Source organism: Aureimonas glaciei, from assembly GCF_014643375.1.
Classification (GTDB): Bacteria; Pseudomonadota; Alphaproteobacteria; order Rhizobiales; family Rhizobiaceae; genus Plantimonas; species Plantimonas glaciei.
The window spans coordinates 56066-110252 of record NZ_BMJJ01000001.1 but is presented as its reverse complement, the minus strand read 5'-3'; the positions used below and the strand labels follow the sequence as shown (position 1 = coordinate 110252).

The 54187-nt window shown below is 67.9% G+C and carries 60 protein-coding genes and 1 tRNA gene (2 of these 61 cut by a window edge); 37 read left to right on the top strand and 24 right to left on the bottom strand.

The window, feature by feature from the left end:
• From IEX88_RS00555 to ppk2, 5 genes are all read right to left on the bottom strand, one after another.
• A protein-coding gene (locus tag IEX88_RS00555) for a putative bifunctional diguanylate cyclase/phosphodiesterase (RefSeq protein WP_188848521.1) crosses the window boundary here: on the bottom strand, positions 1–469 show its 5' end (the start). 1439 nt of this gene lie to the left of the window's left edge; the window shows 469 of its 1908 coding nt (coding positions 1–469); its start codon is at positions 467–469; its stop codon lies off the left edge, out of view.
• Between the two features lie 117 nt (positions 470–586).
• Positions 587–1828: an SAM-dependent methyltransferase gene (locus IEX88_RS00550; RefSeq protein WP_188848519.1), complete on the bottom strand. Its 1242-nt coding sequence runs from the start codon at positions 1826–1828 to the stop codon at positions 587–589.
• A gap of 128 nt (positions 1829–1956) precedes the next feature.
• A complete protein-coding gene (locus tag IEX88_RS00545; protein WP_188848517.1) occupies positions 1957–2211 on the bottom strand; it encodes a DUF3297 family protein in 255 nt (84 codons plus the stop codon).
• Positions 2212–2304: 93 nt separating this feature from the next.
• The gene (locus IEX88_RS00540; RefSeq protein ID WP_210319222.1) at positions 2305–3264 is read right to left on the bottom strand and encodes a CorA family divalent cation transporter; all 960 of its coding nucleotides are present in this window, start codon (positions 3262–3264) and stop codon (positions 2305–2307) included.
• Positions 3265–3514: 250 nt separating this feature from the next.
• Positions 3515–4429, bottom strand: coding sequence for a polyphosphate kinase 2 (gene ppk2 / locus IEX88_RS00535; RefSeq protein WP_188848516.1), 915 nt, complete (start codon positions 4427–4429; stop codon positions 3515–3517).
• A gap of 214 nt (positions 4430–4643) precedes the next feature.
• On the opposite strand from ppk2, the gene IEX88_RS00530 reads away from it, so the two are divergent.
• The 5 genes from IEX88_RS00530 to IEX88_RS00510 all read left to right on the top strand — a co-directional run bounded on the left by IEX88_RS00530 (position 4644) and on the right by IEX88_RS00510 (position 6622).
• Entirely contained in the window at positions 4644–4847 is a 204-nt protein-coding gene (locus IEX88_RS00530; RefSeq protein WP_188848514.1) for a type II toxin-antitoxin system VapB family antitoxin, read from the top strand.
• A complete protein-coding gene (locus tag IEX88_RS00525; protein WP_188848512.1) occupies positions 4847–5239 on the top strand; it encodes a type II toxin-antitoxin system VapC family toxin in 393 nt (130 codons plus the stop codon). Before IEX88_RS00530 ends, IEX88_RS00525 begins: the two co-directional genes overlap by 1 nt.
• Positions 5240–5359: 120 nt before the next feature.
• A complete protein-coding gene (locus IEX88_RS00520) occupies positions 5360–5977 on the top strand; it encodes a ribonuclease D (RefSeq protein ID WP_188848510.1) in 618 nt (205 codons plus the stop codon).
• A 112-nt stretch (positions 5978–6089) separates the two neighbouring features.
• On the top strand, positions 6090–6332 hold the full coding sequence (locus tag IEX88_RS00515; protein WP_188848508.1) for a BrnT family toxin: 243 nt from the start codon (positions 6090–6092) through the stop codon (positions 6330–6332).
• Positions 6329–6622, top strand: coding sequence for a BrnA antitoxin family protein (locus IEX88_RS00510; RefSeq protein ID WP_188848506.1), 294 nt, complete (start codon positions 6329–6331; stop codon positions 6620–6622). Before IEX88_RS00515 ends, IEX88_RS00510 begins: the two co-directional genes overlap by 4 nt.
• 502 nt (positions 6623–7124) lie before the next feature.
• On the opposite strand, the gene hisA is transcribed toward IEX88_RS00510, so the two are convergent.
• The 4 genes from hisA to hisB form a co-directional block, all read right to left on the bottom strand.
• Positions 7125–7859 carry a 1-(5-phosphoribosyl)-5-[(5-phosphoribosylamino)methylideneamino]imidazole-4-carboxamide isomerase gene (gene hisA / locus IEX88_RS00505; RefSeq protein WP_188848504.1) on the bottom strand — a complete coding sequence of 245 codons (735 nt, stop codon included), beginning with the start codon at positions 7857–7859 and terminating at the stop codon, positions 7125–7127.
• Between the two features lie 63 nt (positions 7860–7922).
• Entirely contained in the window at positions 7923–8573 is a 651-nt protein-coding gene (hisH, locus tag IEX88_RS00500) for an imidazole glycerol phosphate synthase subunit HisH (RefSeq protein WP_188849254.1), read from the bottom strand.
• On the bottom strand, positions 8570–9064 hold the full coding sequence (locus IEX88_RS00495; protein WP_188848501.1) for a DUF2628 domain-containing protein: 495 nt from the start codon (positions 9062–9064) through the stop codon (positions 8570–8572). The genes hisH and IEX88_RS00495 overlap by 4 nt, the downstream gene beginning before the upstream one ends.
• A gap of 28 nt (positions 9065–9092) precedes the next feature.
• Entirely contained in the window at positions 9093–9701 is a 609-nt protein-coding gene (gene hisB, locus IEX88_RS00490; protein ID WP_188848499.1) for an imidazoleglycerol-phosphate dehydratase HisB, read from the bottom strand.
• A 209-nt stretch (positions 9702–9910) separates the two neighbouring features.
• Between hisB and hslV the strand changes: the two genes are divergently transcribed.
• From hslV to IEX88_RS00460, 6 genes are all read left to right on the top strand, one after another.
• Positions 9911–10471 (top strand): ATP-dependent protease subunit HslV, encoded by a 561-nt coding sequence (gene hslV, locus IEX88_RS00485; RefSeq protein ID WP_188848497.1) that lies wholly within the window; start codon positions 9911–9913, stop codon positions 10469–10471.
• A 246-nt stretch (positions 10472–10717) separates the two neighbouring features.
• Positions 10718–12448, top strand: coding sequence for an adenylate/guanylate cyclase domain-containing protein (locus IEX88_RS00480; RefSeq protein ID WP_274604566.1), 1731 nt, complete (start codon positions 10718–10720; stop codon positions 12446–12448).
• A gap of 311 nt (positions 12449–12759) precedes the next feature.
• Complete coding sequence (locus IEX88_RS00475) at positions 12760–12903, top strand: DUF1127 domain-containing protein (protein WP_188848496.1); 144 nt, start codon at positions 12760–12762, stop codon at positions 12901–12903.
• 177 nt (positions 12904–13080) lie between these two features.
• Positions 13081–13407, top strand: coding sequence for a type II toxin-antitoxin system RelE/ParE family toxin (locus IEX88_RS00470; RefSeq protein ID WP_188848493.1), 327 nt, complete (start codon positions 13081–13083; stop codon positions 13405–13407).
• Positions 13407–13691 carry a helix-turn-helix domain-containing protein gene (locus IEX88_RS00465; protein ID WP_188849252.1) on the top strand — a complete coding sequence of 95 codons (285 nt, stop codon included), beginning with the start codon at positions 13407–13409 and terminating at the stop codon, positions 13689–13691. The genes IEX88_RS00470 and IEX88_RS00465 overlap by 1 nt, the downstream gene beginning before the upstream one ends.
• A gap of 95 nt (positions 13692–13786) precedes the next feature.
• On the top strand, positions 13787–14212 hold the full coding sequence (locus IEX88_RS00460; RefSeq protein ID WP_188848491.1) for a response regulator: 426 nt from the start codon (positions 13787–13789) through the stop codon (positions 14210–14212).
• A 140-nt stretch (positions 14213–14352) separates the two neighbouring features.
• On the opposite strand, the gene IEX88_RS00455 is transcribed toward IEX88_RS00460, so the two are convergent.
• Positions 14353–14428 (bottom strand) — tRNA-Ala (locus IEX88_RS00455).
• A gap of 279 nt (positions 14429–14707) precedes the next feature.
• Entirely contained in the window at positions 14708–15115 is a 408-nt protein-coding gene (locus IEX88_RS00450) for a TIGR02300 family protein (RefSeq protein WP_188848489.1), read from the bottom strand.
• 362 nt (positions 15116–15477) lie between these two features.
• Between IEX88_RS00450 and aroA the strand changes: the two genes are divergently transcribed.
• From aroA to rpsA, 3 genes are all read left to right on the top strand, one after another.
• Positions 15478–16833, top strand: coding sequence for a 3-phosphoshikimate 1-carboxyvinyltransferase (gene aroA, locus IEX88_RS00445; protein ID WP_188848488.1), 1356 nt, complete (start codon positions 15478–15480; stop codon positions 16831–16833).
• On the top strand, positions 16830–17504 hold the full coding sequence (cmk, locus tag IEX88_RS00440) for a (d)CMP kinase (RefSeq protein WP_188848486.1): 675 nt from the start codon (positions 16830–16832) through the stop codon (positions 17502–17504). Before aroA ends, cmk begins: the two co-directional genes overlap by 4 nt.
• Positions 17505–17777: 273 nt before the next feature.
• Entirely contained in the window at positions 17778–19520 is a 1743-nt protein-coding gene (rpsA, locus tag IEX88_RS00435) for a 30S ribosomal protein S1 (RefSeq protein ID WP_188848484.1), read from the top strand.
• A gap of 150 nt (positions 19521–19670) precedes the next feature.
• On the opposite strand, the gene IEX88_RS27010 is transcribed toward rpsA, so the two are convergent.
• Together IEX88_RS27010 and IEX88_RS00430 are read right to left on the bottom strand one after the other, a co-directional pair.
• Entirely contained in the window at positions 19671–19799 is a 129-nt protein-coding gene (locus IEX88_RS27010) for a hypothetical protein (RefSeq protein WP_274604565.1), read from the bottom strand.
• 143 nt (positions 19800–19942) lie between these two features.
• Positions 19943–20125 carry a hypothetical protein gene (locus IEX88_RS00430; protein ID WP_188848482.1) on the bottom strand — a complete coding sequence of 61 codons (183 nt, stop codon included), beginning with the start codon at positions 20123–20125 and terminating at the stop codon, positions 19943–19945.
• A gap of 216 nt (positions 20126–20341) precedes the next feature.
• Here IEX88_RS00430 and IEX88_RS00425 point away from each other — a divergent pair, with 216 nt between their 5' ends.
• The 5 genes from IEX88_RS00425 (at position 20342) to IEX88_RS00405 (ending at position 24999) form a co-directional block, all read left to right on the top strand.
• Positions 20342–20767 (top strand): hypothetical protein, encoded by a 426-nt coding sequence (locus tag IEX88_RS00425; RefSeq protein ID WP_188848480.1) that lies wholly within the window; start codon positions 20342–20344, stop codon positions 20765–20767.
• A 162-nt stretch (positions 20768–20929) separates the two neighbouring features.
• Positions 20930–21706: an imidazole glycerol phosphate synthase subunit HisF gene (gene hisF / locus IEX88_RS00420; RefSeq protein WP_188848478.1), complete on the top strand. Its 777-nt coding sequence runs from the start codon at positions 20930–20932 to the stop codon at positions 21704–21706.
• 193 nt (positions 21707–21899) lie between these two features.
• On the top strand, positions 21900–22223 hold the full coding sequence (locus IEX88_RS00415) for a phosphoribosyl-ATP diphosphatase (RefSeq protein WP_188848476.1): 324 nt from the start codon (positions 21900–21902) through the stop codon (positions 22221–22223).
• A gap of 8 nt (positions 22224–22231) precedes the next feature.
• Positions 22232–23188 carry a type I pantothenate kinase gene (gene coaA / locus IEX88_RS00410; protein WP_188848474.1) on the top strand — a complete coding sequence of 319 codons (957 nt, stop codon included), beginning with the start codon at positions 22232–22234 and terminating at the stop codon, positions 23186–23188.
• 248 nt (positions 23189–23436) lie between these two features.
• Entirely contained in the window at positions 23437–24999 is a 1563-nt protein-coding gene (locus tag IEX88_RS00405) for an OpgD/OpgG family glucan biosynthesis protein (protein ID WP_188848471.1), read from the top strand.
• A 147-nt stretch (positions 25000–25146) separates the two neighbouring features.
• Here IEX88_RS00405 and IEX88_RS00400 read toward each other — a convergent pair whose 3' ends face one another.
• Positions 25147–25848, bottom strand: coding sequence for a helix-turn-helix transcriptional regulator (locus tag IEX88_RS00400; RefSeq protein ID WP_188848469.1), 702 nt, complete (start codon positions 25846–25848; stop codon positions 25147–25149).
• A 481-nt stretch (positions 25849–26329) separates the two neighbouring features.
• Here IEX88_RS00400 and hslU point away from each other — a divergent pair, with 481 nt between their 5' ends.
• Complete coding sequence (hslU, locus tag IEX88_RS00395; protein ID WP_188848467.1) at positions 26330–27637, top strand: ATP-dependent protease ATPase subunit HslU; 1308 nt, start codon at positions 26330–26332, stop codon at positions 27635–27637.
• Between the two features lie 135 nt (positions 27638–27772).
• Here hslU and IEX88_RS00390 read toward each other — a convergent pair whose 3' ends face one another.
• Complete coding sequence (locus IEX88_RS00390) at positions 27773–28570, bottom strand: class II glutamine amidotransferase (RefSeq protein WP_188848465.1); 798 nt, start codon at positions 28568–28570, stop codon at positions 27773–27775.
• Between the two features lie 443 nt (positions 28571–29013).
• On the opposite strand from IEX88_RS00390, the gene IEX88_RS00385 reads away from it, so the two are divergent.
• On the top strand, positions 29014–29985 hold the full coding sequence (locus IEX88_RS00385) for a DUF1402 family protein (protein ID WP_188848463.1): 972 nt from the start codon (positions 29014–29016) through the stop codon (positions 29983–29985).
• 216 nt (positions 29986–30201) lie between these two features.
• Here IEX88_RS00385 and IEX88_RS00380 read toward each other — a convergent pair whose 3' ends face one another.
• The 3 genes from IEX88_RS00380 to hemE all read right to left on the bottom strand — a co-directional run bounded on the left by IEX88_RS00380 (position 30202) and on the right by hemE (position 32900).
• Positions 30202–31026: an alpha/beta fold hydrolase gene (locus tag IEX88_RS00380; RefSeq protein WP_188848461.1), complete on the bottom strand. Its 825-nt coding sequence runs from the start codon at positions 31024–31026 to the stop codon at positions 30202–30204.
• A gap of 414 nt (positions 31027–31440) precedes the next feature.
• Positions 31441–31869, bottom strand: a complete 429-nt coding sequence (gene hemJ, locus IEX88_RS00375; protein WP_188848459.1) for a protoporphyrinogen oxidase HemJ — start codon at positions 31867–31869, stop codon at positions 31441–31443.
• 2 nt (positions 31870–31871) lie between these two features.
• Positions 31872–32900, bottom strand: a complete 1029-nt coding sequence (gene hemE / locus IEX88_RS00370; protein WP_188848457.1) for a uroporphyrinogen decarboxylase — start codon at positions 32898–32900, stop codon at positions 31872–31874.
• A gap of 533 nt (positions 32901–33433) precedes the next feature.
• Between hemE and IEX88_RS00365 the strand changes: the two genes are divergently transcribed.
• The 5 genes from IEX88_RS00365 (at position 33434) to IEX88_RS00345 (ending at position 36731) form a co-directional block, all read left to right on the top strand.
• Positions 33434–34033: a Maf-like protein gene (locus IEX88_RS00365; RefSeq protein ID WP_188848455.1), complete on the top strand. Its 600-nt coding sequence runs from the start codon at positions 33434–33436 to the stop codon at positions 34031–34033.
• Positions 34034–34094: 61 nt separating this feature from the next.
• Positions 34095–34994, top strand: a complete 900-nt coding sequence (locus IEX88_RS00360) for a shikimate dehydrogenase (protein ID WP_188848453.1) — start codon at positions 34095–34097, stop codon at positions 34992–34994.
• Positions 34991–35593, top strand: coding sequence for a dephospho-CoA kinase (coaE, locus tag IEX88_RS00355; protein WP_188848451.1), 603 nt, complete (start codon positions 34991–34993; stop codon positions 35591–35593). Before IEX88_RS00360 ends, coaE begins: the two co-directional genes overlap by 4 nt.
• Positions 35594–35696: 103 nt before the next feature.
• Positions 35697–36419, top strand: coding sequence for a DNA polymerase III subunit epsilon (gene dnaQ, locus IEX88_RS00350; protein WP_188848449.1), 723 nt, complete (start codon positions 35697–35699; stop codon positions 36417–36419).
• Between the two features lie 63 nt (positions 36420–36482).
• Positions 36483–36731: a hypothetical protein gene (locus tag IEX88_RS00345; protein ID WP_188848447.1), complete on the top strand. Its 249-nt coding sequence runs from the start codon at positions 36483–36485 to the stop codon at positions 36729–36731.
• A gap of 93 nt (positions 36732–36824) precedes the next feature.
• Here the strand turns inward: IEX88_RS00345 and IEX88_RS00340 are convergent, their stop codons facing one another.
• From IEX88_RS00340 to IEX88_RS00325, 4 genes are all read right to left on the bottom strand, one after another.
• Entirely contained in the window at positions 36825–37220 is a 396-nt protein-coding gene (locus IEX88_RS00340) for a helix-turn-helix domain-containing protein (RefSeq protein ID WP_188848445.1), read from the bottom strand.
• Between the two features lie 122 nt (positions 37221–37342).
• The gene (locus tag IEX88_RS00335) at positions 37343–37981 is read right to left on the bottom strand and encodes a Smr/MutS family protein (RefSeq protein WP_188848442.1); all 639 of its coding nucleotides are present in this window, start codon (positions 37979–37981) and stop codon (positions 37343–37345) included.
• Positions 37978–39075: a murein transglycosylase A gene (mltA, locus tag IEX88_RS00330; protein ID WP_188848441.1), complete on the bottom strand. Its 1098-nt coding sequence runs from the start codon at positions 39073–39075 to the stop codon at positions 37978–37980. Before mltA ends, IEX88_RS00335 begins: the two co-directional genes overlap by 4 nt.
• A 32-nt stretch (positions 39076–39107) precedes the next feature.
• Positions 39108–39809, bottom strand: a complete 702-nt coding sequence (locus tag IEX88_RS00325) for a Tim44/TimA family putative adaptor protein (protein WP_188848438.1) — start codon at positions 39807–39809, stop codon at positions 39108–39110.
• Positions 39810–40056: 247 nt separating this feature from the next.
• On the opposite strand from IEX88_RS00325, the gene IEX88_RS00320 reads away from it, so the two are divergent.
• Positions 40057–40563 (top strand): FxsA family protein, encoded by a 507-nt coding sequence (locus IEX88_RS00320; RefSeq protein ID WP_188848436.1) that lies wholly within the window; start codon positions 40057–40059, stop codon positions 40561–40563.
• Between the two features lie 208 nt (positions 40564–40771).
• The gene (secB, locus tag IEX88_RS00315) at positions 40772–41269 is read left to right on the top strand and encodes a protein-export chaperone SecB (protein ID WP_188848434.1); all 498 of its coding nucleotides are present in this window, start codon (positions 40772–40774) and stop codon (positions 41267–41269) included.
• A 72-nt stretch (positions 41270–41341) separates the two neighbouring features.
• Here the strand turns inward: secB and IEX88_RS00310 are convergent, their stop codons facing one another.
• A complete protein-coding gene (locus tag IEX88_RS00310) occupies positions 41342–43870 on the bottom strand; it encodes a glucose/quinate/shikimate family membrane-bound PQQ-dependent dehydrogenase (RefSeq protein ID WP_188848432.1) in 2529 nt (842 codons plus the stop codon).
• Between the two features lie 432 nt (positions 43871–44302).
• Between IEX88_RS00310 and rho the strand changes: the two genes are divergently transcribed.
• The 7 genes from rho to IEX88_RS00275 all read left to right on the top strand — a co-directional run bounded on the left by rho (position 44303) and on the right by IEX88_RS00275 (position 52305).
• Positions 44303–45568: a transcription termination factor Rho gene (gene rho / locus IEX88_RS00305; RefSeq protein WP_188848430.1), complete on the top strand. Its 1266-nt coding sequence runs from the start codon at positions 44303–44305 to the stop codon at positions 45566–45568.
• A gap of 165 nt (positions 45569–45733) precedes the next feature.
• Positions 45734–46207 carry a YbaK/EbsC family protein gene (locus IEX88_RS00300; protein ID WP_188848429.1) on the top strand — a complete coding sequence of 158 codons (474 nt, stop codon included), beginning with the start codon at positions 45734–45736 and terminating at the stop codon, positions 46205–46207.
• 82 nt (positions 46208–46289) lie between these two features.
• Positions 46290–47615: a tRNA uridine-5-carboxymethylaminomethyl(34) synthesis GTPase MnmE gene (gene mnmE, locus IEX88_RS00295; RefSeq protein WP_188848427.1), complete on the top strand. Its 1326-nt coding sequence runs from the start codon at positions 46290–46292 to the stop codon at positions 47613–47615.
• 83 nt (positions 47616–47698) lie between these two features.
• Positions 47699–49594 carry a tRNA uridine-5-carboxymethylaminomethyl(34) synthesis enzyme MnmG gene (mnmG, locus tag IEX88_RS00290; protein ID WP_188848425.1) on the top strand — a complete coding sequence of 632 codons (1896 nt, stop codon included), beginning with the start codon at positions 47699–47701 and terminating at the stop codon, positions 49592–49594.
• Between the two features lie 52 nt (positions 49595–49646).
• The gene (gene rsmG / locus IEX88_RS00285) at positions 49647–50348 is read left to right on the top strand and encodes a 16S rRNA (guanine(527)-N(7))-methyltransferase RsmG (protein WP_244639749.1); all 702 of its coding nucleotides are present in this window, start codon (positions 49647–49649) and stop codon (positions 50346–50348) included.
• Between the two features lie 39 nt (positions 50349–50387).
• The gene (locus tag IEX88_RS00280) at positions 50388–51173 is read left to right on the top strand and encodes a ParA family protein (protein WP_188849251.1); all 786 of its coding nucleotides are present in this window, start codon (positions 50388–50390) and stop codon (positions 51171–51173) included.
• Positions 51174–51273: 100 nt separating this feature from the next.
• Positions 51274–52305, top strand: a complete 1032-nt coding sequence (locus IEX88_RS00275) for a ParB/RepB/Spo0J family partition protein (RefSeq protein WP_188848421.1) — start codon at positions 51274–51276, stop codon at positions 52303–52305.
• A 54-nt stretch (positions 52306–52359) separates the two neighbouring features.
• On the opposite strand, the gene IEX88_RS00270 is transcribed toward IEX88_RS00275, so the two are convergent.
• Positions 52360–52947, bottom strand: coding sequence for a TetR/AcrR family transcriptional regulator (locus tag IEX88_RS00270; RefSeq protein WP_188848419.1), 588 nt, complete (start codon positions 52945–52947; stop codon positions 52360–52362).
• A gap of 71 nt (positions 52948–53018) precedes the next feature.
• On the opposite strand from IEX88_RS00270, the gene IEX88_RS00265 reads away from it, so the two are divergent.
• Together IEX88_RS00265 and IEX88_RS00260 are read left to right on the top strand one after the other, a co-directional pair.
• Positions 53019–53489, top strand: a complete 471-nt coding sequence (locus tag IEX88_RS00265) for a cupin domain-containing protein (protein WP_188848417.1) — start codon at positions 53019–53021, stop codon at positions 53487–53489.
• 94 nt (positions 53490–53583) lie between these two features.
• Positions 53584–54187, top strand: partial view of a DUF4424 family protein gene (locus tag IEX88_RS00260; protein ID WP_188848415.1) — the 5' portion only. Its footprint extends 425 nt past the window's final position; only the first 604 of its 1029 coding nucleotides appear in the window; the start codon lies at positions 53584–53586; its stop codon lies off the right edge, out of view.

Here is a 54187-nt window from a genome sequence, read left to right as displayed (position 1 = left end):
TCGCCACGATGTCGCGCTCGAGCGGCGTCGGTCCGCGCTGGCTGCGATAGTAGAAGGCGAAGGTGGCGACGACCCTGCCGTCGGGCGCCGCGACCGGGCTCGACCAGCAGGCCTGCAGCCCGAGTGGCAGGACGAGCGCCTTGTAGGGTGCCCAGAGCGGGTCGGTGGCGATGTCGATGACTTCCACCGGCGTGCCGCGGAAAGCAGCGGTGCCGCAGGAGCCCACCCCCTCGCCGATGGCGATGCCGTCGGTCGACGTCAGATAATCATCCGGCATGCTGGGTGCCGCCTGGGGACGAAGCAACCCGGCCTCGTCGACCGTGGCAATGGTGCACAGGGCGTCCGGTGCCAGCGCCTCGGCCCGCCGGCACAGCAGCATGGCGACGTCCTTGAAGCTCAGCCCGGTGGCGATCGCTTCGAGAATTTCGGTCTGGAGCGCATGCAGAGGAGACTGGGGCGTGAACGACATCTCTGGCTCGCGGTTGATCTCATGCCCAGAAGATCACAGCCGCGTTCTAAAGACCTTAAGCAACATCACCGCATTTGTCGTTTCGCGCGCCGACCGGTGCCGGCCACGGCGCGCGGGTCATTCCGCCGGCAGCATCTCGGCCTCGCGGGCGGCGTACCGGCGCTGGGTGTCGACGGTATAGTCGCGCACGATCGGCACGGCGGTGCGCTCGCGGCAGAGCTGCAGGTGGAAGACCATCTGCGCGCCCGTGCGGAACATGGTCTCGCAGGAGAGGAGGTAGAACTCCCACATCCGGGCGAAACGCTCGCCATACATCTCCACCACCGTCGGCCGGTTGGCCTGGAAACGCTCCTCCCAGATGGCGAGGGTTTTGGCATAGTGGAGCCGGAGCACCTCGACGTCGGCGACCCAGAGCGAGTGGCGCTCGACGACGGAAAACACTTCCGATAGCGAGGGCGAATAGGCGCCGGGGAAGATGTATTTCCGCAGCCAGGAGGAGGTGCGCGCCGGCGGGCTCATATGGCCGATCGAGTGCAGCAGCGCGATGCCGTCGTCGGGCATCAGCGCGTTGATCTGGCCGAAGAACTCGTCGTAGTGGCTGAGCCCGACATGCTCGAACATGCCGACCGAGACGATGCGGTCGAACTTTCCCGTCACCTTGCGGTAGTCGAGAAGTTTAAAGCGCACGCGGTTGGACAGGCCCGCTGCCGCGGCGCGCTCCGTCGACAGCTTTTGCTGTTCGGTGGAAAGGGTGACGCCCAAGACTTCGACCTCTTCCATCGCCGCGATGTAGAGCGCGAGATCGCCCCAGCCGCTGCCGATGTCGAGCACGCGCTGGCCGGGCTTCAGGTCGAGCTTCGAGGCCAAGAGCCGCAGCTTGTTGCGCTGCGCGGTCTCCAGGCTGTCGCTCTCCTGGCGAAAATAGGCGCAGGAATAGAGCATGTTGGCGTCGAGGAAGAGCCTGTAGAAGTCGTTGCCGAGATCGTAGTGGTGCGCGACGTTTTCCTGCGCCTTGCCGACGACGTTGCTGAGACGCCGCTGGCGCAGTGGCCCCGACAGCTTTCGCACGAATTTCTGCAAGGGATAGCTGCCGAGACCACGGCGGTTGTCGGAGAAGAGCGCGAGGAAATCGCGCAGGGACGAGCCCTCCTCGAAGGAAAGCGTGCCCTCGGTATAGGCCTCGCCGGCGCTCATGTCCGGGTTGAACACGAGCTTGCGGTAGAGCGCGCGGTCCGACAGCCGCATCACCACCGTGCGGCCGGGCGTGCCTTCAAAGACGTGACGCCGGCCATCGGCGTCGATGACGTCGAGCCGCCCCGTCTGGATGAAGCGCTTCAGCATGTGCGACAGGGGAAACATCGGCAGGCTCCCGGCAAGACCGCGGGCAGTCTGGCATGCCGGGGCGCCGATGCAACAGCACCGGCATCAGCTGCTTGCATGGCCGACCACCGAAGGCGGAGAGGCCGCCGCTCGATTCGGCGAGGCCGCTATTCGGGGTCGCGCAGATAAACCTCGACCGGGCCCTTGAGCTTCAGCGTCATCGGATTGCCGCGGCGGTCCTTGGCATTGCCGGCGGGAACGCGGATCCAGCCTTCGGAGACGCAGTATTCCTCGACATTGGTCTTCTCGACCCCCTTGAAGCGCACGCCGATGCCGCGCGCCAGAAGCTCGGCGTCGTGGAACGGGCTCGTCGGATCGGCGGCGAGGCGGTCGGGCAGCGCGGGGGTGTCGGTTTCGGTCATGGCAAAGCTCGTTTTTCAATGGGATGGTCGTGGCCATAGCCGGTCGCGGCAGTTTCGCCAACTCCCGGGCGCATCCTGAAGGTCCGCGCCCGTCTACCGCCCGTCCAAAAACCCCTGCCGTCGCAGCCAGACATAGACCGCGCCCGCGGAAGCTGCCGCGGCGAGGGCGCCGAAGACGGTGCCCCAGGGCGAATGTGCGAAGGGCATGCCGGCGGTGTTCATGCCGAAGAGGCCGGTGACGAGCGTCGCCGGCAGGAGCAGCGCCGAGAGGATCGACAGGACGTAGAGATTGCGGTTGGTGCGCCGCTGCGCCTGGAGGTCGAGTTCGTCGCGCAGGAGGCGCAGATCGCTCTGGGCCGAGACGACATCGCTGTCGAGGGCAGCGACGCGCTGGCCGAGCCGCTCGACCGCCGGCAACAGAAGGGGCGGCAGATCCTCGTCTTCCTCAAGCCGTAGCAGCACGCCGCGGATCCCGGAGAGCTGGCGATGCAGCTGCACGCTGCGACGACGCCAGGCGACGAGGTCGCGCGGGTCCGGCTCCCAGCCGTCGGACAGCAGCGCGTCCTCGCTCGCCTGGATCCGCGCGGTCATCGCCTGCGTCGAGCGGGCGGCGATGGAGGCGATCGCAGTGACGAGAAGATCCAGCGCCTCGGCGGCGCCCACGGGCCGCGCGCCGGCGTCGATGCGGCGCTTGACGATGTCGGCGGCGTGCAGCGGGTGGTGCCGCGCCGTGATCATCAGGCCGGGGCCGATGGCGACCCGCAGGGCGCCGATGCGGGAGGTCTCGTCCTTGCCGAAGTCGACCTCGAAGTCGTGCAGCACCAGCGCAACGAAGCCGCCCTCGACCAAAGCGCGCTGATGGCCCTCCGGCGACAGGAGCAGATCGCGGACCGCTTCGGGCAGACACGAGAGGTCTGCGATCCAGCGGCAGCTCGACTGGTCGGCGAGATTCACGTGAAACCAGCGCAGGCGGCCTGGCGGCGGCAGGGGGTCGTCGACGGGATCGCGCCCCGAGCCCTCGTCCCGCCCACCCTGCCGATTTAGGGCCGCCACGGCGCCATCGGCGAACTCGAAGCCCCAGATCAGGCTCGGCCGGGTCGCGGGAATGATGGGGTGCGCCGGAGACGCGGCAGGGGGCGGAGCGGTCAGTCGAAAAGTCCGGAAGAGGGAGGTGAGGAAAGGCGCAGGCCGAGCATTGCGCTGGCAGCGTCCGATCGCAAGCGCAACCGCCGTCGCGGGCGGCCGTGGCCGGCGATCGCCGCAGGCCGGCGATCACCGTCGGGCATCACCGGCAGCGGGCGTCTCAGTAGATTTCCGGCACGTACATGTCGGCCGGCACGGGGTGGCGGACATAGTCGTCGTGGCGCACCCGCGGCGGCAGCGTCACCTCCGGCTTGGCGACGTCCTGATAGGGGATCTGGGCCAGGAGATGGGCGATGCAGTTCAGCCGCGCCTTCTTCTTGTCGACCGCCTCGACCACCCACCACGGCGCTTCCGGAATGTGCGTGCGCTCGAGCATGGCTTCCTTCGCCCTTGTATAATCCTCCCAGCGACGGCGCGATTCGACGTCCATCGGCGAGAGCTTCCACTGCTTCAAGGGATCGTGGATGCGCATGTTGAAGCGGAATTCCTGCTCCTCGTCGGTGATCGAGAACCAGTACTTGATGAGGATGATGCCCGAGCGCACCAGCATGCGCTCGAAATCGGGAACGGTGCGGAAGAACTCCTCGACCTCGTCCGGCGAGCAGAAGCCCATGACGCGCTCGACGCCGGCGCGGTTATACCAGGAGCGGTCGAACAGGACCATTTCGCCGCCGGCCGGCAGATGCGGCACGTAGCGCTGGAAATACCACTGGCTGCGCTCGCGCTCGGAGGGGGCGGGCAGCGCCACCACGCGGCAGACGCGCGGGTTGAGGCGCTGGGTGATGCGCTTGATGGCGCCGCCCTTGCCGGCGGAATCGCGGCCCTCGAAGATCACCACGACCTTCAGCTTCTGGTCCTGCACCCAGTCCTGCAGCCGCACCAGCTCGCGCTGCAGCCGGAACAGCTCGCGGAAATAGCGGCGGCGCTCGAGCCCCGCCGCTGCGGCATCGGCCGCGGGAAGCTCCAGGCTCTCCTCGTCCATCTGCAGTTCGAGTTCCTCGTCGAGCGAATCGGCGATTTCGGCGCGCATCCGGTCGAAGTCGGCGATGCGGCGCGGCGGCTGGGCGTTGTCCATGGCGGGATCCTCGAGGCTTTGCCGCAGCCTTGCGCGGTTTTGATTGCGGATATGTGACAGCGCAGACCCCTCGGCGTCACACCGCCGCACCGGGTCTGCCGCTTCCCGCGGATCCCATGTTATACTTCCGCGATCTGCGGATGGCGCGCCCGGCTGGACAGAACAGGATATCCTTCTATACCCGGTGATCTATCCCCGGGATCGACGGTGCCGCATGCCCTTTCACATCAAGAATGCCGAGACCGACGCGCTGGCGCGAAAGTTTGCCGGGATGAAGCATCTCGGCCTGACCGACGCGGTGCATCTGGCGCTGCAGGAAGCGGTGGCGCGCGAGGCGGCCAAGCCCGCCCTGCCCGACCTCGCCGCCGCCTTCTGCCGCGATCTCAAGGCGCGCGCCGCCGCCCGGCCGGAGACCTGATGTTCGTCGACGTCTCTGCGCTACTCGCCATGCTGCTCGACGAGGACGAGGCGCGCATCCTGGCCGCCCGCCTGCAAGGCGCGCCGCAGCGCCTGACCTCGCCCGTGGCGGCGCTGCAGGCGGCCGAGGGCGTCGCCGCGGCGCTCGGCCTGTCGCCGGTCGAGAGCGAGGCCGCGGTCCGCGAATTCCTGGCACTGATGGGGATCAAGGTGGTGTCGCTTCCGGTGCAGCTGGTGGCGCCGGCGGCCGAGGCGCTCGGCCGCTTCGGCCCGGGCCGGCCCGCCGGGCTGACGCGCGACGACTGCCTCGCCTATGCCGCGGCGCGCTATTATCGTCTGCCCCTGCTCTACAAGGGCCGCGCTTTCGCTGCGACCGACATCGAGGCGGCCTGACGCGCAGGGCTTCTGCTTGACCCGGACGGTGGTTTGCGTTTCTGACAGCAGGACGGCGCCAGCAGCGCACATTCCTGGCGGCTCCGCGGTGCGGGCCGCGCGATCCCGAAGAGGCTTTCCATGACCATCCGCGTCCACAAGGGCGACCTGCCCGACCTCGCCCGCTACACCGGCTCGGTCGCCATCGACACCGAGACGCTCGGCCTCGACACAAGGCGCGACCGGCTCTGCGTCGTGCAGCTGTCCTCCGGCGACGGCACCGCCGACGTGGTGCAGATCGCCAAGGGCCAGCGCGAGGCGCCGAACCTCTGCCAGCTCCTCGCCGATCCGACCCGGGTGAAGATTTTTCACTACGCCCGCTTCGACATCGCCGCGCTCTACCACGCCTTCGGCGTGATGACGGCGCCGGTGTTCTGCACCAAGATCGCCTCGCGGCTGACGCGCACCTACACCGACCGGCACGGGCTGAAGGATCTCACCAAGGAGCTGATCGGCGTCGACATGTCGAAGCAGCAGCAGTCCTCCGACTGGGCCGCCGAGACGCTGTCGCCGGCGCAGATCGAATACGCCGCTTCGGACGTTCTCTATCTGCACGACCTGATGGCCGTGCTCTTGAAGAAGCTCGAACGCGAGGAACGGCTCGACATCGCCCGCGAGACCTTCGCCTACCTGCCGACGCGCGCCAAACTCGACCTTCTCGGCTGGGACGAACAGGATATTTTCTCGCACTCGGTGTGAGGGGGGAGCGGCCGGGCGGCGGTCTCCCCTTGCCCCGGAGCTGCCGGAAGGTGACGGGTCGGATCATTTGATCTGACTCGCGAGATCTCCTCGATACTTGTATATTCGTCCCATGAAGATGGTCTGGGGCGATCGCAAACGGCGGGCCAATCTCGAAAAGCACGGGATGGATTTTGCCGCAATCGATGTCCACTTCTTCATCAGGGCAGCGATCGTTCCGGCCAGGAACGGTCGCCTGATTGCCATTGCTGATCTCGACGGTCCAACCACGGTGGTCTTTGCGCCGCTGGGAGCAGAGGCGGTCTCCATCATCAGCATGCGCCCTGCCTCACGCGGTGAAAGGAGGCTGTTGTGACTAAGGAATTCGTCGAGGGCCGCGGCTACAGTCGCGAGGACTGGGACGCGGTCGACAGTCCGGAACTGACCGAAGAGGAACTGGCTCAGGCCAAGCCGATGGCCGAGGCGATGCCGGAACTCTATGCTAGGCTCGTCGCCGCGCAGGCGGCGCTCGACCTCCAGGCGGCAAAGCCGAAAGTTTCGGTCGACCTCGACGGCGATCTCGTCGAGCGGATGCGGGCGACAGGACCGGGCTGGGAGTCGCGCGCCAACGACGCGCTGCGGCGGTGGCTGGATGACGTCGCCTAAACGGCGATTACGCAAGGGCCCTTCTTTGCGGCCACGGGCCAGCAGCTATGGGCCTGCGGCGAGCAGTTCTTTCGCGCTCGCTGCAAAAGGCCGAGGGTGGCGCATCCTTCTCCGCTCGTCATCCCGGGCTTGACCCGGGATCCATGCCAAGCCGCTGAACAAGCGCGGTCCGGTAGACATTCCCTTGGGATGGCGCCTTGCCAGCCGGAGCCTATCCTGAGCCGGAGGGGATCGTCGTCGCCTCGGCATGGATCCCGGCTCAAGGCCGGGATGACGAAATCTAGAGGCCGCAGCCTTCGGCCGGATGCCAGCACGTTGGCGTCTCCGTCGGTCGTCTCCCGGGCCCATGCAGAGCCCGACGCCAAGTCCCTCATGGTGAGCCTGTCGAACCACGGGGGGTCGGCACGACGGTCGTGCGTGCCCCTCGCCCTTCGACGGGCTCAGGATGAGGGGCATGGAAACGGTCGCGCACGGCAGGAAACGCGAGTAGGAGCCGCGCGCCCTACCCCGCCAGAACCCTCAACGCCTCTTCCGCGTCGATGCGGCCGTCGTAGAGGGCGCGACCCGAGATCGCACCCTCAAGCTTCGCAGCGTCCGGCATGGTCAGGCGGACGATGTCGGCGATCGAGGCGAGGCCGCCGGAGGCGATGACCGGCATCGAGACGGCTTCCGCCAGATCGATGGTCGCTTCCCAGTTGATGCCGGCGAGGATGCCGTCGCGGTCGATGTCGGTGTAGACGATCGCCGCAACGCCGGCGTCCTCGAACTGGCGGGCGAGGTCCACCACGGAGAGCGCCGAGGTCTCGGCCCAGCCTTCGACCGCCACAAGACCGCCCTTGGCGTCGATGCCGACGACGATGCGGCCGGGAAAGCGCTTCGCCGCCTCGCGCACCAGCGCCGGATCGCGCAGGGCGACGGTGCCGAGAATTACCCGGCCGACGCCTTTTTCCAGCCAGCGCTCGATGTCGGCCATCGAGCGGATGCCGCCGCCGAGCTGCACCGCCATCTCGCCCCCGACCTCGGCGAGGATCGCCTCGACCGCGCCGGCATTCACCGCCCTTCCCTCGAAGGCGCCGTTCAGGTCGACAACGTGCAGATGCGTGAAGCCGAGGTCACGGAATTCTCGCGCCTGCGCCGCCGGATCGGCGTTGTAGACGGTCGCCTGGTCCATGTCGCCGAGTTTCAGGCGCACGCAGGCGCCCTCCTTCAGGTCGATGGCGGGAAAGAGGATGGGCATGGCGGGGCCTTCAGAACAGCGGGCGGAAAGGCAGAGCAACGAGACGGACAGGGTCTGCCGGGCTCAGGGCGCCCAGGTCAAAAAGTTGGTCAGCAGGGCCAGGCCGAGCTTTTGGCTCTTTTCCGGGTGGAACTGGGTGCCGGCCTTGTTGTCCCGGGCGACGATGGCGGTGACGTCGCCGCCATAGTCGGTGGTGGCGACGAGGTCCGCCTCGTTCTCCACCTGCAGCTGGTAGGAGTGGACGAAATAGGCGTGCAGGCCGTCTTCCCCCGTCGGAATGCCGGCGAGCAAGGGATGGGCATGTTTCACGTGAATCGTGTTCCAGCCGATCTGCGGGATCTTCAGCTGGGGATCGTTCGGCACGATCGGGGCGACGTCGCCGGGAATCCAGCCGAAACCGCGCGTGACGGTCTTTTCCAGGCCCTGCGTCGCCATCAGCTGCATGCCGACGCAGATGCCGAGAAACGGACGGCCGCGCGTCTCGACGGTCTCGACCAGCGCCTCGGTCATTCCCGGCACGGCGTCGAGGCCGCGGCGGCAGTCGGCATAGGCGCCGACGCCCGGCAGGATGACGCGGTCGGCGCGGCGGACGGTCTCGGGATCGTCGGTGAGGACGATGTCCGTCTCCAGCCCCGCCTCGCGCGCGGCGCGCTCGAAGGCTTTTGTCGCCGAGCGCAGATTGCCCGAGCCGTAGTCGATGATCGCCAGCATCAGCGCACCCTTTGCGAATCGAAGAGGCCGAGCGAGGCCCGGCGCTCGGCCAACCGGCGCGCGAGAGGCCCGCCGGTTGCTATGGGAGTGCCCGCGGCGGCGGCCGAGGTCGGTCCCGCCCCGGCCGCGCCGCCGGCATAATAGAGGATCGTCGCCTCCGCTTCGTCCGCGGCGTCGACGACGGCGACCTCCTCGAAACCGCGGCGGCGGTAACGGGCGGCGCGAAGGCTCGGGCCCTCCAGCGCGACAAAGAGGCCGAGGAGCAGCGGCAGGACGAGGCCGGCCAGCCCGAGGCCGGCCCGCTCCGCCGCCCAGCCGAGACCGAGATCCAACGCCAGGACGGCGAAACCCGCCAGCACCAGACGATGGCGCCAGAGCCACAGCCACGGCAGCACCACCGCCCATTTCGTCACACCGTCGCGCAGGAACACCGCGCCCTCGCTCGGCCTGACGCCGTCGTCCGACGGCGGCTCGAACACGACGTAGCGCGTCATGCCCCGCCACCCTGGCAGAGCCGGCGGCTCACGCGAGAACGCCCTTGGTCGAGGGCACGAGGTCGGCCTGGCGCGGGTCGATGGCAACGGCCTCGCCCAGCACCCGCGCCACCGCCTTGAAGCAGGTCTCGGCGATGTGGTGGGCGTTGTCGCCGTAGTGGTTCTCTATGTGCAGGGTGATGCCGGCATTCTGCGCCAGCGCCTGAAAAAACTCGCGCACCAGCTCGGTATCGAAGGTGCCGATCTTTTCGCGCGGAAATTCCACCTTGAACACCAGGAACGGACGGCCGGAAACATCCACCGCCGCGCGCGTGAGGCATTCGTCCATGGCGAGGTCCAGCGAGGCGTAGCGGCGGATGCCGCGGCGCTCGCCGAGCGCCTGACGGATCGCCTGGCCGAGCGCGATGCCGGTGTCCTCGACGGTGTGGTGGTCGTCGATGTGCAGATCGCCGTCGGCCCGGGCGGTGATGTCGATCAGCGAGTGGCGGGCGAGCTGCTCCAGCATGTGGTCGAAGAAGCCGACGCCGGTGGCGACGTCCGCCCGGCCCGATCCGTCGAGGTCGACGCGCACCTCGATCGCGGTTTCGTTGGTCTTGCGCACGATCTCTGCCATGCGCCGGCCCGCGGTCTCGCTCATCTCACGTCCTCTTCCGCCGGTGCCCGGCCTCGGCCTTCGCTTTAATGCAGATCGCCGCGGGCGCGAAGGCCCGCCCGCCACAAATCCGCCGGCAATCGCCGCGCCATCTCCGGCAACGCGGCGCCGGTTTGGCGCCGGCGGCACGAGCCCTTACATGAGGCCCCGACAGGCGGACGGCAACATCGTCCGCCGCATCGGAAAGAGACGACATGCAAGAGCACAACCCCGCCACCATGTACTCCACCACCATCGTCACCGTGCGCAAGGGCGGCCGCGTCGTCATCGCCGGCGACGGCCAGGTGTCGCTCGGCAACACGATCATGAAGGGCAATGCCCGGAAAGTCCGGCGCATCGGCAAGGGCGGCAATGTCATCACCGGCTTCGCCGGCGCCACCGCCGACGCCTTCACCCTGCTGGAGCGCCTCGAGGCCAAGCTCGAACAATATCCCGACCAGCTGATGCGCGCCTCGGTCGAGCTCGCCAAGGACTGGCGCACCGACCGCTATCTCCGTCGGCTGGAGGCGATGATGCTGGTCGCCGACCAGTCGATCACCCTGGCGCTGACCGGCAATGGCGACGTGCTGGAGCCGGAGGGCGGCATCATGGCGATCGGCTCGGGCGGCAATTACGCGCTCGCCGCCGCGCGGGCCCTCGCCGACACCGACTACGACGCCGAGGAGATCGCCCGCCGGGCCATGAAGATCGCCGGCGAGATCTGCATCTACACCAATGGCAACATCGTCCTCGAGAGCATCGAGGGAGCCCTGTGACGTCCGAGGCGCGGACCGACCGCGCGGCGCCGGCCCCTGGCGGCGCGACGGCGGCGGCGTCCGTCGGCGCGGGCGGGACCCCCACGCCATCGGGCCGGGGCAGGCCTGCGGCCCGGGAGCGTGATCGCGGGAGCCGTCCGTCGACTGGCGGAAAAGCGACCGTGACAACAGAGCACCGAAGCGGGACGGCCATCTGATGAACGCTCGTTCCCCTTGCCTGCCGGCCCCGGTCCGGATGAAGGCGACTTGAGCCTTGCCGAGCGCCCCCGGCCGGCCGGCCGGCCGTTTCCGGCTCGGCTGCGGCAGCTGCGCCGGGCGGCGGCATTCTGGACGGAGCGCCGCATCCGCCTGGTGACGGGGCTCGTCCTCTTCGCCTTCATCGCCCTGCATTTCGCCAACCACGCGCTGGGTCTCGTGTCGCTGACAGCGATGGAAGAGGGCGAAAAGTGGTTCGGGCGGATTTGGGGCGGCGGGCCGATGCGGGCGCTGTTCTACGTCGCGCTGATGGTGCATTTCGCCCTGGCGCTGCATGCGCTGTACAAGCGTCGGACACTGCGCATGCCCATGCGCGAGGCGATGCAGATCCTGTTCGGCCTCGGACTGCCGCTCCTGATCATCCCGCACGTTCTCGCCGTCGGCTTGGCCGAGCAGACGACGGGGCACGACGCCGACTATGCGCATGTCGTGCACGCGCTGTGGGCCGCGCCGGCGAATGCTCTGCAGCAAGTGGCGGCGCTCGTCGTCGCCTGGGTGCATGGCTGCCTCGGCCTGTGGTTCTGGCTGCGCTTCCGGCCCTGGTTCCCGCGCATCGCCCTCCCCGCCTTCACCATCGCGCTGCTCGTGCCGGTGCTCTCGATCCTCGGCTTCGTCGCCGCCGGCAAGGAGATCGGCAGCGGCCTCGTCACCGTGGTCCGCCATCCCGCGACGCCGGCCGGCGCGGCGCTGGCCGCCCAAGCGAGCCTCGCCGTGCACGCGCTCTACTTCGGTGCCATCGCCGCGACTCTCCTCGCCCGAGCGCTGAAGCAGCGACGCGGGCTCCTCAGCGGTTTCCGGGTGACCTATCCAGAAGGCCAGGTCATCGCCGTGCCGATCGGGACCAGCGTGCTCGAAGCGAGCCGCATCGGCGGCATCCCGCATGTCGCGGTCTGCGGTGGCAAGGGCCGCTGCTCGACCTGCCGGGTGCGGGTGATCGAGGGACAGGGCGCGCTGCCGCCGCCGCATGCGGCCGAGCGCACGACGCTGGAGCGGATCGATGCCCCCAGCGACATCCGCCTCGCCTGCCAGCTGCGCCCGACGGCGAACCTGCGCGTCGCGCCCGTGGTCACCGCCGAGCTGCCGCGCCTCGACGGCGGCGCGACGCTGGCCTGGCGCGCCGGGGCGGAACGCAGCATCGTCGTGCTGTTCTGCGACCTGCGTGGCTTCACCGCCATGACCGAGCGGCGCCTGCCCTTCGATACGGTCTTCCTCCTCAACCGCTTCTTCGCCGCCGTCGGCGAGGCGGTGGAGAGCTCTGACGGCTATCTCGACAAGTTCATCGGCGATGGCGCGCTGGCGCTGTTCGGCCTCGGCAAGCCGCAGGATGCCGCCTGCGCCGACGCGCTGATCGCCGCCGCGCGCATCGCCCGCGCCGCCGACGCGCTGAACAGGACGCTGGCGCAGGAGCTCGGCGGCGCCCGCATCCGCGTCGCCATTGGCCTGCACACCGGGGCGGCGATCGTCGGCCACATGGGCTATGGCCGCGCGGCCAGCCTCACCGTCGTCGGCGACACCATCAACACCGCCAGCCGGCTCGAGACCGTCGCCAAGGAGCACGACGCCGAACTCGTCGTCTCGGTCGAGCTCGCCGAGCGCGGCGGCCTGCCGCTGAAGGCCGGCAAGCGCAAGATCGTCGCCATCCGCGGCCGCAGCGCCCCGCTCGACGTGCTCGTCGTCACCGACGCCAGGCGCCTCGACGAAAAGATGGCGGTGGCGGGGTAGGCGGCGATCTCGTGCGCCCGCTGGCGCTCCCCCTCATCGCCCTGCCGGGCACGTCTCCCCGGAGGGGCGAAGAAGAACGTTGTCGGCGCGCGCCGACCCTCGTTCGTATGGCCTGAGTTCGCATGTCACGATCCCCAGCCATGCATCGTGCACATAGCCGTTCTGCGCCCGGCCGATAGCTGAAAATGCAGGGTCTGCCATTCCCGATCAGCGCTCCTATGCATGACCGCGATCGCCTATATCGGGGACGTCGAACGAAACGAACCGCCCAGCCACCACCGACGAGAGGCTGGACCGCAAAGGATACTGCCATGAACATCGCCCGCTCCTTCCAGGCTTGGCGCCAGGCCCGCAACACCGAGGCCGAACTGAACCGTCTGTCGCACCGCGAACTCGCCGACCTCGGCATTTCCCGCGCCGACATCCCGATGATCGCCCGTCAGGCGGTCCGCTAAGAATTCGAGCTTCGCCGGGGTCGTCCTCCCACGACCCCAGCGGATCGGCCGCGCGGTTCCTCCCACCGCCGACGGCCAACCCAAGACGCCCTTGCCGGTCCTCCCCCGGCAAGGGCGTTGTCGTTTCCGGGGCAGGCTTCCGTTCGACTCCTATATCCAACCTGATATAGTCGGCCGATGAAGCCGGTGGCTTTCCTCGGAAGCGCGCTCGACGCGTTGCGGTCGTTTTCAGAAGACGCACGGCGTCGGATCGGTTTCCAGATCGACCGGGTGCAGCGGGGACTCGACCCCGACGACTGGAAGCCGATGACGACGATCGGTCCCGGCGTCCGCGAGATCCGGGTGCGCGACGCGACAGGCGCCTACCGGGTCGTCTATGTCGCCACCTTCGAAGAAGCCGTCTACGTGCTTCATGCCTTCCAGAAGAAGGCGCAGGTGACGTCCAGGCGCGACATTGCCCTCGCGAAGGCGCGCTTCGACGACCTTGTACGGGGACGGAGATGATGACCGAACACCGTTTTGACAGTATCTGGGACGCCCTGGAGGATTCGCCCGGGGAAGCGGCCAACATGAAGGCCCGCTCGGGTCTGATGTCGGCGATCCGCGAGGCCGTCCTCGGCTGGAAGCTGACACAGGCCGAGGCCGCGAGACGGCTTGGCGTGTCGCAGCCGCGCATGAGCGATCTCCTGCGCGGCCGTATCGACAAGTTCAGCCTGGACGCTCTGATGGTCTTGGCAGGCAGCGCCGGCCTGACCGTCGAGTGGCGAATCGGCAAGACGGCCGCCTAGCATCGCATCGTCGATGCTTCGGCATGCCCCTCGTCATCGGACACGCTACCGTTGACAACAGGAACCCTTTCCGGCCGCCCGGCATTCACGCTGCCATGGACAAGCCCCTCGACGACCGCCGCCCCTTCGCTCTCGTCGTCGACGATGATGCGCTGATCCTGATGGATGCCTCGGATATTTTGAGCGACGCCGGCTTCAGGCCGCTGGAAGCCAGCAATGTCGATGCCGCCGAAGCCGTGCTGATCGAGTATGCGGCGGAGATCACCCTGCTCTTCACCGACGTCCAGATGCCGGGTGACCGCAATGGGTTCGATCTTGCCCGCCTGACGGCCGAGCGATGGCCCGATATCGGCATCCTGATCGCCTCGGCCGTCGCCGACCCGCACCCGGAGCTGATGCCCGAGGGCGCCATGTTCGTGCGCAAGCCGTTTTCCCAGGACGTAATCTACGACCACCTTCGGCGGCTCCTGCCGGAGGGCAAGAAGCCCGAACCGCTGAAGGCGAAGACGCGGGCGCATTGAGGCAACCAGCGATCGACACGGCGCGGCGTCAGGTCGGTCCGACGAGGGAGCCCGAGCCCGAAGCCCTATTCCGACGAGACGCAGCGATACGGCGCGATCATTCCGTCAGCGGGAGACATGATTTTCAGCGAAACGTGAATTGGTGGAGCCAGACGGAATCGAACCGACGACCTCTTGCATGCCATGCAAGCGCTCTCCCAACTGAGCTATGGCCCCACGGGAGCGTCGCCCGAAGGCGCGGTCCGGACCGAAACGTTTGGGGCGCTTCGGGTGTGGCGGGTTCATACTGAAGCCTGCCGGGAGGGTCAAGCGGCAAATCCGCTTTGTCGTCATTTGGCCGTCATGCCGGGCCGGAAAGTCAGCTTGGCGAAGGCTTGCGGTCGCGCCGCGCCTTTTTTGAGGAAGCGCCTGCGCCCGCAAAGGCGGGAGGGGCAGCCTCCTCGCCGGCGTTGCCGCGCGCCGCCGATGGCGCCGCGCGGGAAGGTGCCGAATCGATCAGTCGTCGTCGTCGTCGCGCGAACCGATGATGTCGGTCATGTCGTCGTCTTCGTCTTCGTCAGGCTCGAGGAAGGTGTCGGCGTCGTCGGCCTCGACTTCCTCGTCCTCGTCGTCGTCGATGTCGATCGTGTCCTTCTTGACCGCGACCTCCTCGTCCTCCTCGATGTCGGTCAGCGACACCGTCTCGGGCGCGTCCTCGGCGTCGTCGGCGACCTCGGGGACCTCGGCCTCGGCCTCGGGGACGACGGCGGCGGCGCCGCGCTTGGCGCGGGCCGGGATCTCGAAGAAGGAGACGGGATAGCTCGTGCCGGTATAGGGCGAGACGATCGGATCCTTGTTCAGGTCGTAGAACTTGCGTCCCGTCTCCGGGCAGATGCGTTTGGTGCCGAGTTCTGGATTTGCCATGGGGTGCCTCGCGTCTTTCAAATGTCTGCTGGATCGCCCCGCGCCACGCGCCGGGCAGAGGGGACGGGGCACCCGATCGGCGGGGCGCCTGCCGTCCCTGTCCCGGCGCTGGGAACAGGCGCGCGGGCAAGAAAACCGGTTGGTCCCTTACGTCGTGCACGAAAGCTTGTCAAAGCGGAAGCCGGGCGCTGCGCGACAGCGCAAAATCCGCGCCTTGCCGGGCCGAAATCCTGCCGGCCTCAGGGTGACGCGCCCTTTTCTCCCGTGCTAACTCCGGCCGCGAAGAGGGCCTTCGAGCGGCGCCCTTGCTGAAGACAGCCCGGTTCGCCCGAAATGGGGGCCGGGAAGGAAGGCGACAAGCCATGAGCGGACATGATTCGGCGCCCCAGCCGATGCAGGCGTCAAAGAGTCCCGGCCTTGCCGGCGCGGCCAAAATCCCCGGCGACAAGTCGATCTCGCACCGGGCTTTCCTGTTCGGGGGCCTGGCGGCCGGGCGCACCCGCGTCAGCGGTCTTCTAGAGGGCGAGGACGTGCTCGCGACCGGCCGCGCGATGCGGGCGATGGGGGCGAAGATCGTCAAGGAAGGCGCGCACTGGCTCGTCGACGGCGTCGGCAATGGCTGCCTGCTCGAGCCCGAGGCGCCGATCGATTTCGGCAATGCCGGTACCGGCGTGCGGCTGACCATGGGCCTTGTCGGCCCCTATGATTTCGGCGCGACCTTTACCGGCGACGCCTCGCTGTCGCGCCGGCCGATGGGCCGCGTGCTCGATCCGCTGCGGCTGATGGGTGTCCAGGTCGCCGCGCGCACCGGCGACCGGCTGCCGCTGTCGATACGCGGACCGCGCGTCGCCGCGCCGATCAGCTACCGCGTGCCGATGGCCTCGGCGCAGGTGAAGTCGGCGGTGCTGCTGGCCGGCCTCAACGCGCCGGGCGTAACCACGGTGATCGAGCCGGTGATGACGCGCGACCACACCGAAAAGATGCTGGAAGGGTTCGGCGCGACGGTCTCGGTCGAGACCGATGCCGCGGGCGTGCGGACCATCCGGCTGGAGGGTCAGGGCAGACTGTCGGGCGTCGCCGATTTCGTCGTGCCGGGCGATCCGTCCTCGGCCGCGTTTCCGATCGTCGCGGCCTGCATCGTGCCGGGCTCGGACGTCACCATCCTCAACGTGCTGATGAATCCGACCCGCACCGGGCTGATCGCGACGCTGACGGAGATGGGCGCCTCGATCGAGATCCTCGATCCGCGCTCCTCGGGCGGCGAGGACGTCGCAGACCTGCGCGTGCGCCATTCGGCGCTGAAGGGCGTCACCGTGCCGGCCGAGCGGGCGCCGTCGATGATCGACGAATATCCCGTGCTCGCCGTCGCCGCCGCCTTTGCGGAAGGGCGGACAGTGATGCAGGGGCTGGAGGAGCTGCGCGTCAAGGAGAGCGACCGCCTCGCCGCCGTCGCCGCGGGCCTTGCCGCCAACGGCGTCGAGCATGTCGAAGGCCCGGAGAGCCTCACCGTCACCGGTCGGCCGGATGGCAAGGGCATCGGCGGCGGCACGGTGGCGACGCATCTCGACCACCGCATCGCCATGAGTTTTCTCGTCCTCGGCCTCGCCGCGGAAAAGCCGGTGACGATCGACGACGCGGCGATGATCGCCACGAGCTTTCCCGAATTCACCGGTCTGATGACGGCGCTCGGCGCCAAGCTCGAGAGCCTTGCCGAATGACCGGGAGTGATCGGGCCGACACGGTGCGCGCGAAATCGCTCGTCATCGCCATCGACGGGCCGGCGGCGGCCGGCAAGGGCACGCTCGCCAAGCGCCTGTCTGAGCATTACCACCTGCCCTATCTCGACACGGGCCTTCTCTATCGCGGCATCGGCAAGCTCGCTTTCGAGCGCGGCGTCGATCTCGACGACCCGGTCGCGACCGGGGAGATCGCCCGGGGGCTCGAGCCCGCGCATCTCGACGAACCGCCGCTGCGCGGCCACGAGGCCGGCGAACGCGCGTCGCGCGTCGCGGTCCACCCGCCGGTGCGCCAGGCGCTGGAGGATTTCCAGCGCGCCTTTGCGGCAGGTCCGAAAGGCGCCGTGCTCGACGGGCGTGACATCGGCACCGTGATCTGCCCGGGCGCCGACGTCAAAATCTTCGTCACCGCCTCGGCCGAGGTGCGCGCCCGCCGCCGGACGGACGAACTGGCGGCGAAGGGCCGGCCGCCGGAATACGAACGCATCCTCGCCGAAGTGAAGGAGCGCGACGCGCGCGATGCCGGGAGAGCCACGGCGCCGCTGAAGCCCGCCGCGGACGCCCACTTGCTCGATACCAGCGAAATGGATATAGAAACCGCATTCCAGACGGCTTGCGGACTGATCGATCGGTCCCTGAATCGCGCGGAATGAGGCATGAGGGCGGCTCTCGCAGGAGGGCGCGCCCTTTTTGGCCATTCCGGTGACGGTGCGCCTTCGCGCCCTGCCGGCGGGCCGAGATTCGAGAACCCTGCCCAAGGCCGGTCCACCGCGCCAGCCGGTGCTCTTCCCGCAAGGGGATGGCTCCGGGCCCTTCTTCCGCTCCGCGGAACGGGGCGGGACCAGTCCGACGGCGTCCTGAAACACGAACACGCGGCGCACGGCCTCCCCCCGACGACACGGGCGACGAGGTCCCAAGGAGAACGAATGTCAAACACCAACCCATCGCGCGATGATTTCGCCGCGCTGCTCGAAGCCTCCTACCAGGATCACGATGTCGCCGAAGGCGCCGTGGTCAAGGGCATCGTCGTCGGCATCGAAAAGGACATGGCCGTCATCGACGCCGGTCTGAAGGTCGAAGGCCGCGTCGCGCTGAAGGAATTCGGCGGCAAGGGCGGTTCGGAGCTGAAGATCGGCGACACCGTCGAGGTCTATGTCGAGCGCATCGAGAATGCCCTCGGCGAAGCCGTTCTGTCCCGCGACAAGGCCCGCCGCGAAGAGAGCTGGGTCAACCTCGAGGTCAAGTTCAACGCCGGCGAAAAGGTCGAAGGCCAGATCTTCAACCAGGTCAAGGGTGGCTTCACCGTCGATCTCGACGGCGCCGTGGCCTTCCTGCCGCGCTCCCAGGTCGACATCCGCCCGATCCGCGACGTCACGCCGCTGATGAACACGCCGCAGCCGTTCCAGATCCTGAAGATGGACAAGCGCCGCGGCAACATCGTCGTCTCGCGCCGGACCGTCCTCGAAGAGTCGCGCGCCGAACAGCGTTCGGAAATCGTGCAGAACCTCGAGGAAGGCCAGACCGTCGACGGCGTCGTCAAGAACATCACCGACTACGGTGCGTTCGTCGACCTCGGCGGCATCGACGGCCTGCTGCATGTCACCGACATGGCCTGGCGCCGCGTCAACCACCCGACCGAGATCCTGCAGATCGGCCAGACCGTCAAGGTCCAGATCATCCGCATCAACCAGGAAACCCACCGCATCTCGCTCGGCATGAAGCAGCTCGAGGCCGATCCTTGGGACGGCATCGGCGTGAAGTACCCGATGGGCGTCAAGGTCACGGGCCGCGTCACGAACATCACCGACTACGGCGCCTTCGTCGAGCTGGAGCCGGGCATCGAAGGCCTGATCCACGTCTCGGAGATGAGCTGGACCAAGAAGAACGTCCATCCCGGCAAGATCCTGTCGACGACGCAGGAAGTCGAAGTGGTCGTTCTCGAGGTGGATCCGGTCAAGCGCCGCATCTCGCTTGGCCTCAAGCAGACCCTGCAGAACCCATGGGAAGCCTTCCGCGACCAGTTCCCGATCGGAACGCTGGTCGAGGGCGAGGTCAAGAACAAGACCGAGTTCGGCCTGTTCATCGGCCTCGAAGGCGATGTGGACGGCATGGTCCACCTGTCGGATCTCGACTGGAACCGTCCGGGCGAGCAGGTCATCGAAGAGTACAACAAGGGCGACATCGTCAAGGCCCAGGTGCTCGACGTCGACATCGACAAGGAGCGCATCTCGCTCGGCATCAAGCAGGTCGGTGGTGAAGGCCAGGGCTCCGGCCCGTCGGGCGCCTCCGGTGCTTCCGCTTCGGCCTCCGGCCCGGCCGAGCCCGGCGAAATGCGCCGTGGCTCGATCGTTACCTGCGAAGTCACCGCGGTCACCGATGGCGGCCTCGAGGTCAAGATCGTCGACAGCGACTACACCTCGTTCATCCGTCGGGCCGATCTCGCCCGCGACCGCGAGGACCAGCGTCCGGAGCGTTTCCAGGTCGGCCAGAAGGTCGATGTCCGGGTGACGCAGTTCGACAAGAAGGCACACCGCATCGGCGTGTCGATCAAGGCGCTGCAGATCGCCGAAGAGAAGGAGGCCGTGCAGCAGTACGGTTCGACCGACTCCGGCGCCTCGCTCGGCGACATTCTCGGCGCTGCACTGAAGGGCCGCGGCGACGAGGAGTAGGCTTCAGCCTCTCCCCGACTGACATGAGAAGGCCCGCGGGACGTCCCCGCGGGCCTTTTTCGTTTCCGGGATGACGTGCTCGGCCGGTCTGATGCGAGGCGGATCGGAACTCACCGATGCGCCGAAGGCACCCCGCGCCGGGACCACGATCTATTTCTTCTGGGCCGCTGCCTTGGCAGGCGTTTCGCCGGTCTTGTGACGCTCGGCCTCGTTCGTCGCCGTCTTGGCAGCGTCCTCGGCCGTCGGATTGGCGGTTTCTGGCGGTTTTCCCTTGTCCATGTCGTCCTCCTCAGACGGGTTGCGTCAGCACAATCCGGGCGCTGGCTCGGGCGTTCCGGTCGGGCGCAAATATTGCGCCCGACCCCTCGGCCTCGGCGTCTCGGGGGATAGCTTGGCCGCCACGGACTCGTGAAAGGAAAGACCTACAGGTCGTCGCGGCTTTCCCCCTCGCCGCCCTGGCGGATCGGCGACGGCGGAGCGGTGTCCTCGGGCTTGCCTTCCGTGTCGGGCAGCGGCTCCTTCGCGGGTCCGCTGTGGGCAGGTCCTTCGTTCTGCGCTTCCATCGGCGACACCTCGGCGTCAACAGTCTTTTCCGCGTCGATCATGTCTCGCTCCTCGCCTCTGATCTCCTCACAAGGGGCAAAGCAGGCACGGGTTCCCGGGACCTCTTGGTTAATGCGCGGCCGACATTTCCAGGGCAGACTGATTAACCCGCGATTCAGCGGAACGATGCAGGATCAGGGGTGTTCTTCGCTCGTCTTCCACGCCATGCTGCGCGTGTCCGGACTTTCGGAGAAGCGACAGGCGCACCGGGGACTGACATGGACTTTGCCGACATCCTCGACGAAATCGCCCGCCCCGCCGCCTCGGCCGACGACGATACCTACAGACGCGCCGGTTCCCGGGCCTCGCCGGAATTCTGGCAGGTTCTCGACCAGCTCTCGGAGGGCAGCGCCGGCGACGCCGGCGTGATGAAGGCCGCCTATTTTGCCGACAGCACCCTCACGCCGGAAGTGCTCGTCGACGAATGGTCCTATGGTGAGCTCAGCCTCGAGCCGCAGGACATTGCCCAGGAACTCGGCCTTGCCACCGTCGGCTCCGTGGAGGCACTGTCCAGCGTTCGGCGCCGGTTCGCGCTCGCGAACCATCCGGACCGCGTCAGGCCGGCCTACCGCGACCGCGCCAACCAGCGCATGACCATCGCCAACATGCTGATCGATCAGGCCGGAAGCCGCCTCGCCCGCTAGCATTGCCCGCCGGCAAGCGCCTTTGCACCACCGGAGATAGTCCAGCGGGCTGGCGCCAGCCTTGTCGGCCGCGTCACCAGCCCCGAAGCGCGGGGGCGCTGCCCTTGCCGTCGACCGCCGCCCCGTCGCATAAGCGTGCGAAACGCCGTCGAGGACACGAACGTGACCCTGAAATCCCGCATCATCCCCTGTCTCGACGTCAAGGACGGCCGTGTCGTCAAGGGCGTGCGCTTCGAGGGTCTCGTCGACGCCGGCGATCCCGTCGAGGCGGCCGCCGCCTATGACGCCGCAGGCGCCGACGAGCTCTGCTTCCTCGACATCACCGCCTCTTCCGAAAACCGCGACACCATCCTCGACGTCGTCGCCCGAACCGCCGAGCGCTGCTTCATGCCGGTGACCGTCGGCGGCGGCGTGCGTGCGGTCGCCGACATTCGCCGCCTGCTCCTCGCCGGCGCCGACAAGGTGTCGATCAACACCGCCGCCGTCGCCCGGCCGGAATTCGTCGCGGAAGCCGCCGACAAGTTCGGCAACCAGTGCATCGTCGTCGCCATCGACGCCAAGCGCGTCAGCACCGAGGACGGCCGCTGGGAGATCTTTACCCATGGCGGGCGAACGGCGACCGGGATCGACGCCGTCGAATTCGCCCGCCGCGTCGCCGCGCTCGGCGCCGGCGAAATCCTGCTCACCTCGATGGACCGCGACGGCACCAAGGCCGGTTTCGACATCGACTTGACGCGCGCCGTCGCCGATGCGGTGAGCGTTCCCGTCATCGCCTCGGGCGGCGTCGGCACGCTCGACCATCTCGTCGCCGGCATCCGCGACGGCCATGCGACGGCCGTGCTCGCCGCCTCGATCTTCCATTTCGGCACCCACACCATCGCCGAGGCCAAGGATCACATGGCGCGGGCAGGCCTGGCGATGCGGCGGGACGCGCTGTGAGCGTGTCGACTTTGGTTTTGGTGGCGCCCACCCCCCTCTGGCCTGCCGGCCATCTCCCCCTCAAGGGGGGAGATCGATGCTCGCCCACGCCGCACCTGCCGATCTCCCCCCTTGAGGGGGAGATGCCTGGCAAGGCAGAGGGGGGTATGACGCCGCTGGCCTCCGTCAGAACATACTCGACCGGAGCCGCCCGATGACCTTCACCCTCAGCGACCTCGAAGCCATCGTGGCGCGGCGTGCCGTCTCCGGCGACAAGAGCTCCTACACCGCCAAGCTCGCGGGCAAGGGCATCGCGAAGACCGCCAAGAAGCTCGGCGAGGAAGCGGTGGAGACGGTGATCGCGGCAATCTCGGAAGACGATGCCGCGCTGGTCGGCGAAAGCGCCGACCTCCTCTACCACCTGATGGTCGTCCTGCACCTCCGGCAGGTGCCGCTCGCCGACGTCCTCGCCGAACTCCAGCGCCGTACCGCCGAGACCGGGCTGGAGGAGAAGGCCCGGCGTCCTCAGGACGTCTAGGAACGACCATGGACCAGATGACGCCGTCGAAATTCTCGCCCTACCGCTTCTATTCCGCAGAGGAATGGGCCGCGTTCCGGGCCGGCCAGCCGCTGACGCTGACGCAGGAAGAGGTCAAGCGCCTGCGCACGATGGGCGATCCCGTCGATCTCGACGAGGTCGGCCGCATCTACCTCGCCGTCTCGCGCCTGCTCTACGCCCATGTCGAGGCCTCGCAGGCGCTGTTCTCCCAGCGCGAAAAATTTCTCGCCCGCTCCGGCGCGACGAAGACGCCCTTCATCATCGGCATCGCCGGCTCGGTGGCGGTCGGCAAGTCGACCACCGCGCGCGTCCTGAAGGAGCTGCTGGCGCGCTGGCCGACCTCGCCGAAGGTCGACCTCGTCACCACCGACGGTTTTCTGTTTCCCAACGCCGTGCTGCAGGCCGAGGGACTGATGCAGCGCAAAGGCTTTCCCGAGAGCTACGACGTCGGCACGATCCTGCGCTTCCTGTCGGACATCAAGGCCGGGGTGCGTCATGTCGAGGCGCCGGTTTACTCGCACTTCGTCTACGACGTGGTGCAGGGCCAGCACGTCAGCGTCGACCAGCCGGACATCCTGATCTTCGAGGGGCTGAACGTCCTGCAGGTGCGCGACCTGCCGAAGGACGGCAAGATCGTGCCCTTCGTCTCCGACTTCTTCGACTTCTCGATCTATATCGACGCCGAGGAGACCGACATCCGGCGCTGGTACATCGAGCGCTTCATGCGGCTGCGCGAGACCGCCTTCCGCGACGAGGGCTCGTTCTTCCACCGCTACTCCCAGATCGACGAGGCGGAAGCGCTGGAGATCGCCGAGGGCCTGTGGGCCAACATCAACGGCCGCAATCTCTACGAAAACATCCTGCCGACACGGCCGCGCGCCGACCTCATCCTGCGCAAGGGCTCGGCCCACCGCATCGAGCAGGTGGCGCTGCGAAAATTGTGATCGCGCCCCGCCGGCCAGCTTGCCGCCGACCCGGCGAGCGCGTAACGCTGCCGCCGCCAGATGCCCGCCCGTGCTCGGCCCGGGCGGCTTGCCAGACCGAGCTTTTCCCGATCGCCCTGCCATCCGCCGATGCCAAGGCTGATCCGGATGGCGCCGAAAAGCGGGACGCGGTCGTATTGCCGCCGCGCTGATGGCGTCTGACCCCGTTTGACACTGCCGACGACCACCGAAGCTTCGTGGAGCCCCTCATGGATGTTACCCGCCGACAGATCCTCGCCTCGCTCGCCGCCCTCGGCGTCGCCCTGCCGTTCCGTGCCGGCGCGGCGACGGCGGATGCGCTGACTTTTGGCGAGAAGCAACCCTATTCCTTCGACACCCTGGTCTCCCGCATGCAGGCGCTGGCCGCCGAGCCCTACGTGCCGGAGGTGCCGCGCTTCAGCGACGTGCTCGAACGCATCGACTACGACCAGCACCAGCGCATCGAATTCCTCCGGCAGAACACGCTCGACTTCGACGGCGGCAAGGCGCCGATCCGCTTCTTCCACCTCGGCCGCTACTTCAAAATGCCAGTCGGCATCCATGTGGTCGAGGGCGAAAGCGCCCGCGAGGTGATCTACGATCCGAAACTCTTCCGCATCCCGGCGGAAAACCCGGCCAAGGAACTGCCGGACGATATCGGCTTTGCCGGATTCCGCGTGCTGGAGCCCGACGGCGACCGCGACTGGCTGTCGTTCCTGGGCGCCGCCTATTTCCGCACCTCGGGCGAGCTCGACCAGTTCGGTCTGTCGGCGCGGGCGCTGGCCATCGACGTCGCCATGCCGACGCCGGAAGAGTTTCCCCGCTTCACCGACTTCTATCTCGCGCCGTCGGACACCGGCGGCCGGATCAAGATCGCCTGCGCGATGAACAGCCCGCGCATCACCGGCGTCCTCGAAATGGACTGCAGCAAGGACGGGCCGATCGTCATGGAGATCCGCTCGCGCTATTTCGCCCGCGAGGCGATCGAGCGCACCGGCATCGCACCGCTCACCTCGATGTTCTGGTATTCCGAGACCGACCGCGAGCGGCGGCTCGACTGGCGTCCGGAAATCCATGATTCGGACGGGCTGGCGATCTGGACCGGCGAGGGCGAGCGGCTCTGGCGGCCGCTGAACAACCCGACGACGGTGATGACCTCGACCTTTTCCGGCACCGCGCCGCGCGGTTTTGGCCTCCTGCAGCGCGACCGCAGCTTCGACCATTACCAGGACGACGGCGTCTTCTACGAAAAGCGCGCCAGCGTCTGGATCGAGCCGAAGGGCGAATGGGGCGACGGCGCCGTGCAGCTTGTCGAGATCCCGACCGACGACGAGATCCACGACAACATCGCCGCCTACTGGCTCGCCGCCAAACCCGTCGCCAAAGGGGATGCACTCGCCTACGACTACCGCCTGACCTGGGGCAAGGATGCGCCGCATCCGGCCGCGGTCGGTACGGTCGTGGCGACGCGGATGGGCCGCGGCGGCACCACCGGCCAGCCGCGCCCGCCGGGCGTGACGCGCCTGGTGGTGGATTTCGACGGCGGCGCCATCGCCGCCCTGCCGGCGGACGCCGAGGGCGTCGACACCGTCGCCTCGGCCTCGCGCGGCACCGTCTCGCTCGCCCAGTGCTACCGCCTGAAGGTCGGCACCGCCTGGCGCGCCACCTTCGACCTCAAGGTCGAGGGCACCGAGCCGGTCGAGCTGCGGCTGTATCTGAAGAAGGGCGATACCGCCCTGACCGAGACCTGGGCCTACCAGTTCCATCCGCTGGCGCCGGAAAAGCCCGCCTGAGACTTTTGCTTCGGCCCGGCGCGAAGGCGTCGGGCTGGCCATGCCGGGTGAAGGCAGCGGGCGAGGCGCACCGCGCGCGCGGGATCACGAACTGTCCGGACAAGACCGACCGACGCTCCGGCGGCTGTCTGCAGCCTGCTGGAATTTCTAGCTGAGATAGCCCATCTGCGCCGCGATCGCGACGGCGTGGGTGCGGTTGGAGGCGTTCACCTTGCGCGTCGCCGAGGAGAGATACTGCGAGATCGTGTATTCCGAGAGGGACAGGATCGTGCCGATCTCCGACGAGGTCTTGCCCAGCATGGCGAGCTTCAGGCAGTCGCGCTCGCGCGTCGACAGCGGGTTGCTCTTGCGGTTCTCCTCGAAGCGGCAGGCGGCCAGCATGCCGAAGATGGCGAAGGCCGGCAGCTGCAGTTCGGCCGCCCGCTCTTCCGACAGCGGCGGTCCCTCGCCAGCGAAGGCCAGCGCCCCCTGAAAAGTGGTCATGCCCTGGATGGGCACATAGACACCGCTGTGGAAGCCGTGGCTGTTGAGGAGATGGGCGGGCGGATTGGGCTCGCCCTCCTCCTCCGCGCCGTGCAGCATTTCCACGTCCCAGACGAAGGGCGCCGGACCCGCCTTGAGGGCCCGGATGACCGGGCTGAACCGGAGCAGGCCGAGCTTCTCATAGGCGGCCAGGAAGGACAGTTCCCAGTTGCCGAACAGAAAGCTCAGCGAGGCGCGGTTGTCGTCGGCGGCCGGCAGGGTGAACAAAGCGAAGCGCCGGTAGCCGTAGAGAAGCGCGATCTGCTCGGCCGCCCGGGCGAGATGCACCTCTTCCCACGGGCGCTCCAAGCTTTGAAGAATCGTCATCGCATCGGACATTCTGCGCTGGCTTTCCTCATTTCTCGTCGTCGGACCGGGGCGGCGACATAGGAGCCGGGCGCCCCCAGATAGGGTCCCGGACCGATCCTCGCTCCGACGGCTGGCCGCGATTTCGCAGACGCAACCGCGTCATCCCTAGCCCAAAATCACGGTCAGCCGGCCGACGCAATCCCATTTCTTCCCGTCGTCCGGGAAGGTAGTCAATGAACCGTTAATCAGCTTTGGAGCCTATCGACCGGCAATGCAAGGCGCCATCTTGGTCCAGGAGCCTCCCCTCGCGCAACCGATCGGAGTGCTTTATGGCCTCAAGGCCGCCCTCTCCGGCGCGTGTTCGCCGACCCTGCCGGCGGTCTCGGCCCCCAGCAGTGGCAGTCCGGGGATGGAGCCCCCATCTGAGCTGAGACGCCGCGTCCCGCGCGGCAATCTTGCCTGGGCCGCCTGCGCCCCGGCCGCTTTCCAAGAGTGATTCATGAGTGATTATTCTCCCCGCGAGATCGTTTCCGAACTCGATCGCCACATCATCGGCCAGAACGACGCCAAGCGCGCCGTCGCCGTCGCCCTGCGCAACCGCTGGCGCCGCCAGCAGCTGGAAGGCTCGCTGCGCGAAGAGGTGATGCCGAAGAACATTCTGATGATCGGGCCGACCGGCGTCGGCAAGACCGAGATCTCGCGGCGCTTGGCGCGCCTGGCCGGCGCACCCTTCATCAAGGTCGAGGCGACCAAGTTCACCGAGGTCGGCTATGTCGGCCGCGACGTCGAGCAGATCATCCGCGACCTCGTCGAGATCGGCATCGGCCTGGTGCGCGAGAAGAAGCGCGAGGACGTGAAGGCCAGGGCGCATCAGGGCGCGGAGGATCGCGTTCTGGAAGCCCTCGTCGGCAAGACCGCCTCCCCCGCCACCCGCGACAGCTTTCGCAAGAAACTGCGCTCGGGCGAGCTCGACGACAAGGAGATCGACATCGAGGTCGCCGACACCGGCAATCCGATGGGCGGCATGGAGATCCCCGGCATGCCCGGCGGCATCGGCGTGATGAACATCTCGGAAATGCTGGGCAAGGCGATGGGCGGGCGCACCAAGCAGCGCCGCACCAGCGTCAAGGAGAGCTACGCGCTCCTCATCGGCGAGGAATCCGACAAGCTGCTCGACCAGGAGCAGGTCGTCGCCGAAGCGATCGCCTCGGTCGAGAACAACGGCATCGTCTTCCTCGACGAGATCGACAAGGTCGCCAACAACCGGGACAGCCACGGCGGCGCCGGCGTCAGCCGAGAGGGCGTGCAGCGCGACCTCCTGCCGCTGGTCGAGGGGACGACGGTCGCGACCAAGCACGGGCCGGTGAAGACCGACCACATCCTGTTCATCGCGTCGGGCGCCTTCCACGTCTCCAAGCCCTCCGACCTCCTGCCGGAGCTGCAGGGCCGCCTGCCGATCCGCGTCGAGCTGCAGGCGCTGACCAAGGACGATTTCCGCCGCATCCTGACGGAGACCGAGGCCTCGCTGATCAAGCAGTACATCGCGCTGATGAAAACCGAGAAGGTCGATCTCGAGATCACCGCGGATGCCATCGATGCCATCGCGGACCTTGCCGTCTCGCTCAACGGCTCGGTCGAGAACATCGGCGCGCGTCGCCTGCAGACGGTCATGGAGCGGGTGCTGGACGAGATCTCGTTCGAGGCGCCGGACAAGCCGGGGGCAACCTACGTCGTCGACGCTGCCTATGTGCACAAGGCGCTGGATGGCATTGCCGGGAATGTCGACCTGTCGCGCTACATCCTGTAGCGCGCGATTTCCCGGCTGGTGCGTATCTGTGGTCCCTCACCCCAAGGCCTGTGGAAGGGCGGGGGACCCTGCACGGCGCGTCACCCTGGTGCCGACCCTCGTGGTTCGACAAGCTCACCATGAGGGTAATGGCGTCTACGCCACCCTCGCCATGGCCCGGTCACGCACCGGCACCGACAGGGCTCTGATGGTCGGACTGCGTCCCTCGCCGACGGTCAGCACCGTGCCCGACGGCACCAGGCTCCAGGTCCCGGCATTCTCGTCGCAGGGCTCGGAGGCGATTAAAATGCCCTCGCCGGCGCTGCGCCAGTAGAGCGAGGGCGGGCGACCATCGCTCGCCCAGCGATAGGCGTAAAGCGTCTCGCCGTCGCTGTGCACGGCGGCAAAGCGCAGCGGCGTCTCCTCGCCGGCCATGGCCGCGACGATCGCTTCCAGCGTCGTCCCGATGGCCGCGACGGGATCGGCATCGAGCCCGGCCCCCATGGCGGCGAGGAAGATCGCTTCGGAATCGCTGGTGCCCTTGCGCAAGGGGTAGAGATCGTCGGGGATCAGCGCGTCGACGCGGCGGCGCAGGCGGTCGTAGCCGCCGACCTGGCCGTTGTGCATGAACAAATGCCGGCCGACGGCGAAGGGATGGCAGTTCGCCGTCGAAACCTCGCCGGAGGTCGCCGAGCGGACATGGGCGAGGAACAGCCGCGAGCGGATCTGCCGGCAGAGCGAAGCGAGATTGGCGTCCGACCAGGCCGGCAGGATGCCGCGATAAAGGCCCGGCTCGTCGTGCTCGCCATACCAGCCGACACCGCAGCCGTCGCCGTTGACGATGGTTTTGGCCTCGCGCGCAGCGAGCGACTGCGAGATCAGCGAGGCCGTCGGGCGGATCAGCAGCTGGTCGAGGAAGACGGGCGTTCCGGAATAGGCGAGGAAGCGACACATGGCGGCACTCTCTGGCCGCGGGCTGCGACCGGAGCCATCCTGCCGCCTCAACCCTTCGCCAGGCTGGCATTCGCGCCATCCGAGGGGATGCGTCCCAGCGCCCCATGAAAAAGCCCGCCCGCCCCGAGGGAGGCGGACGGGCTCAGCACCCTAGACGATGGCCGCGGAGACACCGCGGCAATGGGCTGTTCCGGATGGCCTAGAGAAAGCCGCCCAGCCAGAGGATCAAGATGATCGGGATCGGAATCCCGATCAGCCACATGAGTCCGCCCTTGAACATCGTCGCTCTCCTGTTGCTTCGGGCCATCAACCGCGGGCGCTGGGGAAGGTTCCAGTAGAGAGCGGTGTCTCACGTGTGACATCGCGCAACTCGACAGTGATTCCCCAAGCTTCTAGGGTGGCGCGCGGCACCCCGGCCCTCCTCCCCGACCAAAGAGTTCGCCATGATGCGTGTCCGCCCCTTCCGGCTCGCTTTTCTGATCGCCTGCCTCCTCGGCCCCACTCTTCCCGCCGCAGCATTGACCGCCGTTCCGCCGGGCAACAGCCATGCCGAGCAGCCGGGCGTTCCCGCGGCCTCGGCGCGGCGGACAGCGGCGATGAAGGTCACGTTCGAGCGCAAATACGAAAAGATCCGCGACCTCATCGCCGGCAATGCCGAGCTGCGCGGCAAGATAGACAAGGCGGCGCGCGCCTACGGCATCGACGCCATCCACATCGTCGCCGCCCTCGTCGGCGAACACACCTACAATGTCGACGCCCTCGACCGGCTGCAGACCTACTACGTCAAGGCGCTGTCCTATCTCTCCTCCGGCGTCGAGTTCGCCCATGACGGCGAGAGCATCACGGACTTCGTGGCGCGGCCGGAGTTTTCCGCCTGCCGCGATTCCGGCAGCGACGAGACCCTGTGGAGCTGCCGGGAGACGGTCTTCGACCGCGCCTTCCGCGGCAAGACCGTCGGCGGCCGGTCCTATCCGGACGATCGCTTCGGCGCGGTCTTCTTCCAGCCCTTCTATGCCGGCCAGACCTTTGGCCTCGGCCAGATCAACCCGCTGACGGCGCTCGGCGTCTCCGACACCGTCCACCGCGTCTCCGGCTATCCCGAACTCTCCGCTGACAAGGCGCCCGAGGTCTATCAGGCGATCATGGATCCCGACCGGTCGCTCGCCTACATGGCCGCGACGATCAAGGGCGCCATCTCGGCCTATCGCGACATCGCCGGCATGGACATTTCAGGCAATCCCGGGATCACCGCGACCCTCTACAATGTCGGCAGCGCCCGCGCCCGGGCGAGCGCGCTGGCGGCCGAGAACCGACGGCGGGCCGCGGCGGGAGAACCGCCAAAACTGCCGGAGGAGAACTATTACGGCTGGCTCGCCAACGACAAGCTGGACGAGTTGCAAGCCGCCATCCGCTGAAGCGGTACAGCGGGCGATCCGGGCGCTTCGAGTGGCAACGAGACGAGCAGGGTCGGAATCAATCCCACAACGGTGACGCTCGTCATCCCGGACTTGATCCGGGATGACGAATTTCAGGCGTTTGCGTCCATCTTTCGCGATGGCGTCCGGACGCCATCTCGTCCGGCAAAGACCATCGCCACCGGCTTTCGCCAGTGCCCCGTTACGGGCCGCTCCTCAGCCCCGGATGAAGGCGAGGAGGTCCGCGTTGATCAGCTCGGGATGCGTGGTGCACATGCCGTGCGGCAGACCCTCATAGACCTTCAGCGTGCCGTGTTTCAGGAGTTTGACGCTGAGCATGGCGGAGTCGGCGATAGGGACGATCTGGTCGTCGTCGCCATGCATCACCAGCACCGGCACGTCGATCTTTTCGAGATCGGCGGTGAAGTCGGTTTCCGAGAAGGCCTTGATGCAATCGTAATGCGCGGCGATGCCGCCCATCATGCCCTGCCGCCACCAGTTCTGCTTCACCCCCTCGCTGACCGTCGCGCCGGGGCGGTTGAAGCCGTAGAAGGGGCCGGCCGGGATGTCCTGGTAGAACTGCGCCCGGTTGGCGGCAAGCTGGGCCCGGAAACCGTCGAACGCGGCGATCGGCAGGCCGCCCGGGTTCTTGTCGGACTGCACCATGATCGGCGGCACCGCGCCGATCAGCACCGCCTTGGCGACGCGGGACGTGCCGTGGCGGCCGAGATAACGCGCGACTTCGCCGCCGCCGGTGGAATGGCCGATATGGACGGCATCCTTCAGGTCCAGTGCCTCGGCCAGCGCCAGCACGTCGTCGGCATAGGTGTCCATCTCGTTGCCGGTCGCCGTCTGCGTCGAGCGGCCATGGCCGCGGCGGTCGTGCGCGATGACGCGAAATCCCTCGCCGAGGAAGAACTGCATCTGGGCGTCCCAGTCGTCGGCGCTGAGCGGCCAGCCATGATGGAAGACGATGGGCTGGCCCGTCCCCCAGTCCTTGTAGAAGATGTCGGTGCCGTCCTGGGTGGTGATGCTGGGCATGCTCGGTCTCCTGACGATGAGGGAAACAGGATGGCCGTGCTGAAGCCTGCGTCCACAGGCGAACGCGTTCGAGGCTCCGCAACCGGCCTCCAGGGACGAGGGGGCGTGCGAGGGTGCCCAGGCCGGCGCGCCATCGAAGGGGCGGGACCGCTGGGTACACGGAAGTTTGACTGACTATTGCGACGGGTTCAAGAACCCGGTCAGACCGCCGTTCGACGTCCGGATCTCCTGGACCGAAAGGACCGCACAGGGTGCGGGCGGAACCGGGCCTCAGACGACGCGACAGAGCGCATGAAGGCGCCGGGCGGTCGGCAGGACCATCCGGCGCCTTGAGGCCTGTGCGGCTCGGCAGGGTGTCGCAGGGGCGAGGGAGGGTGCATCCCGCCTTGGGTCACGCCGCGGGATGAGGCTGCGTCAGAAGGGCTTCACGACCACCAGGATAACGATCAGCACCAGCACCACTGTCGGCACCTCGTTCATCACCCGCCAGTGCAGCGCGCTCTTGACGTTGCGGTCCTCGGCGAACTTGCGGGCGGAGGCCGAGAGGTAGCCGTGCAGGCCCGACATGGCGACGACGAGCGCGATCTTGGCGTGCAGCCATCCGCCCTGGAAGGCGAAGGTGGAATAGGCGAGCCAGAGGCCGGCGGCCCAGGTAATGATCATCGAGGGCAGCATGATGCCCTTCAGGAGACGGCGCTCCATCACCTTGAAGGTCTCCGACTGCGGCGTGCCGGCCGTGGTGCCGGCATGGTAGACGAAGAGGCGCGGCAGATAGAGCATGCCGGCCATCCAGGCGATCACCGCCAGGATGTGCAGCGCCTTGATCCAGAGGTCGAATTCCATCTCTAGTTCCCTGTCCGGCGGACCCGCGCGATGAGGGCCTCGACATGTGCGATCGGCGTCTCCGGCGTGATGCCGTGGCCGAGGTTGAAGATCAAGGGCCCGGCGCCGAGAGTGTCGAGAATGCGGTCGACCCCCTCTTCCAGAGCCCGGCCGCCGGCGACGAGCCGGAGCGGATCGAGATTGCCCTGCACCGCGCCGCCCTGCTGCAGCTCGGCGCCGAAGGACAGCGGCACCGACCAGTCGAGCCCGACGGCATCAACGCCGGTCTTCTCGCGGTAGGTCTTTAGGAGCGGACCTGCCCCCTTGGCAAAGCCGATGATCTTGGCGCCGGGAACGGCTGCCCGGACCTTGTCGACGATCGCCCGCATCGGCGCCACCGAATAGGCCTCGAAGCTCGCCTCATCGAGGACACCAGCCCAGGAGTCGAAGACCTGGACGCAGTCGGCACCCGCCTGCAGCTGGCGGATCAGATAGTTCGCCGACATGTCGGCCAGCATCCAGATCAGTTCGGCCATCGCTTCGGGATGGTTGTAGGCGAAGAGCCGCGCCGGCGCCTGGTCGGGCGTGCCGTGGCCGGCGATCATGTAGGTCGCCACCGTCCAGGGCGCCCCGCAGAAGCCGATCAGCGTGGTCTCTGCCGGCAATTCCCGCCGCAGCCGGCCGACCGTCGCGATCACGGGGGCCAGATGCGTCTCGGCGCGGCTGGGATCGAGATCGGCGATCTCGCGCGCCAGGATCGGCGTCAGTTTCGGGCCTTCTCCCACGACGAAATGCAGGCCGCGGTCGAGGGCATCGGGGATCACCAGGATGTCGGAGAAGAGGATGGCGGCATCGAAGCCGAAACGGCGAATCGGCTGGAGGGTCACCTCGGTCGCCAGATCCACGTCATAGCACAGATCGAGAAAGCCCCCGGCCTTTTCGCGAACCGCCCGGTATTCCGGCAGATAGCGGCCGGCCTGTCGCATCAGCCACATCGGAGGCGGAAACCCTGTTTCTCCCTCGAGGACCCGCATCATCAGGCGCTTTTCCATGCGGTTTCGCTCCCTCTTTCTTAAAGAAAAGTTTCTATCGAAATTGATTGTTATTCTAAGAGTCGGTGAATAGCCGGAATTCACAGGAGCGGGAAGCTGGCGGGTTCCCGAGGCGACAATCCGATGGCTGGGGAGGGGTGGGCGAAGGGCATCGGCCGATCCCGGGGGACAACCGAACTTGCTCTTATCTGGCAGTGGTTTGGAAAGTTTCCAGACGGGGGAAGAGCGGGGGAGCGGTTTGCGGCAGATTTGTCGCAGCCAAAACCGTCCCCGTAGTTCACAAGGCGATCTCGGCCTTGCCCACAGCGAACGGGATTGTTGATATGTCGGGGGTTATGCCTGGTGGAACGAGGCCGACGCCGGACCCTTGGGATAAGTCGGCCGTCGTCAACAGGGGGCCGAGAATCGCGGGGGTTGTTGCGATGGCGGCTTGCGTCCGGCGCGCGAATCGAGTCGCGTTTGCCGAGGCACCTCTTTCCCAGACCTGCATTAAGCCAGACGAATCTGAATAAAGTTTTAAGGGAAATCCCATCGTGACCAAGGGCATCATCCTCGCTTCCGGCAGTGCCTACCGGCGCGACATCCTGCGCAAGGCGGGCGTCGACTTCACCGTCGAGGCGTCGACCCTGGACGAGCGGGCCCTGGAAGCGCCCTTGCAGCAGTCGGGCGCCTCGCCCGAGGACGTTGCCTCTGTGCTGGCGGAGGCGAAAGCCGTCGACGTTTCCGCGCGCCATCCCGGCTTTCTCGTCATCGGCGCCGACCAGACGATGTCGCTCGGCGACACCGTGTTCCACAAACCGGTCGACAAGGAAGGCGCGCGGCGGACCCTCCTCGCGCTCTCCGGCAAGACGCACCGGCTGAACAGCGCCGTGGTGCTCGTGCGCGACGGGGTGGTGCTCTGGCGCCATGTCGGCATCGCCGAGCTCACCATGCGCGATCTCGATCCCGGTTTCATCGGCCGCTATCTCGCGGCGGTGAAGGAGCGGGCCTACAGCAGCGTCGGCGCCTATCAGATCGAGGCGGAGGGCATCCAGCTGATGGAGCGCGTCGACGGCGACATCTTCACCATCATCGGCCTGCCGCTGCTGCCGCTGCTCAAGGAGCTGCGGGCGCTGGGCGAGATCGACGGCTAGACCCTCCCCATCGGCGACGGACATCGCCACCTTTCGCAGGACTTGAAGGAATGGATCCCGCATGACCCGCCATGTCTTCGCCGACGACGAGAGCCAGCCCACCGCCATCGAGGGCCCGCGCGCCTTCGTGACCGGTTGGCCGGTCTGGCGCTCGCGCTCGCCGCTGATCCACGGCACCTGGCTGAAGCAGTTCGCCCTGCCCGGCGCCTACGAGCGGGTCGGCGTTCCGCCCGAAGAGGTCGGTGAGTTTCTGGAAAGCCTTGCCGCGAGTGGCTATGTCGGCGGCAATGTCACCCTTCCGCACAAGGAGACGGTCTTCGCCGCCCTCGAGCGGCGCGATGCCGCCGCCGAGGCGATCGGCGCGGTCAACACGCTCTGGTTCGAAGAGGGCAGGCTCACCGGCGGCAATACCGACGCCTACGGCTTTGCCGCCAATCTCGACGCGCTCCTGCCGGGCTGGGATGCGGCGGAAGAGGCCCTGGTGCTGGGCGCCGGTGGGGCGGCACGGGCGGTGGTGTTCGCGCTGCTGGAACGCGGCGTGCGGCGCGTGCGCCTCGTCAACCGCACGCCGTCGCGCGCGATCGCGATGGCCGAGAGCTTTGGACCAAGGGTTTCCGGCCATGGCGAGAACGCGCGCGAAACGCTGATGGCCAGCGCCGATCTCCTGGTCAACACGGTGCCGGTGCCGGCGAAGGATGCCGACGAGGCAAAATACGGCTGGGCGCCGCCTTTGCCCGACCTGTCGGCGCTGCCGGACCGGGCGCTGGTGACCGACATCGTCTACGTCCCGCTGGAGACGCCGACGATCAAGGCGGCGCAGGCGCGCGGCCTGAAGACCGCCGACGGGATCGGCATGTTGCTGCACCAGGCGGTGCCCGGCTTCGAGCGCTGGTTCGGGCAGCGGCCGGTGGTCGACGACGCGCTGCGGGCGCTCGTCGTGGCGGACATCGAGCGAGAATGATCATCCTCGGCCTCACCGGATCGATCGGCATGGGCAAGTCGGCGACGGCATCCCTCGCCGAGGCCGAGGGCGTTCCCGTGCATTCCGCCGACGCGGCCGTCCACCGGCTCTATGCCGGCGCCTTGGCGGCGCCGATCGAGGCGCTGTTTCCCGGCACCGTGCGCGAGGGCGTTGTCGACCGCGAGGCGCTGGCCAGCCGCGTCCTCGGCGACGCAGAGGCGATGAAGGCCCTGGAGGCGCTGGTCCATCCGGCGGTCCGGGCGGAGGAAGCGGCCTTTCTCGAGAAGTGCCGGGCAGCGGGCGAAAATCTCGTCATCCTCGACGTGCCGCTGCTGTTCGAGTCCGGCCGGGCCGGAGATGTCGACAGGATCCTCGTCGTCTCCGCGCCGGCCGCCGTGCAACGCAAGCGCGTCCTCGCGCGGCCGGGCATGACGGCGGAAAAATTCGAGGCGATCCTCGCGCGGCAGATGCCGGACGCCGAGAAGCGGGCGCGGGCGGATTTCGTCATCGACACATCGAGGGGTCTGCCGGCCGCTGGCGAGGATCTGCGACGAATTCTCGCCGATCTTCGCGGTTCATCAAGAAGTTTGAGTACATAAGAAGAACATCGGCATTGGCTGGTGGACAATCGCTTCGGCCCCTTACCGCTCGCTTGAACTCCCGCCCTGAATTGGCGACACCGTTCAGCAACGGGGAAGAACCATGCGCGAGATCGTCTTCGATACGGAAACCACCGGGCTCGACTTTGCCGAGGACCGCGTCATCGAGATCGGCGCGGTGGAGCTGTGGAACCACATTCCGACCGGCCGCGAATGGCACGCCTTCGTCTCGCCCGGCACGCGCCGCGTCGATCCCGGCGCCTTCGACGTGCATGGCATCTCCAACGATTTCCTGAAGGACAAGCCGGGCTTTGCCACTGTGGTCGAGGAGATGCTCGACTTCTTCGGCGACGCGACGCTGATCGCCCACAACGCCTCCTTCGACATGCGCTTCCTCAATGCCGAGCTCGCCCGCGTCGGCAAGCCGCCACTCGATCCCGGCCGCATCGTCGACACGCTGCAGATGGCGCGGCGAAAGTTCCCGATGGCGCCGGCGACGCTCGACGCCCTGTGCTCGCGCTTCTCGATCGACACGTCGAAGCGCGACAAGCACGGCGCGCTCGTCGATTCGCTGCTGCTCGCCGGCGTCTATATCGAGCTGATCGGCGGGCGGCAGGCGGCGCTCGGCCTCGTCTCCGCCCACCAGGAAGAGCAACGCGACGCCGATGGCGCGGTGATCCGCATCCTGCCGCGTCCGGTGCCCCTGCCGTCGCGCCTCTCCGCCGACGAGGCGGTGCGCCACCGCGCCTTCGTCGAAACGCTGGGTGCCGAGGCGCTGTGGCTGTCGATCCTGCCGGCGGACAGTGCCGAGGCGGCCGTCGGCTGATCGAGCCGGCGGGAACGGGCGCGGCCCAGGACCGTTTTCCTCTCAGCAGAGGAGATCCATGCCATGACCGTGAACGATCGAGACAGCCAAGGCCGCGCGGGCGCCCTTTCGTCCAACCCGACGCCGGTGCCGGCCGACGGGGCGAATACCGTCCAGGCTCCCGACGCGCCCCTGCCGGAATCGGAAGGATTGGCGTCGCATTTCGTACGGCGAACCGATAATGATTTTCATGGTATCGACGATCCCAGCCTGATCGGCCAGGACATCGGCGACGATCTCGTCGACGAGAACGGCGATCCCATCGAGGAATGATGGCTATCCGGTAAAGGGTAGACGTCTATCCCGAGCTGAAACGTGCTGGTTGCCCGCTCCCGACACATTGCTGCTCAGCAGGTGGCCAGGGGTTTAACGCCGGCGCTTGGCCCGCTGCAGCGCTTCGGCTCGTGCGGCGGCCGCTTCGAGTTGCTCCAGCAGCACCGCAATGTCCTCCGGCGACAGCGCCGCGATGGTTTCGGCCAGCCGGTTGGCGAGCTTCGTGGCCTGTGGGCTGAGGCCGGCGGTTTCGACGCTGACTTTCGGATGCGACAACGCCGACAGGCGCTCCAACTCCTCCGCATCGTCCCAGATGACATTGAGATAGCCGATGATCCGCTGCAGCATCTGCCAGGTCGGTCGGCCGCGGCGGCCGTGTTCGAGGGCGGAGAGATAGGCGCTGGAAATGCCGAGCGCCTTGGCCATTTCGGCCTGGGTGACCCCCCGTTCGCGGCGCAAAGCGCGGATTCGTTCGCCGAAGGGGGTCATGCGCGAGTGGTTTCCATCGAAGGGGCGGGGCTGGCAGGCGAAGGGGCCCGGACGGGAGTGGCCCAGGCCGGCGATCTTCGCAAAGCGGACCGGCGCTGGCAAATCGGCTGCGCGGTGCCGACCTACCGCCGCCTGACGCGGACATAGAAGGCACCCTCGCCGCCATGACCGCGCTCGGCCGGCTCGAAGCCCGCCACCAGCGGCCGGAACTCGGCCGTGTCGAACCAGTGCGGCAGCGAGCGCTTGATCACGCCGCGCGAGCCGAAGGAGGCGCCGCGCCCGGTGATGACGAGGACATGCCGCATCCCGTCCGCCTGCGCCCGCCGGAGGAAACCCAGCAGGGCATAGTGGGCGACGATCTGGGTCTTGTCGTGCAGGTCGATCCGCGCCTCGATCGGCAGCCGGCCCTTGCCGAGTTTTCTCGTCACCGGGCGCTCGATCGGATGCAGCGGCGGCACCTTCCTTTTCAGCGCCGGCGCCTGGTAGGCCGGCATCAAGGTCTTCGGCACCGGCAGGGGCGCCGGGAGGGTCGGTGGCGACACCGGTTCCACCTTCGGCACCGCTGCCATGGCGGCCGCGATACGGCGCACGATCGCCTTGGGAAGCGCCGCCTTCTTGGCGCGGCTCGGCGAAGTCGGCACCGCGGTGGGTTCGCCGGCCACGACGTCCGGCAGATGCTTACCGGGCAAAGGCTGCGTCTGGCGGGCGACGCCGGCCCATAGCCGCGCCTCCTCCTCGCTGAGGGCCCGGCGCCGTCTCATCGGTCGAGCGCGTCGGCAAGCGCCGTCGGCAGCAGCAGGAAGAAATTACCGGGATGACGAACGCGGCCCGCCTCGCGCCCCGCCGCTTCGCCGGAGCCGACGAAGATGTCGGCCCGGGCGGGTCCGAGGATCGCGGAGCCTGTATCCTGGGCGATCATCAGCCGCCGGAACGGCGCGCCCGCCAGCGTCAGCGCCGGCGCGTCGATGAAGAAGGGCGTGCCAAAAGTGTGCAGCAGCCGGTCGACGGCGATCGAGGCCATCGGGGTCAGCGGCACTTTTGCCGCGGCCACAGGCCCTAGCGTCTCGTCCTCCACCGCCGCCTCACGGAAGAAGATGAAGGAGCGGTTGCGGTCGAGAAGCCCGCGCAGCCTGGTCGGATGAGCGGCGAGCCAGGCGCGGATGCCGTCCATGTCGGCTTCGACCAGCGTCAGCTCCCCCTCCTCGACGAGGAGGCGGCCGATGGCGGTGAAGGCGTGGCCCGTTTTGGCGGCATAGGTCACGCGCAGCCGCCGGCCGTCGTCGAGGCGCAGCCGGGCGGAACCCTGGATATGGATGAAGAAGGCGTCGACCGGGCTGTCGAGCCAGGCGATCTCGAGCCCGCGGCCGGCGAGATAGCCCGCCTCGATCTGGCCGCGGTCGGGATATTCGTCGAGCCGGCCTGCCGCATCGCGCCGGGCGAAGCGGAAGGAGGCGTCGAGCCCTTCGGGTCGTGTGTCGTCGTCGACCTTCACGAGATCTTCGGGCGGACGGTAGAGCGGAAAGCGGAACCGCGCGTCCGGCACGAGGCGGGCCTCGACTTCCGGCTCGTAGTAGCCGGTCAGAAATCCCTGCCGTCCCGGCTCTTCGGGCGAGAGCAAGGCGGGGACGAAATGCGTCTGGAAAAACATCCGGGCCGTTTCGTCCGGCGCCGTCGCGGCTGCGAGAGCGGCCGGCCGAAAAGCGTCGGCCGTGATGCCGAGACTGCCGGTATCGACGGCTCCGGCGAGAAACTGCGCCGCCGACCGGCGAAAGGCGGCCAGAGCCGGGCGGTGATCGCCGTCGTCCCAGCCGGCGAGATCGCCGAAGTCGCGGCGGGACAGGAGCTTGGTCAGCATGGAACAGGGCTCACGGAAAAGGCGTCGCCGGCTCAGGCCGACTGGGTTTCCACGAGCTTCCAGTTCGGATCGCGCGAGCGCACGTCACGGGCAAAGGTCCAGACGTCGCGGACTTCCACCACCGTTTCCGGATCGCCATCGACCAGGTCGCCGGTGGCCGACGTCACCGAGGAGATCAGCTCCGAGACGAGGCTGACGGTGACCAGCGCCTCGCGCTCGCGCACCTCGGCCGAGACGATCTTGGCGTTGTCGATGCCGATGAAGGCCGAGGTCATCGTCTCGCCCCGGCTCTCGCGGTCGGCGATGGCGCTTTCGAAGCCCTGATACGCTTCCTGCGACAGGAGGTTGCGCAGGGTCTTGCGGTCGCCGGCGGCAAACGCGGTGACAATCATCTCATAGGCGAGCTTCACGCCCTCGAGGAACTGTTTCGCCGCAAACGACGGATCGACGTCCTGCACGCGCCGCAGCTGGGCATTGACGGGATCGCTCACCGGCACGAGCGCATCGATCTCGGCATAGGGCTCGACCGGCGTCACGTCGATGGTGGCGCCGTCGCGACGGTTCGGCAGGGTGATGACATTGCCCTGCTGCGTCGGTCCCTCGACCTTCTTGTCCGGCCGGGTGTACGGGTCAAAGGGCTGTCGCTCGTTGCCGGTCCGGCGGCCGAGAACGCTGCGCAGCTGAAACAGCACGATCGCCGCTACGATGATGAAGAAGATCGTGCCGAAGGTCATCGTGGTCCTGTTCCTGTCTGATCGGTCTGGGCCGGTATGGGTCGGGTCGGTTGCGCGCGGACCGATGCGGGCGATCCGCGAGCCTTGGCCCTTCATATAAGAAAGCCGGGGCCGCATTCAAATTGCTGTTCTGTGATCCTATCTGCTTTGTGACGATGATTTCGGGAAAAGTTCGATCTCGCCACGAAAGGGCAAGGGTTCGGGCGTGATGTCCGGGTCGATCGTCTCGACAAACCGGGAGAATTTCATGCCGCTCGCTTTGCTTCCCCTGCTGCTTCTGATCGTACCGATCCTGGAGATCACGGTTTTCATCCTGGTCGGCAACGTCATCGGGCTGTGGCCGACGCTCGGCCTCGTCGTCGGCAGCGCCATCATCGGCGCGCTGCTCTTGCGCTCGCAGGGCATTTCCACGCTCCTGCGCATCCAGAAGGAGGTTGCGGCGGGACGCGTGCCCGGCCGCGACATGGTGCACGGGGTGATGATCGTCGTTGCGGGCGTCCTGCTCCTGACGCCGGGCCTCGTCACCGACGCCGTCGGCTATCTCCTGTTCATCCCGGCCGTGCGCGAGGCCGGCTGGCGATTCCTGAAGAGCCGTGTCGTCGCTTTGCCGATGGGCGGTGGCTGGCGCCGGGCGCCGGACGCGCCATCCCGCCCGGTGGCGGGTGTCGTCGAGCTCGAGGTCGAGGAGTTCGAGCGCCGTCCGGCCTCGCCGGATTCGCCCTGGGTCGACGGTCGCGGCGGCACGCTTCATTGAGCGTCCGCGCGCGCGCCTTGTCGAAGCCGGGGAGGGCCGGGCGAAACTTGTCTCGCTGCGCCTGAAGTGTTAGCGCTCCCGCCACCGCGGCGGGTCCTCCAGGATCCGTGCCGGCTGCTGACGGTGCGGCGTGCGGAGCGATATCCAAGGCGGAGGCAGCCGCGTGGCGGTGCCTGTCCGACCAGAGCACGAAAAGCGGAGGCTATCCATGTCCGACATCGACCAGGCGCCGAACGGCGCCATTCCTGCGGCGCAGGCGCCGACGATCAACATCCTCGCCCAGTACATCAAGGACTTTTCGTTCGAGAGCCCGAACGCGCCGGCGGCGCTGCGCAACCAGGGCAAGGCCCCGGGCATCAACATCGGCGTCAATGTCGGCGCCAATCCGGTCAATGCCGAGGAAGGCGACTACGACATCAAGCTGTCGCTGACCGCCAATGCCGGCGAAGGCAAGGACATGCTGTTCCATGTCGAGCTCGAATATGGCGGCGTGTTCCGGCTGCAGCATTTTCCGCAGGAGCACCTGTTGCCGGTGCTGTTCATCGAGTGCCCGCGCCTGCTCTTCCCCTTCGCGCGCCAGATCGTCGCCGACGTCACCCGCAATGCCGGCTTCCCGCCGCTGATGATTGACCCGATCGATTTCGCCGCGCTGTTTGCGCAGCGCATGGCCGAGGAGCGCGCCAAGGCGCAGGTCCAGTCGGCCTGATCCAGGCTTTCCAGAGGTCATGAAAAAGGGCGCCGCGGCGCCCTTTTTGCTGTCTGGTGTCTGCCGCCTGGCTCAGCCCTTGGGCAGGCGATAGGCGATGACGGAATCCCCGACCTTGGTGCCGAGCGAGCCGTGCCCGCCGGCGATCGCCAGCACGTACTGGCTGCCGTCGCGGCCCTGATAGGTCATCGGCGTCGCCTGGCCGCCGGCTGGCAGACGGCCCTTCCACAGCTCTTCGCCGGTCGTGACGTCGTAGGCCCTGAGATACTGGTCGAGCGTGCCCGACAGGAAGGCAACGCCGCTGGCGGTCATCATCGGACCGCCGAGATTGGGCACGCCCATCTTGAACGGCAGCGGGATGGGCGAGGAATCACGCACCGTGCCGTTCTTGTGCTGCCACAGCACCTTGCCGGTGGTGAGGTCGGCCGCGGCGACATAGCCCCAGGGCGGCGCCTGGCAGGGCAGGCCGAGTACCGAGGTGAAGGGGCTGAGCTCGACCGCGTAAGGCGCGCCGAAGTTTTCGTTCAGCGACGGCAGGGCCCCCTCCGGCTTTTCGCCGCCGTCCTGGACGTAGAGCGTCGTATCGTCGGCGCGCGGCACCAGCTTGGAGACGAAGGCGAGATAGGTCGGCGTGGTGAAGGCGATCTGACGGGCCGGATCGACGGCGACGCCGCCCCAGTTGAACACGCCGAAATTGCCGGGATAGACCAGCGAGCCCTCTTCCGACGGCGGCGTGAAGCGGCCCTCGTAGCGCAGGCCGGCCAGGGCGATGCGGCAGGCAAGCTGGTCGAACATGGTGGCGCCCCACATGTCCTTGCCGGTGAGTTCAGGCGGATCGAAGCTCAGGGCCGATTTCGGCTGCGTCGCGGCTGTGAAGTCGCCCTCCGCCGCGCCTTGCGGCGCCGGCAGTTCCACCACCGGCAGGATAGGCGTGCCGGTGCGGCGGTCGAGGACGAAGAGTTCGCCCTGCTTGGTCGGCTGCACCAGGGCCGGAACCGTCTCGCCCTTGACCGTGAGGTCGATCAGGCTCGGCTGGGCGGGGACGTCGTAGTCCCAGAGATCGTGGTGGACGGTCTGATAGACCCAGCGGACCGTGCCGCTGGCGATGTCGAGCGCCACCACCGAGGAGGAGAACCGCTCCACTTCCGGCGAACGGTTGCCGCCCCACTGGTCCGGCGGCTGGTTGCCCATGGGGATGTAGACCATGCCCAGCGCCTCGTCGACGGAGGAGATGGACCAGGAATTCGGCGAGTTCGGCGTATAGGTCTGGCCTTCCGGCAGAGGTGCCGTCTGGTCCGGCTTGGCGCTGTCCCAGGCCCAGACGAGGTCGCCGGTGTCGACGTCGTAGCCGCGGATGACACCCGAGGCCTCCGAGGTCGAGACATTGTCGAGCACCGTGCCGGCGACGATGATCATGTTGGCGGTGACGACGACGGGCGAGGTCGAGTAGTAGGCGCCCGGATTGACGTTCGGCATCTGCGACCACAGGTCGATCTGGCCGTCGCCGCCGCCGAAATCGGCACAGACGGCACCGGTGTCGGGGTTGAGGGCGATCAGCCGGCCGTCGGCCGTCGGCATGAACAGTTTGGCGCCGCAGGATGCCGTCGGTGCCGTGTTGGCGGCCACGGGCAGGGCGGGATCGGCCGGATCGCCGGCGGGCGCGGCCGGCGCCTCAGCGGCGGCGGGTGCAGTGTCCGGCGCCGGCGCCGCGGCGGGGGCGGCCGCGTTTGCCGTCGCTGCGGCATCGGCCGCGGCGGCGTGGTAGGACAGGCCGCGGCAGGTCAGGTGCTGCAGCGCCAGCTCGCCCTGGATCTTCGGATCGTAGCGCCAGAGCTCGGCGCCGGTGTCGGCATCGAGGGCGATGACATTCTGGTGCGGCGTGCAGAGGAACAGGCGGTCGCCGATCTTCAGCGGCGTCACCTCGAAGGTCGTCTCGACCGGGTCGCCCGGCTGCTTGGTGTCGCCGGTCTCATAGGTCCAGGCGGTCTCGAGCGAGGCGACGTTTGCCGGCGTGATCTCGGTCAGCGGCGAGTAGCGCTGGCCAAAACCGGTGCGGCCATAGGCATGCCATTCGCCGTCCGGAATGCCGGCATCGGGCACCGCGGCCGTGCGCTCGGGCACGCGCCCTTCGATGGCATGCAGGTCGGTGAACCAGGAGGACACGGCCACGACCAGCACCAGGCCGAGCGAGAGGGTCAGCGCCAGACCGCCGCCGCGCAGCGGCGAGGGGGGCGCTTCGGTCCCGTCCATCGCCGCACGCACATCGGGCACGAACAGCGCCCGGGTGACCCAGGGGGTCAGGAGCAGGAGGCCGAGGAGGAAGATCACGTCGCCGCGCGCCGCCAGCGGCCACCAGTCGAAGCCGACCTCCCAGAGGGCCCAGACGAGCGTGCCGGCCAGGAAGAGCGCATAGACCCAGAGCGCCGCGGGGCGCCGTGCCCACAGGAGTCCGGCGGTCGCGAAAAAGCCGAGAGCCGCGAAGGCGTAGTACCAGGAGCCGCCGAGGGTGATGAGCCAGAGGCCGCCGACGGCGTTGGCGGCACCGAAGAGGACCAGGAGGATGATGGCGACCCAGAGGGCGGGAGGACGACGGTGGAGCATCGGTTGAGTCCTTTGCGGTCTCGTGGCCTCGCCGGCGGCGGAAGCGGGCGTCATGCGGCGCGGTGACAGCGGCGGGGCCTACCGTGATCGGCGATGGCCGGCCCGCTCCAGGGGCCATCTAGTCGCCCCTTCGCCGGGGGCGAGGGTGCGGCGTCGGCTTTTTGCAATGCAGCAGATTCTCCGGGTGGCGCCGGGCCGGAGCGGGCGCCAGCCCAGCCCCGTCAGGCGCAAGAATGCGCTTGCGCGCAGAGCCCGTGCATTCTATATCAGAAGCTACTTCCCGCCTTTTGAGGCGCGGGCCGGCCTTACCGCCCCGCCTCTGCATTGCCGAAGCCGTCGCCTCGACGGCGATCCGCATCCCCACTTCCCATTGTCACAGCAGTCCCCCCGGTCAGATCTGACCCTGCGAGCGGGACGGAGCCATATAACCCCATGTCCGAAATGAAGCTTCAGGATCTGAAGAACAAGAAGGCCCCCGAGCTCATCGCCTTCGCCGAGGAGAACGGGGTCGAGAACGCACCGGTCCTGCGCAAGCAGGAACTGCAGTTCGCGATCCTGAAGAACCTCGCCGCGCAAGGGGTCGAGATCATCGGTGAGGGCGTCGTCGAAGTGCTGCAGGACGGTTTCGGCTTCCTGCGCTCGCCCGACGCCAACTATCTGCCGGGGCCGGACGACATCTACATCTCGCCGTCGCAGCTCCGGCGCTTCTCGCTGAAGACCGGCGACACCGTCGAAGGCCCGATCCGGAGCCCAAAGGACGGGGAGCGCTATTTCGCGCTGCTGAAGGTCAACACGATCAACTTCGATGACCCGGAGCGGATCAAGCACAAGAGCCATTTCGACAATCTGACGCCGCTCTACCCGAACGAGCGCTTCAACATGGAGCTGGAGAATCCGACCTCGAAGGATCTCTCCGCCCGCGTCATCGATCTCGTCGCACCGCTCGGCAAGGGCCAGCGCGCGCTGATCGTCGCGCCGCCGCGCACCGGCAAGACGGTGCTCTTGCAGAACATCGCGCATTCCATCACCGCCAACCATCCGGAGTGCTACCTGATCGTGCTGCTCATCGACGAGCGGCCGGAAGAAGTCACCGACATGCAGCGCTCGGTGCGCGGCGAGGTCGTCTCCTCGACCTTCGACGAGCCGGCGGTGCGCCACGTCCAGGTCGCCGAAATGGTCATCGAAAAGGCCAAGCGCCTCGTCGAGCATGGCCGCGACGTCGTCATCCTGCTGGATTCCATCACCCGCCTCGGCCGCGCCTACAACACCGTCGTGCCGTCCTCCGGCAAGGTGCTGACCGGCGGCGTTGACGCCAACGCCCTGCAGCGTCCCAAGCGCTTCTTCGGCGCGGCGCGCAACATCGAGGAAGGCGGCTCGCTGACGATCATCGCGACCGCCCTGATCGACACCGGCAGCCGCATGGACGAAGTCATCTTCGAAGAGTTCAAGGGCACCGGCAATTCGGAAATCGTTCTCGACCGCAAGGTCGCCGACAAGCGTATCTACCCGGCCATGGACATCTTGAAGTCCGGCACCCGCAAGGAAGAGCTGCTCGTCCCGAAGGCCGACCTACAGAAGATTTTTGTGCTGCGCCGGATCCTCGCGCCCATGGGCACGACGGACGCGGTCGAATTCCTGAACGACAAGCTGAAGCAGACCAAGATGAACTCGGACTTCTTCGACTCGATGAACACCTGATCGATAGCGCCTTCGATTCGGCAGCGGTCCGATCCCCATGGGGTCGGGCCGTTTTGCGTTGGGGTGAGGTGCGTTTTGACCTCAACGCTGTTCGGACGCTCGGCCCGGCTTGAACTCGTCCCGCGACCCGCCTTCAATCGACCGCGAGCAGCCATGGAGACCTCGATGACCGACCTGCCCGATGCCGTCCGCCGCGTGATCGACGATGCCCTGGCGAAGGGCCTCGCCCTCGCTGTTGTCGAGACCGCCGGGGCGCGCAGTGCCGCCGAGGCCGCGACTGCCGTCGGCACCAGCCCTGCCCGGATCGTGAAGTCGCTGCTCTTTCGGGGAGCCCGAACCGGGTCGCCCTTTCTGCTGCTCGTCTCCGGCGTCCACCAGGTCGACGAGGCGGGCATGGAGGCGGTCCTCGGCGAGCCGCTGGAGCGCCCGGACGCGGACTTCGTGCGCGCCGTCACGGGCTTTGCCATCGGCGGCGTTGCGCCCTTCGGAGCGTCGACGGCGATCCCCGTCCTGATGGACGAAAGCCTGTTTGAACACCCGACCATCTGGGCGGCCGCCGGCACGCCGCGCCACGTCTTCGAATGTGTGCCCCTGCAACTGCGCAGCGCGACAGGCGCCCGCCCCGTGCGGATCGCGTGAGCATGGCCGGGACGGTCGATTCGGCCGCGGAACGACAGGGTAGTGCCTTCGCAGCGGCGTGCGGGGCAGGCGAGGATCGAGCGTGACCACAGGCTTTCAGACCGAGACCATCGTCGCGCTCTCCTCCGGTGCTCTGCCCGCCGGAATCGCCGTGGTGCGCATCAGCGGGCCGGCCGCGCGAGAGGCAATCACGGCGCTGGCCGGGCCGCTTCCGCCTCCGCGCCGGGCCGTGCTCCGGCGCATCCGGGATGCCGCCGGCACCGAGATCGACCGCGGCCTGGTGCTGTTCTTCGAGGGGCCGGCCACGGTCACGGGCGAGGATCTGGCCGAACTGCATTTGCATGGCGGCCGCGCGGTCGTCTCCGCCTGCCTCGACGCGCTGACGTCGCTGCCGGGCGTGCGCCTCGCCGAGGCAGGCGAATACACGCGCCGCGCCTTCGAAAATGGCCGCATCGACCTGACCGAGGCCGAAGGTCTCGCCGATCTCCTGGCGGCAGAGACGGAAGCTCAGCATCGGCAGGCGCTGGCCCAGGCGGGTGGCAGCCTGCGCGCGCTGTACGAGGGCTGGATGCGCCAGCTGGTCGAGGCCCGGGCGATGCTCGAAGCCTCGCTCGACTTCGCCGACGAGGGCGATGTCGGCGAGGACGCGACCGATGCCGTCGCGCCGACCTTGGCGGGGCTGGCCGCGGCGATGGAGGCCCATCTCGCCGGCGCCCATCGCGGCGAAATCCTGCGCGACGGGTTTCGCGTGGCGATCATCGGCGCGCCCAATGTCGGCAAGTCGAGCCTCCTCAACGCCTTGGCCGACCGCGATGTCGCCATCGTCTCCGACATTCCCGGCACCACGCGCGACGTGATCGAGGTGTCGCTGGACCTCGCCGGCATCCGCGTCCGCTTCGCCGACACCGCCGGCCTGCGCGAAACGACGGATGCCATCGAGGCAATCGGAATCGGCCGGGCGGAGGCGGCCGCCGAGTCCGCAGACCTGGTCCTGCTGCTGCAGCCGGCCGATGCCGGCATGATTCACGTGAAACCGGACGAGCGGCGCGGCGCCACCCTTGTTGTCCGGACCAAGATCGATCTGGCACCCGGTGTTCGATTCGGCTCCGGAACATTGGGCGTGTCGACAGTCACCGGCGAAGGAATGGGCGCCTTGCTCGACGAGATCGCCCGGTCGGCGCGGGAGGCGGCCGGCGATCCCGCGGGCGTGGTGCCCGCCCGTGCGCGCCATCGCGAGATCGTCGCCGACGCGCTGCGGCTTCTGGCGGAAGCGCGGATGGCGCCGGCGGCAGAACTGCAGGCCGAAGCCCTGCGTCAGGTGACCGATCGACTGGGTCTCCTCACCGGTCGCGTCGGTGTCGAAGACCTTCTGGACGTGATCTTTTCGGCCTTCTGCATCGGCAAGTGACTCACGTGAAACACGGGTGAGGGCCGGGCGGCAACCGAGAGCTTCCATTGACAGAAACCCCGCCCTTCGGCTTAACCCTTGGCATGCAACACGATCCGAATCCTCGCCCGGCCTGCGACGTCGTCGTCATCGGCGGCGGCCATGCCGGCTGCGAAGCCGCGGCCGCGGCAGCAAGACTCGGTGCGCGAACGATCCTCGTCACCCACCGCTTCGACACCATCGGCGCGATGAGCTGCAACCCGGCGATCGGCGGCATCGGCAAGGGCCATCTCGTGCGCGAGATCGATGCGCTGGATGGGTTGATGGGCCGCGTGGCCGATGCCGCCGGGATCCAGTTCCGCCTCCTCAACCGGCGCAAGGGACCCGCCGTCCGCGGCCCCCGCACGCAGGCCGATCGCAAGCTCTATCGCGCCGCGATGCAGGCGGCGATCGCCGCGACCGACAATCTCACCGTCGTCGAGGGCGATGTCTTCGATCTCTCCCTGTCCGCCGACAAGGCGGTCACCGGCGTCGTCCTGTCCGACGGCCGCGAGATCGCCTGCGGCGCGGTGGTGCTGACCACCGGCACCTTCCTCTCCGGCCTGATCCACATCGGCGACCAGCAAATCCCGGCCGGCCGCATGGGCGAGGACCCCTCGCTCGGCCTGTCCGGCACGCTGCGGCGCCTCGGCCTGTCGCTCGGACGGCTGAAGACCGGCACGCCGGCCCGGCTCGACGGCACGACGATCGACTGGTCGGGCCTCGACATGCAGAAGGCCGACGACGAGCCGCAGCCTTTCTCCTATCTCACCACCCAGATCACCAACCGCCAGATCGAGTGTGGCATCACCCGCACCACGCCCGAGACGCACCAGATCATCCGAGACAATCTCGGCCGCTCGGCGCTCTATTCCGGCGCGATCGAGGGTGTCGGCCCGCGCTACTGCCCGTCGATCGAGGACAAGATCGTCAAGTTCGGCGAGCGCGACGGCCACCAGATCTTTCTGGAGCCGGAAGGGCTCGACGACGACACGGTCTATCCCAACGGCCTGTCGACCTCGCTCCCCGAGGACGTGCAGCAGCTCTTCCTGCGCTCCATTCCGGGACTTGAGCATGTCGTGATCCTGAAGCCGGGCTATGCCATCGAATACGACCATGTCGATCCGCGTGAGCTCCATCCGACGCTGGAGGTGCGCGCCGCGCGGGGCCTGTTCCTGGCCGGGCAGATCAACGGCACCACCGGCTACGAGGAGGCCGCGGCACAGGGGCTCTGGGCCGGGCTAAATGCCGCCCGCCGGGCCGGCGGGGCCGAGCCGGCGCGCATCGGCCGCGCCGACGCCTATATCGGTGTGATGCTCGACGATCTCACCCGGACGGGCGTCAGTGAGCCCTATCGCATGTTCACCTCGCGCGCCGAATTCCGCCTGTCGCTGCGGGCCGACAATGCCGATCGCCGACTGACCCCGATGGGTCTGTCGCTGGGCGTAGTCGGAGCATTGAGGGCCGACGTGTTCGCGGCGAGCGAAGCTGCGCTCGGCGAGGCGCGGCGCAGCCTTGAGGCGCTTTCCCTGACGCCCAGCGCCGGTGAGCGGCATGGGCTTCATCTCAACCGCGACGGACGCCCGCGCAGTGCCTGGCAGCTGCTGTCGCAGCCCGACATTGATCTCGCCCGCCTCGCCGCCATCTGGCCTGAGATTGCTGAAATAGGACCTTCGATTCGGGAGCGTATCGAAATCGAGGCGGCCTATGACGTCTATCTCGTCCGCCAGCAGCGGGACCAGGATCGCTTGCGGCGGGACGAGGCCGTGGCCATCCCCGCCGACTTCGATTTTTCGACCTTGCCGGGCCTCTCGAACGAGTTGAAGCACAAGCTCGCGCTCTACCGTCCGTCCAGCCTGGCGGAGGCCGAGCGGATCGACGGCATGACGCCCTCGGGCCTGGCGCTGATCCTGATTGGCATCCGCAAAGCCGCCCGGCGGGAGGTAGTCGATGCCGCGTGACGTCGAGCCCCCGCCGCGGCGTGCCGTGCCGCGGACGAAGAAGACGGTGCCCGTGGACGCCGCCGTCCTCGCCGCCGATCGCGCGGCGCTGCTGGCGCGCCGGTCTGTTTCACGTGAAACATTGGCGCGACTCGACCGCTACGTCGCGCTGCTGCTGGATTGGCAGTCCAAGACCAACCTCATCGCCCCATCGACCCTCGGCGAGATCTGGACCCGCCACATCGACGATTCCCTGCAAGTCCATGACCTTGCTCCCGCCGCTCGGCGCTGGTGCGACATGGGCTCGGGGGCTGGATTTCCCGGCATCGTTCTGGCCATCGCCCAGGCGGATGCGCCCGGCGCGCATGTCGACCTGATCGAGAGCAACGACAAAAAGGCCGCCTTCCTGCGGGCCGTGATCCGAGAGACCGGGATTTCCGCGACCGTGCACTCCAGCCGCATCGAGGATTCGGGCGCCGTCCTAGCCAAGGCCGAGGCCATCAGCGCGCGGGCCCTGGCCTCGCTGGACATCCTACTCGGCTTCGTTGCCGGCCACATTCGCCCCGAAATCCCCTGCTATTTCGCTAAGGGTGGGCAGCATTCTGAAGAAATCATTGACGCGTCGCGCCATTGGCGATTCACACTGGTCAAGCACGCGTCGGCGACGCGCGAGGATGCGGCCATCCTCGAAGTTTCCGCCATCGCCCGGCAGGATGCCGCGTCCTTGCCGGTGCGAGACGAGCCTGCGCCGGCTGTCGTTTCGATGCCGAAATAACGCGGAGGACGGATGATGGATGCCATGACGCCGAGACGCATGCGAGTCATCACCATCGCCAACCAGAAGGGCGGCGTGGGCAAGACGACGACCGCGATCAACCTCGCCACGGCGCTCGCCGCCGTTGGGCGGCAGACGCTGCTGATCGACCTCGATCCCCAGGGCAACGCCTCGACCGGGCTCGGCATCGACCGCGACGACCGCGAGGTCTCCTCCTACGACGTTCTGGTCGAAAAGGCGTCGGTCACCGAGGCATCGATGCCGACGGCGGTGCCGAACCTCTTTCTCGTGCCCTCGACCCTCGACCTCCTCGGCCTGGAAATGGAGATCTCGGGCGCGACCGGACGGGCCTACCGCCTGCGCGACGCGCTGCACTTCCACACGATGGAGGGCGCGCAGTTCGATTTTGTGCTGATCGACTGCCCGCCCTCGCTGAACCTCTTGACGGTCAACGCCATGGCGGCAGCGGACTCGATCCTGGTGCCGCTGCAGTGCGAGTTCTTCGCGCTCGAAGGCCTCAGCCAACTCCTGCAGACGGTCGAGCAGGTTCGCGATTCGTTGAATCCCGCGCTGACCCTGCACGGCATCGTTCTCACCATGTTCGACGGGCGCAACAACCTCGCCGCGCAGGTCGTCAACGATGTCCGCTCCTATATGGGCCGGCACGTCTACGACACGGTCATCCCGCGCAATGTGCGGGTGTCGGAGGCGCCGTCCTTCGGCAAGCCGGCGATCCTTTACGACATGAAATGCCCGGGCAGCCAGGCCTATATCCGGCTGGCCTCGGAGGTGATCCAGCGCGAGCGCCGGCTGGAGGTCGCATGAGCGGCGTGGAGAAGGCCGGGGGCGCGCCCGGCACGATCCGCGCTGATTTTAGGCGTGGCAGCAGACGGGCCGGTCGATCCGGCAGTACAGGGAGACGGGCATGACCGAGGACAGAGCGCGGCAGCGGCTGGGGCGTGGCTTGGCCTCGCTGATCGGTAGCGGCGGTTCCGTGCAGCCCCGGCCGTCCACCGCCTTCGCCCCGCAGGAGGAGCCGGGCGAGCGGCGCGTGTCGCTCAGCCGGCTGTCGGCCAATCCGCGCAATCCGCGCCGGCATTTCGGCGATGCCGAGCTCGGCGAGCTGACGCAGTCGATCCGCAACCATGGCATGGTCCAGCCGATCCTGGTGCGCCCGCTGGGCGGCGAGCGGTTCGAGATCGTCGCCGGCGAGCGGCGCTGGCGCGCCGCCGAGGCCGCGGGCCTCGCCGAAGTGCCGGTGGTGGTGCGCGAGATCAGCGACCGCGAGTCGCTGGAAATCGCCATCATCGAGAACGTCCAGCGTTCGGACCTCAGCGCCGTCGAGGAGGCGAACGCCTACCAGATGCTGATCGACGAGCATGGCTACACGCAGAGCGATCTCGCCGATGTGCTGGGCAAGAGCCGCAGCCATGTCGCCAACACGCTGCGCCTCCTGAAGCTGCCGGAGAGCGTGCTCGGCATGCTCACCCGCGGCGAGCTCTCGCCAGGGCACGCCCGTACCGCGGTCTCGGCCGAGGATCCCGAGGCTTTTGCGCGCGCGATCGTTTCGCGCGGCTTGTCGGTGCGCGAGGCCGAGGAAATGGCGCGGGGGCCGGTGGCGACCTCGCCGACGCCCGTCGTGTCCCGCGCGCCGCGCGGTGGCAGCCGGGCTGCGGCCCGCGCGCCGGCCGCTGTCGCCCCCGTGGCGGAACCCCGCCAGCCGGCGCCGAGGATGCCGGAGTCCCGGACGCCGGACGAGGGTGAAAAGGACGCCGACACGCGGGCGCTCGAGCGGCTGTTGTCGGAGACGCTCGGCATGCGCGTCGAGATCCGCCTGCCGGAAGACGGCGGCGACCTGCGCATCGACTACGGCAATCTCGAGCAGCTCGACGAGATCTGCCGCCTGCTGCAGGCCAAAGCCCGCCGCGACGCCGAACCGCGCGTGCGCAGCCTTTAGGCCGGGCTCCGGTCGCATCCGGGCCGCAGCGATCGGGCAGCCCCGCGGCGGGGGCTAACCCCCCGTCGCACCGCCGACGAGTGTCCGCGCGATCCACCGCGCGGTCCCATCGATGTCGCCCTCGTCGAGGCCGCAGACGTCGCGCAGAACCACGATCGTCTCGATGCCGGTGACGAGCGCCAGAGCGTGCAGCAGCCGGGTGAACTCGGCCGGGGCCATCGTGGCCTTGACCGGGGCCAGTGCCTCTGACAGCCAGGAGAGACGGCGGGCTCCCCGCCGTGCCGGGCTTTCGCCGCTCACCACCAATCCGAGATAGCTGCGGAACAGGGCTTCGTTGCGCATTACCATGGCGAGGATCCGGGAGACGACATGCTCCACCCGGGCCGCGGCGCCGCCCTGGGGCGGGGCGAGGTCCACGTTTTCCAGCTCTGCGGCAATGGCGTCGAGCAGGGCTTCCTGCGCCATGCCCTCCGGCTTCGAAAAGTAGCGATAGGCGGTGGCCCGCGAGATGCCGGCGTGATCGGCCGCATCCGGCACCGACGGCTGTCGCCCTGTCGCCAGGATTTCGCGTGTCGCCTGGAGCAGCGCAGCGCGCGTCCGCCGCTTCTGCGCCACCCGTTCAAAACCGTCTTGACCCGTCATGCACAACCTCTTATGAGACGAATATCTCATTACGAGATCTGAGTATCATCACCATCCGGGAGCATGCAAGCATGAACATGCCATTGCAGTCCTCACAGGTCGGAAAGACCGTTCACCTTCTCGGCACCCTCGTCACCTTCAAGGCGACCGCGGCCGAGACCCAAGGAGCCTTCTCGCTGGTCGAGGCCATCACGGCCCCCGGCCAGGGGACGCCTCCGCATATCCAGCGCGACGATGCCGAAGCTTTCTATGTCCTGGAGGGCGGCTACGACGTCTTCCTGGACGGCAAGACCTCGGCCGCCCGCGCCGGCGACTTCGTCTATATTCCCCGCGGCGTGGCGCACGGATTCCACAATCCGGGGCCGGTCCCGGCGCGCATGCTGATCATCAATCTTCCCGGCGGGCTGCACGAGACCTTCTTCCTCGAGGCCGGCGACGGGGTCGCCGATGCCAGCATCTTCCCGCCGGCGTCACCCCCGGACATGCCGCGCCTCCTTGCCGCGGCTGCGCGGGCCGGGATCGAAATGCTGCCATCGGCGTGAGGCGTGCCAACGGCCCTGCCGGACCTTCCGGTGGGGTCTTTCCGGTTGGAACAGGCCGTGAGAAGAAGGGGCATCGGTCGAACGAGGGTCCATCATGACGCGCCGCTCTCCCTTGCTGCTCGCCCTCGCGCTCCTCACCGGCGTCCCGGCGGCCCGCGCCAACGATTCGGCGGCCGAAAAGGCCGCCGGCGGGCTCGAGTTCGTTGCCAGCGAGTCGATCCGGATGGTCAGCGAGGACCTTTCGATCTCACCCTCGGCCGTCGACATCCGCTATGTCTTCCGGAACGACGGCGCCGAGGACGAAGCGGTGACGGTGGCCTTTCCCCTGCCCGCGATCGAGGGCTATGGCATGTCGCAGCAGCCGGTCCTCCTGCCCTTTCCCGATCGGGCGAATTTCGTCGGCTTCACCGTCGCGGTCGACGGAGAGACGATCGAGCCGGCGCTCGACGAGCGGGCCTTTGTCGGCGACACCGACGTGACGGACATCCTGAAGCGCCACGGACTCGGTCCCAACCCCATCGGCGAGGGCGGCAAGGCGCTGAGCGATCTGAGCCCGGCGGACTATGCCGACCTCGAACGCCAGGGCATCGTCACCGAACGCGATTTCGGCGAGGCGCTCTGGCGCTATGCGGCGACGTTTCATTTCGACATGACCTTCCCGGCGGGCCGGGAGGTGACGGTCGAGCACGCCTACCGCC

Bases quoted from the DNA above. Each gene is read 5' to 3' on its own strand.
- IEX88_RS00550 (WP_188848519.1), bottom strand. From the start codon at position 1,828: ATGTTTCCCCTGTCGCACATGCTGAAGCGCTTCATCCAGACGGGGCGG.
- IEX88_RS00545 (WP_188848517.1), bottom strand. From the start codon at position 2,211: ATGACCGAAACCGACACCCCCGCGCTGCCCGACCGCCTCGCCGCCGAT.
- ppk2 (WP_188848516.1), bottom strand. From the start codon at position 4,429: ATGGACAACGCCCAGCCGCCGCGCCGCATCGCCGACTTCGACCGGATG.
- IEX88_RS00530 (WP_188848514.1), top strand. From the start codon at position 4,644: ATGCCCTTTCACATCAAGAATGCCGAGACCGACGCGCTGGCGCGAAAG.
- IEX88_RS00525 (WP_188848512.1), top strand. From the start codon at position 4,847: ATGTTCGTCGACGTCTCTGCGCTACTCGCCATGCTGCTCGACGAGGAC.
- IEX88_RS00520 (WP_188848510.1), top strand. From the start codon at position 5,360: ATGACCATCCGCGTCCACAAGGGCGACCTGCCCGACCTCGCCCGCTAC.
- IEX88_RS00515 (WP_188848508.1), top strand. From the start codon at position 6,090: ATGAAGATGGTCTGGGGCGATCGCAAACGGCGGGCCAATCTCGAAAAG.
- hisA (WP_188848504.1), bottom strand. From the start codon at position 7,859: ATGCCCATCCTCTTTCCCGCCATCGACCTGAAGGAGGGCGCCTGCGTG.
- IEX88_RS00495 (WP_188848501.1), bottom strand. From the start codon at position 9,064: ATGACGCGCTACGTCGTGTTCGAGCCGCCGTCGGACGACGGCGTCAGG.
- hisB (WP_188848499.1), bottom strand. From the start codon at position 9,701: ATGAGCGAGACCGCGGGCCGGCGCATGGCAGAGATCGTGCGCAAGACC.
- hslV (WP_188848497.1), top strand. From the start codon at position 9,911: ATGCAAGAGCACAACCCCGCCACCATGTACTCCACCACCATCGTCACC.
- IEX88_RS00475 (WP_188848496.1), top strand. From the start codon at position 12,760: ATGAACATCGCCCGCTCCTTCCAGGCTTGGCGCCAGGCCCGCAACACC.
- IEX88_RS00470 (WP_188848493.1), top strand. From the start codon at position 13,081: ATGAAGCCGGTGGCTTTCCTCGGAAGCGCGCTCGACGCGTTGCGGTCG.
- IEX88_RS00465 (WP_188849252.1), top strand. From the start codon at position 13,407: ATGACCGAACACCGTTTTGACAGTATCTGGGACGCCCTGGAGGATTCG.
- IEX88_RS00460 (WP_188848491.1), top strand. From the start codon at position 13,787: ATGGACAAGCCCCTCGACGACCGCCGCCCCTTCGCTCTCGTCGTCGAC.
- IEX88_RS00450 (WP_188848489.1), bottom strand. From the start codon at position 15,115: ATGGCAAATCCAGAACTCGGCACCAAACGCATCTGCCCGGAGACGGGA.
- aroA (WP_188848488.1), top strand. From the start codon at position 15,478: ATGAGCGGACATGATTCGGCGCCCCAGCCGATGCAGGCGTCAAAGAGT.
- cmk (WP_188848486.1), top strand. From the start codon at position 16,830: ATGACCGGGAGTGATCGGGCCGACACGGTGCGCGCGAAATCGCTCGTC.
- rpsA (WP_188848484.1), top strand. From the start codon at position 17,778: ATGTCAAACACCAACCCATCGCGCGATGATTTCGCCGCGCTGCTCGAA.
- IEX88_RS27010 (WP_274604565.1), bottom strand. From the start codon at position 19,799: ATGGACAAGGGAAAACCGCCAGAAACCGCCAATCCGACGGCCGAGGAC.
- IEX88_RS00430 (WP_188848482.1), bottom strand. From the start codon at position 20,125: ATGATCGACGCGGAAAAGACTGTTGACGCCGAGGTGTCGCCGATGGAA.
- IEX88_RS00425 (WP_188848480.1), top strand. From the start codon at position 20,342: ATGGACTTTGCCGACATCCTCGACGAAATCGCCCGCCCCGCCGCCTCG.
- IEX88_RS00415 (WP_188848476.1), top strand. From the start codon at position 21,900: ATGACCTTCACCCTCAGCGACCTCGAAGCCATCGTGGCGCGGCGTGCC.
- coaA (WP_188848474.1), top strand. From the start codon at position 22,232: ATGGACCAGATGACGCCGTCGAAATTCTCGCCCTACCGCTTCTATTCC.
- IEX88_RS00405 (WP_188848471.1), top strand. From the start codon at position 23,437: ATGGATGTTACCCGCCGACAGATCCTCGCCTCGCTCGCCGCCCTCGGC.
- IEX88_RS00400 (WP_188848469.1), bottom strand. From the start codon at position 25,848: ATGACGATTCTTCAAAGCTTGGAGCGCCCGTGGGAAGAGGTGCATCTC.
- hslU (WP_188848467.1), top strand. From the start codon at position 26,330: ATGAGTGATTATTCTCCCCGCGAGATCGTTTCCGAACTCGATCGCCAC.
- IEX88_RS00390 (WP_188848465.1), bottom strand. From the start codon at position 28,570: ATGTGTCGCTTCCTCGCCTATTCCGGAACGCCCGTCTTCCTCGACCAG.
- IEX88_RS00385 (WP_188848463.1), top strand. From the start codon at position 29,014: ATGATGCGTGTCCGCCCCTTCCGGCTCGCTTTTCTGATCGCCTGCCTC.
- IEX88_RS00380 (WP_188848461.1), bottom strand. From the start codon at position 31,026: ATGCCCAGCATCACCACCCAGGACGGCACCGACATCTTCTACAAGGAC.
- hemJ (WP_188848459.1), bottom strand. From the start codon at position 31,869: ATGGAATTCGACCTCTGGATCAAGGCGCTGCACATCCTGGCGGTGATC.
- hemE (WP_188848457.1), bottom strand. From the start codon at position 32,900: ATGGAAAAGCGCCTGATGATGCGGGTCCTCGAGGGAGAAACAGGGTTT.
- IEX88_RS00360 (WP_188848453.1), top strand. From the start codon at position 34,095: ATGACCCGCCATGTCTTCGCCGACGACGAGAGCCAGCCCACCGCCATC.
- coaE (WP_188848451.1), top strand. From the start codon at position 34,991: ATGATCATCCTCGGCCTCACCGGATCGATCGGCATGGGCAAGTCGGCG.
- dnaQ (WP_188848449.1), top strand. From the start codon at position 35,697: ATGCGCGAGATCGTCTTCGATACGGAAACCACCGGGCTCGACTTTGCC.
- IEX88_RS00345 (WP_188848447.1), top strand. From the start codon at position 36,483: ATGACCGTGAACGATCGAGACAGCCAAGGCCGCGCGGGCGCCCTTTCG.
- IEX88_RS00340 (WP_188848445.1), bottom strand. From the start codon at position 37,220: ATGACCCCCTTCGGCGAACGAATCCGCGCTTTGCGCCGCGAACGGGGG.
- IEX88_RS00335 (WP_188848442.1), bottom strand. From the start codon at position 37,981: ATGAGACGGCGCCGGGCCCTCAGCGAGGAGGAGGCGCGGCTATGGGCC.
- mltA (WP_188848441.1), bottom strand. From the start codon at position 39,075: ATGCTGACCAAGCTCCTGTCCCGCCGCGACTTCGGCGATCTCGCCGGC.
- IEX88_RS00325 (WP_188848438.1), bottom strand. From the start codon at position 39,809: ATGACCTTCGGCACGATCTTCTTCATCATCGTAGCGGCGATCGTGCTG.
- IEX88_RS00320 (WP_188848436.1), top strand. From the start codon at position 40,057: ATGCCGCTCGCTTTGCTTCCCCTGCTGCTTCTGATCGTACCGATCCTG.
- secB (WP_188848434.1), top strand. From the start codon at position 40,772: ATGTCCGACATCGACCAGGCGCCGAACGGCGCCATTCCTGCGGCGCAG.
- IEX88_RS00310 (WP_188848432.1), bottom strand. From the start codon at position 43,870: ATGCTCCACCGTCGTCCTCCCGCCCTCTGGGTCGCCATCATCCTCCTG.
- rho (WP_188848430.1), top strand. From the start codon at position 44,303: ATGTCCGAAATGAAGCTTCAGGATCTGAAGAACAAGAAGGCCCCCGAG.
- IEX88_RS00300 (WP_188848429.1), top strand. From the start codon at position 45,734: ATGACCGACCTGCCCGATGCCGTCCGCCGCGTGATCGACGATGCCCTG.
- mnmG (WP_188848425.1), top strand. From the start codon at position 47,699: ATGCAACACGATCCGAATCCTCGCCCGGCCTGCGACGTCGTCGTCATC.
- IEX88_RS00280 (WP_188849251.1), top strand. From the start codon at position 50,388: ATGCGAGTCATCACCATCGCCAACCAGAAGGGCGGCGTGGGCAAGACG.
- IEX88_RS00275 (WP_188848421.1), top strand. From the start codon at position 51,274: ATGACCGAGGACAGAGCGCGGCAGCGGCTGGGGCGTGGCTTGGCCTCG.
- IEX88_RS00270 (WP_188848419.1), bottom strand. From the start codon at position 52,947: ATGACGGGTCAAGACGGTTTTGAACGGGTGGCGCAGAAGCGGCGGACG.
- IEX88_RS00265 (WP_188848417.1), top strand. From the start codon at position 53,019: ATGAACATGCCATTGCAGTCCTCACAGGTCGGAAAGACCGTTCACCTT.